Origin of the sequence: Tepidibacter sp. Z1-5 (assembly GCF_037844525.1) — a bacterium.
GTDB lineage: Bacteria > Bacillota > Clostridia > Peptostreptococcales > Peptostreptococcaceae > Tepidibacter_A.
Genome location: NZ_JBBMMD010000082.1, coordinates 1 through 56,210, shown reverse-complemented (window position 1 = coordinate 56,210; position 56,210 = coordinate 1). Strand labels below are relative to the sequence as shown.

40 protein-coding genes, 1 tRNA gene and 2 CRISPR repeat arrays are annotated in these 56,210 nt (G+C 27.7%); of the genes, 8 read left to right on the top strand and 33 right to left on the bottom strand.

The window, feature by feature from the left end:
• Window positions 1-368 precede the first annotated feature (368 nt).
• The 7 genes from hpdA to WJW32_RS14405 form a co-directional block, all read right to left on the bottom strand.
• The gene (gene hpdA / locus WJW32_RS14435) at window positions 369-1,298 is read right to left on the bottom strand and encodes a 4-hydroxyphenylacetate decarboxylase activase (protein ID WP_340259596.1); all 930 of its coding nucleotides are present in this window, start codon (window positions 1,296-1,298) and stop codon (window positions 369-371) included.
• Between the two features lie 88 nt (window positions 1,299-1,386).
• On the bottom strand, window positions 1,387-2,664 hold the full coding sequence (locus tag WJW32_RS14430) for an MFS transporter (RefSeq protein WP_340259594.1): 1,278 nt from the start codon (window positions 2,662-2,664) through the stop codon (window positions 1,387-1,389).
• Window positions 2,665-2,745: 81 nt separating this feature from the next.
• Window positions 2,746-3,003, bottom strand: a complete 258-nt coding sequence (hpdC, locus tag WJW32_RS14425) for a 4-hydroxyphenylacetate decarboxylase small subunit (RefSeq protein WP_340259592.1) — start codon at window positions 3,001-3,003, stop codon at window positions 2,746-2,748.
• 5 nt (window positions 3,004-3,008) lie between these two features.
• Window positions 3,009-5,732 (bottom strand): 4-hydroxyphenylacetate decarboxylase large subunit, encoded by a 2,724-nt coding sequence (hpdB, locus tag WJW32_RS14420; RefSeq protein ID WP_340259590.1) that lies wholly within the window; start codon window positions 5,730-5,732, stop codon window positions 3,009-3,011.
• Between the two features lie 122 nt (window positions 5,733-5,854).
• Window positions 5,855-6,190 carry a hypothetical protein gene (locus tag WJW32_RS14415; protein WP_340259588.1) on the bottom strand — a complete coding sequence of 112 codons (336 nt, stop codon included), beginning with the start codon at window positions 6,188-6,190 and terminating at the stop codon, window positions 5,855-5,857.
• A 331-nt stretch (window positions 6,191-6,521) separates the two neighbouring features.
• Entirely contained in the window at window positions 6,522-6,740 is a 219-nt protein-coding gene (locus tag WJW32_RS14410) for a hypothetical protein (protein WP_340259586.1), read from the bottom strand.
• Between the two features lie 269 nt (window positions 6,741-7,009).
• A tRNA-Arg gene (locus WJW32_RS14405) sits at window positions 7,010-7,086 on the bottom strand.
• Between the two features lie 1,012 nt (window positions 7,087-8,098).
• Between WJW32_RS14405 and WJW32_RS14400 the strand changes: the two genes are divergently transcribed.
• The 3 genes from WJW32_RS14400 (at window position 8,099) to WJW32_RS14965 (ending at window position 8,809) form a co-directional block, all read left to right on the top strand.
• On the top strand, window positions 8,099-8,296 hold the full coding sequence (locus WJW32_RS14400) for a hypothetical protein (RefSeq protein WP_340259584.1): 198 nt from the start codon (window positions 8,099-8,101) through the stop codon (window positions 8,294-8,296).
• Between the two features lie 129 nt (window positions 8,297-8,425).
• Complete coding sequence (locus WJW32_RS14395) at window positions 8,426-8,623, top strand: hypothetical protein (protein ID WP_340259582.1); 198 nt, start codon at window positions 8,426-8,428, stop codon at window positions 8,621-8,623.
• 66 nt (window positions 8,624-8,689) lie between these two features.
• Window positions 8,690-8,809, top strand: a complete 120-nt coding sequence (locus tag WJW32_RS14965) for an ATP-binding protein (RefSeq protein ID WP_445330249.1) — start codon at window positions 8,690-8,692, stop codon at window positions 8,807-8,809.
• A 6-nt stretch (window positions 8,810-8,815) separates the two neighbouring features.
• Window positions 8,816-10,425: direct repeats of the CRISPR family, unit length 30 nt; unit sequence ATTTAAATACATCTCATGTTACGGTTAAAT.
• A gap of 176 nt (window positions 10,426-10,601) precedes the next feature.
• Here WJW32_RS14965 and cas2 read toward each other — a convergent pair.
• The 17 genes from cas2 to WJW32_RS14310 form a co-directional block, all read right to left on the bottom strand.
• A complete protein-coding gene (cas2, locus tag WJW32_RS14390) occupies window positions 10,602-10,889 on the bottom strand; it encodes a CRISPR-associated endonuclease Cas2 (RefSeq protein WP_340259580.1) in 288 nt (95 codons plus the stop codon).
• Window position 10,890: 1 nt separating this feature from the next.
• A complete protein-coding gene (gene cas1b / locus WJW32_RS14385) occupies window positions 10,891-11,895 on the bottom strand; it encodes a type I-B CRISPR-associated endonuclease Cas1b (RefSeq protein WP_340259578.1) in 1,005 nt (334 codons plus the stop codon).
• Between the two features lie 24 nt (window positions 11,896-11,919).
• Window positions 11,920-12,414 (bottom strand): CRISPR-associated protein Cas4, encoded by a 495-nt coding sequence (gene cas4 / locus WJW32_RS14380; RefSeq protein WP_340259576.1) that lies wholly within the window; start codon window positions 12,412-12,414, stop codon window positions 11,920-11,922.
• Window positions 12,415-12,435: 21 nt separating this feature from the next.
• Window positions 12,436-14,718 (bottom strand): CRISPR-associated helicase Cas3', encoded by a 2,283-nt coding sequence (gene cas3 / locus WJW32_RS14375; protein ID WP_340259574.1) that lies wholly within the window; start codon window positions 14,716-14,718, stop codon window positions 12,436-12,438.
• Window positions 14,718-15,437, bottom strand: a complete 720-nt coding sequence (gene cas5, locus WJW32_RS14370; protein WP_340259572.1) for a CRISPR-associated protein Cas5 — start codon at window positions 15,435-15,437, stop codon at window positions 14,718-14,720. Before cas5 ends, cas3 begins: the two co-directional genes overlap by 1 nt.
• Window positions 15,437-16,369, bottom strand: a complete 933-nt coding sequence (gene cas7i / locus WJW32_RS14365) for a type I-B CRISPR-associated protein Cas7/Cst2/DevR (RefSeq protein ID WP_340259570.1) — start codon at window positions 16,367-16,369, stop codon at window positions 15,437-15,439. Before cas7i ends, cas5 begins: the two co-directional genes overlap by 1 nt.
• Window positions 16,370-16,381: 12 nt before the next feature.
• A complete protein-coding gene (locus tag WJW32_RS14360; protein WP_340259568.1) occupies window positions 16,382-18,076 on the bottom strand; it encodes a hypothetical protein in 1,695 nt (564 codons plus the stop codon).
• A 5-nt stretch (window positions 18,077-18,081) separates the two neighbouring features.
• Entirely contained in the window at window positions 18,082-18,774 is a 693-nt protein-coding gene (gene cas6, locus WJW32_RS14355) for a CRISPR-associated endoribonuclease Cas6 (RefSeq protein ID WP_340259566.1), read from the bottom strand.
• A gap of 86 nt (window positions 18,775-18,860) precedes the next feature.
• Window positions 18,861-19,802, bottom strand: a complete 942-nt coding sequence (locus tag WJW32_RS14350; protein ID WP_340259564.1) for a helix-turn-helix transcriptional regulator — start codon at window positions 19,800-19,802, stop codon at window positions 18,861-18,863.
• A gap of 160 nt (window positions 19,803-19,962) precedes the next feature.
• Window positions 19,963-24,203: direct repeats of the CRISPR family, unit length 30 nt; unit sequence ATTTAAATACATCTCATGTTACGGTTAAAG.
• Window positions 24,204-24,750: 547 nt separating this feature from the next.
• Window positions 24,751-25,347, bottom strand: a complete 597-nt coding sequence (locus WJW32_RS14345; protein WP_340259562.1) for an indolepyruvate oxidoreductase subunit beta — start codon at window positions 25,345-25,347, stop codon at window positions 24,751-24,753.
• Window position 25,348: 1 nt separating this feature from the next.
• Window positions 25,349-27,124, bottom strand: coding sequence for an indolepyruvate ferredoxin oxidoreductase subunit alpha (gene iorA / locus WJW32_RS14340; RefSeq protein ID WP_340259560.1), 1,776 nt, complete (start codon window positions 27,122-27,124; stop codon window positions 25,349-25,351).
• Between the two features lie 19 nt (window positions 27,125-27,143).
• On the bottom strand, window positions 27,144-28,256 hold the full coding sequence (gene hisC, locus WJW32_RS14335) for a histidinol-phosphate transaminase (RefSeq protein ID WP_340259558.1): 1,113 nt from the start codon (window positions 28,254-28,256) through the stop codon (window positions 27,144-27,146).
• 342 nt (window positions 28,257-28,598) lie between these two features.
• On the bottom strand, window positions 28,599-30,638 hold the full coding sequence (locus tag WJW32_RS14330) for a sigma-54 interaction domain-containing protein (RefSeq protein ID WP_340259556.1): 2,040 nt from the start codon (window positions 30,636-30,638) through the stop codon (window positions 28,599-28,601).
• Window positions 30,639-31,139: 501 nt separating this feature from the next.
• Window positions 31,140-31,655 carry a GNAT family N-acetyltransferase gene (locus WJW32_RS14325; RefSeq protein WP_340259554.1) on the bottom strand — a complete coding sequence of 172 codons (516 nt, stop codon included), beginning with the start codon at window positions 31,653-31,655 and terminating at the stop codon, window positions 31,140-31,142.
• A gap of 366 nt (window positions 31,656-32,021) precedes the next feature.
• A complete protein-coding gene (gene trmB / locus WJW32_RS14320; RefSeq protein WP_340259552.1) occupies window positions 32,022-32,660 on the bottom strand; it encodes a tRNA (guanosine(46)-N7)-methyltransferase TrmB in 639 nt (212 codons plus the stop codon).
• Window positions 32,657-34,078, bottom strand: coding sequence for a sensor domain-containing diguanylate cyclase (locus WJW32_RS14315; protein WP_340259550.1), 1,422 nt, complete (start codon window positions 34,076-34,078; stop codon window positions 32,657-32,659). The genes trmB and WJW32_RS14315 overlap by 4 nt, the downstream gene beginning before the upstream one ends.
• 238 nt (window positions 34,079-34,316) lie before the next feature.
• A complete protein-coding gene (locus WJW32_RS14310; RefSeq protein ID WP_340259548.1) occupies window positions 34,317-35,645 on the bottom strand; it encodes an FAD-dependent oxidoreductase in 1,329 nt (442 codons plus the stop codon).
• 943 nt (window positions 35,646-36,588) lie between these two features.
• On the opposite strand from WJW32_RS14310, the gene WJW32_RS14305 reads away from it, so the two are divergent.
• Together WJW32_RS14305 and WJW32_RS14300 are read left to right on the top strand one after the other, a co-directional pair.
• Complete coding sequence (locus tag WJW32_RS14305; protein ID WP_340259546.1) at window positions 36,589-37,287, top strand: DUF554 domain-containing protein; 699 nt, start codon at window positions 36,589-36,591, stop codon at window positions 37,285-37,287.
• A 473-nt stretch (window positions 37,288-37,760) separates the two neighbouring features.
• Window positions 37,761-39,758 carry a methyl-accepting chemotaxis protein gene (locus WJW32_RS14300; RefSeq protein ID WP_340259544.1) on the top strand — a complete coding sequence of 666 codons (1,998 nt, stop codon included), beginning with the start codon at window positions 37,761-37,763 and terminating at the stop codon, window positions 39,756-39,758.
• A gap of 179 nt (window positions 39,759-39,937) precedes the next feature.
• Here WJW32_RS14300 and WJW32_RS14295 read toward each other — a convergent pair whose 3' ends face one another.
• The 6 genes from WJW32_RS14295 to WJW32_RS14270 all read right to left on the bottom strand — a co-directional run bounded on the left by WJW32_RS14295 (window position 39,938) and on the right by WJW32_RS14270 (window position 45,742).
• Window positions 39,938-40,495 carry a 4Fe-4S dicluster domain-containing protein gene (locus WJW32_RS14295; protein ID WP_340259543.1) on the bottom strand — a complete coding sequence of 186 codons (558 nt, stop codon included), beginning with the start codon at window positions 40,493-40,495 and terminating at the stop codon, window positions 39,938-39,940.
• The gene (locus WJW32_RS14290) at window positions 40,495-41,868 is read right to left on the bottom strand and encodes a [FeFe] hydrogenase, group A (RefSeq protein ID WP_340259542.1); all 1,374 of its coding nucleotides are present in this window, start codon (window positions 41,866-41,868) and stop codon (window positions 40,495-40,497) included. The genes WJW32_RS14295 and WJW32_RS14290 overlap by 1 nt, the downstream gene beginning before the upstream one ends.
• Window positions 41,869-41,884: 16 nt before the next feature.
• Window positions 41,885-42,427 (bottom strand): 4Fe-4S dicluster domain-containing protein, encoded by a 543-nt coding sequence (locus WJW32_RS14285; protein ID WP_340259541.1) that lies wholly within the window; start codon window positions 42,425-42,427, stop codon window positions 41,885-41,887.
• Window positions 42,428-42,448: 21 nt separating this feature from the next.
• Window positions 42,449-44,587, bottom strand: a complete 2,139-nt coding sequence (gene fdhF, locus WJW32_RS14280) for a formate dehydrogenase subunit alpha (RefSeq protein WP_340259540.1) — start codon at window positions 44,585-44,587, stop codon at window positions 42,449-42,451.
• Between the two features lie 63 nt (window positions 44,588-44,650).
• Window positions 44,651-45,241 carry a molybdenum cofactor guanylyltransferase gene (mobA, locus tag WJW32_RS14275; protein WP_340259538.1) on the bottom strand — a complete coding sequence of 197 codons (591 nt, stop codon included), beginning with the start codon at window positions 45,239-45,241 and terminating at the stop codon, window positions 44,651-44,653.
• A gap of 9 nt (window positions 45,242-45,250) precedes the next feature.
• Complete coding sequence (locus tag WJW32_RS14270) at window positions 45,251-45,742, bottom strand: MogA/MoaB family molybdenum cofactor biosynthesis protein (protein ID WP_340259537.1); 492 nt, start codon at window positions 45,740-45,742, stop codon at window positions 45,251-45,253.
• Between the two features lie 217 nt (window positions 45,743-45,959).
• On the opposite strand from WJW32_RS14270, the gene WJW32_RS14265 reads away from it, so the two are divergent.
• Both WJW32_RS14265 and WJW32_RS14260 read left to right on the top strand, forming a co-directional pair.
• Window positions 45,960-47,930 carry a methyl-accepting chemotaxis protein gene (locus WJW32_RS14265; protein ID WP_340259536.1) on the top strand — a complete coding sequence of 657 codons (1,971 nt, stop codon included), beginning with the start codon at window positions 45,960-45,962 and terminating at the stop codon, window positions 47,928-47,930.
• 175 nt (window positions 47,931-48,105) lie between these two features.
• A complete protein-coding gene (locus tag WJW32_RS14260) occupies window positions 48,106-48,576 on the top strand; it encodes a MerR family transcriptional regulator (RefSeq protein WP_340259535.1) in 471 nt (156 codons plus the stop codon).
• A 170-nt stretch (window positions 48,577-48,746) separates the two neighbouring features.
• On the opposite strand, the gene WJW32_RS14255 is transcribed toward WJW32_RS14260, so the two are convergent.
• The 3 genes from WJW32_RS14255 to WJW32_RS14245 all read right to left on the bottom strand — a co-directional run bounded on the left by WJW32_RS14255 (window position 48,747) and on the right by WJW32_RS14245 (window position 54,410).
• Window positions 48,747-49,616: a hypothetical protein gene (locus WJW32_RS14255; RefSeq protein ID WP_340259534.1), complete on the bottom strand. Its 870-nt coding sequence runs from the start codon at window positions 49,614-49,616 to the stop codon at window positions 48,747-48,749.
• On the bottom strand, window positions 49,613-52,111 hold the full coding sequence (locus tag WJW32_RS14250; protein WP_340259533.1) for a DUF2339 domain-containing protein: 2,499 nt from the start codon (window positions 52,109-52,111) through the stop codon (window positions 49,613-49,615). The genes WJW32_RS14255 and WJW32_RS14250 overlap by 4 nt, the downstream gene beginning before the upstream one ends.
• Before the next feature lie 202 nt (window positions 52,112-52,313).
• Entirely contained in the window at window positions 52,314-54,410 is a 2,097-nt protein-coding gene (locus WJW32_RS14245) for a methyl-accepting chemotaxis protein (protein ID WP_340259531.1), read from the bottom strand.
• A gap of 232 nt (window positions 54,411-54,642) precedes the next feature.
• On the opposite strand from WJW32_RS14245, the gene WJW32_RS14240 reads away from it, so the two are divergent.
• A complete protein-coding gene (locus tag WJW32_RS14240) occupies window positions 54,643-56,070 on the top strand; it encodes a copper amine oxidase N-terminal domain-containing protein (RefSeq protein ID WP_340259530.1) in 1,428 nt (475 codons plus the stop codon).
• Window positions 56,071-56,210: the final 140 nt, after the last annotated feature.

Here is a 56,210-nt window from a genome sequence, read left to right as displayed (position 1 = left end):
GTTGTAAATATTTTTAATAAAACTAAGAATTACATCTTATTGAATCTCCTAAAAGTTCTGAACTCCCTCAAGGTCAAACAACGAACTTTCTTAACGGATATTCAAGCGCTGTAATTCAAGTTTTATACAAAAATATTTAAATCATTCGCTAACATTTTAATGCCACTTATTTTTTAATTTCAGATTTCAATCTATAAATAGGTTTTAACATAAAATGTGGTAAGTTTGAATTATATATATAGCACCTAATATTAAAACTATCTATGAAAATGTTAGTAAATGGTTTTAGATATTTTGACTAATAAATATCGTTGCATTCACGGTATTTTCATAGATAATTTTGATAACCCACCTAGCCAAATAGCTGTCTAAAATGCAGTATCATGCCCTATATAACATGCAATCTCATTTTCTAAGAACAAATCCTGTATTTCTTCAAGCTTTCTAGTATCTGTTCCCTCTTCATCCTTGTATTTATATTCTTTTCCAAGTTGTCTCCACTTAGATTCTCCAAGTCTATGAAATGGAAGTATATTTATTTCAAATAAGTCATTCTCTTTCATAAATTGGATAGTATCAGTTATATTTTGATATGTGTCATTAAAATCCCTTATAATAGGCATTCTAAGGATTAATCTCCCTTTCCAATCACTTTGCTTTAAAGTTCTAATGTTATTTAAAATAATGTCATTATATACTCCAGTCTTTTGTCTATGCATATCTCTGTTTATATGCTTTACATCTATAAATGCAAAATCTATATAATCCATTACATTTAAAAATGTTTCATTATCTTTGTATGCAGTAGTTTCAATTGCAGTGTGAATATAATTTTTCTTACATTCTTTCAACAATTCTATCAAAAATTCACTTTGTAAAAGTGGCTCTCCTCCACTAAAGGTAACTCCACCATCATAACTCCACGAATGAGAATCTCTACTAAGTATTTTCATTACTTCATTAACACTGTATTCTTTACCACATAGTTTAAATGCATCATAGTAACACTTCAAGCTACATTCAAATGTATCACAATCTTTGCATATATTCCAATTTAACGTAGGCATATCATTAAATGTAAGACTGCCATGAGGACATGCATTTTCACAAATAGTACATCCCTTTTTATATTTACAACTACTTTCACTAAACATTATATGTGGCTTTAAAATCCAGCTTTCAGGATTTGCGCACCATTCGCATCTTAAAGGACATCCATTCATAAAAACCGTAGTCCTACATCCAGGTCCATCATGTACTGAAAAACTCTGTATATCAAATACTATTCCCTTATCCATTTTAATTCCCTCACTTTCACTTTAGGCATCTTCAAAAAAAAATAACAAGTCAGTATACTACTATTTGACTTGTTATTTTTTTAATGTCTTAATCCTTGTCTATAGATAATGGAAGAAGCATTGCCACTATGGCAGATATTGCAAATGATGCCATGGCAAACTTTAATGAATTATAATAACTTCCAGATACGTCATATAAATAAGCGCCCATAAAGCTTCCAAGTGCAGGTCCTATACCCATAACTATAAGAGTTGATAGTCCCCATATTTTACCAAAAGTCTTATTTCCATAAACAGATGCTGCATATCCTGCAACTCCACCAGGTTCAATCGCCCAATATACAGCAAATATTATACACGATACTATACTAAGAGTTACTGCACCTTTTCCTGTCATCAAAGCAATACATGCTATAACTCCCATTAGAGGGGCGAATATTAACATATATTTTCTACCTTTTGTTTCATGGTTTAGCTTTGTTACCATCTTATCTGCTACAATTCCCATTAAAGGCATTGTAAGTATTCCAGCTATTCCTATTGCAACATAAAGGTTAGTAGCTGTAGATAAAGATAAATTACAATCTGCCATCCAATACTTTACAATCTGAGTCCAAACTAAAAACTCAGCAACCATACTAGTCAAAAATGCTATTATAGAACCCCATATAGGGAATGTAGAGAAAGCTTGTTTTATACTCCATTCTCTATCATTTACATTATTTTTCTTAACTTTTAATGTATCCATGCCAAAAGGCTGAAGTCCATAGTACTGAGGATTTTTCTTTGCAACACAAGTAGCTATTATTAAAGCTATTAATACTACAAGAGATAATATTCTCATAGCAAATCTCCAGTCCATAGTTGCAAGAACCTGTTTAGCTCCAAGACTTAGTACAACCTGTGCAACAGGAGCACCCATAAAAGCTATACCCCACATAGTTGCATATGCCTTACCTACATACCATTTTCTAACTGATACCGTTGACGATACCCAAAGCATACCTGTTCCTATTCCTGCGAATACAGCATATGGAATCAAATATGACATATATGTTTTAGCAAAGCTTGTTACCAAAAATCCTAAGGAACCACTTAGAGCACCTAAAAAATAAGCAGGTTTAGTTCCCCATTTATCTATTATCATTCCACTAAAGAATGCAGTTATCGCATAAACGCTCATCATAAGTGAATAACCTAAAGTTAATTCAGATGCACTCCAGCCAAGATCTTTTGCCATAGGCCCTTGAAGTACAGAAAAAGTAGCTCTATAACCAAACAAACAAAATACTGCAAGCCAAGATGCAAGAACTACCATGTACCCTAGGTGTTTTGCTTCCTTTTCACTTACTCTGCTCTCTAGCATTCAATATCAATCCTTCCAATTTAGGCATATGAAAATAATTATTTAACTTGTTATTTATTTTCATATGCCCTATTTGCTATATTATTTTTTTAACTCATGTGAATTACATGTTACAGCATTTAAATCTCCATATGTCCAATTGTCTTTATCAAGACCTGTGCACATTCCCAGTTCATCTTTATCAGAGTTTTTAAAGTGAGAACAATTTCTACATTTAGGACATAGTTCAAATGCTTCACATACATCAGAATCTATATTAATCATATTTCCTGTAATTCTGCAAATTCCCTTTGCAGCATCCATAGGTGAAAAATTCAAACAATCATTGTGTTTTAACATAATCTCTACACTCCTTCATATTCTGTTCTTGAAATAACTTCATCTTGAATAGGCTTACCTATTTCACACCAGTATTGTGTAAATCCTGCAACTCTTACCATAAGATCTCTGTAATTATCAGGATTTTCTTGTGCATCTCTTAATACTTTAGAGTCGACTATATTGTATTGTATATGAAATCCTCCTTTTCTCATATATGAACGTGTTAGATCTAATAAATGCTTAGTTCCCTGCTCTCCTCTTAATGCACTTGGATGTATCTTCATATTCATCTGAGAGTTTTGAGAATTTGAATGATCCCAAACTGTAGCTGATTCAAATAAAGCATAAGGTCCATTTTTATCAGTTCCAGGATAAGCAGACATTGAACCATCTGAATATGTTGTTCCTGCAAGTCTTCCATCTGCTGTAGCAAGAGTTGCAGCACCTTGTGCTCCATGAGTTGAAACTGATATTTGACAAGCATACATAGGTTTTGCATAAAGTGATATTGCAGTCTTTGACATTTCACAGAACCAATCTTCATATCCCTTGAGTATACTATCTGCATAAGGGTTGTCATTACCATACTTAGGAGCCATTAAGCATTCTCCGTATATATCATCATATTTTCCACTAGTATCTACTTTTTCTTGATCCATCATTGAGAAATTTCTTGTTTCAAGAGCATTTCTAAATCCAAAGTTATTCGTCATAGCATCTGTTAACTGTTCAAGCGTAAACTTCTTATCATCATATACTATCTTTTTGATTCCAGCTAATGAGTTTACCATAGTTACAGTTCCACAACTCTCAACATTAAATGTAGCATTGTATCTATATCCCATATTACCTATATGCTGTCCTTTAGCTAGACAATCTGGTTTTAAGAAAGAGTTCACAACAGACATATTTTGCTTACGCCATATATCATGTTGAACATTGTTAGTTTTAGCTAAAACATCAACTGCTTTTTCATAATACATCTTAAATGTATCAACTAATTCTTCATAAGTTTCAAGTTTTCTATTATGAGGCTCAAATACTTTGATTCCTGTTCTTTTATCTATTCCATTAGTAAGTACTAATTCCAACACCTTAGGATTTGCTATAAAGTGAACTCCAACACTTGTAGGTTGACCTGCTCCTCCAGGTATTTTATATTTCTTACCGTTTAAATCTAGTTCTTTCCAACATCCTGGCGATGTTTCAAGACATCCTCCTATTGCAAAAGATCTAGCTTCTTCAATAGTCATTCCCTCAGATGAATATTGATTCATCATGAATTCTATTCCACCTCTATTGTTCATCCATGCTGGATATCCTGCACCAGTTTTATCACATTCTACACATTTTAATAAGAACTTCTCTGGAAGTTTCTCATCATAAAGAACTGATAAAGTAGGCTGAGGTGTTGAGCATGTTATACCAGCTTCAACTATTAACATTTCTAAATCGTTAGTAGCAGACTGTCCATCAGGAGTAAGTCCACCTAAACTTAAGTTGTTAAATGTGTTTCCTGATAAAACTCCTCCAACAACTCCTGTTGATGCAAAGCAGTCTATACATGTAATTTTTATTCTATATAATTCTAAAAGTTCTAATACTTCTTCCTTAGTTATTTTTCCTGATTCAATATCTTGTTCATACCAAGGATATAGTACTTGACCTAATCTTCCTATTGATAATCCAGATATAGCATCTTCATTTAAAACTGAAATATGTAGAGTATATGATAATTGAAGTGCTTCTCTGAATGTAGCTGGCTTTTTATGAGCTATGTTTTCTAAGCAATCAGCTATCTCTTTATATTCTTTTTTATCTACTTCATTCTTAGCTATTTTTTCAAGTCTTCTTGCATGTTTTGAATAATTTAATATCCAATTTTGAATACCCTCTATAGCATGGATTACAGCATCATAGAAATAAAGTCTGTCCATTCCTACTACTCCATCTCCATCAGCATTTCCAGCAACCTCATCCTTACATTCCTTAGCCATTTCTATAAGTTTGTCAAATCCATATTGAAGAGGATAATAGTAGTTTATTACTTCTCTTCCTTGAGGTAGAGTAAATCCTGAATCAAACATACAAACCAAACTTCTCATTATATTTTCTTTAACTGTATAGTCTGGAACCATCTTTTCGTATTTATGTCCTAAATCTTCAACTGATCTTCCTACCCACTCATTCGCAACTTTTAAGAGAACAGGAATTTCTTCTTTTCTCATTCCAAACTTACCAGCAATAGAAACTACATTTCCAAAGCTCTTTGTAACATTTCCTCCACCATGTCCGAATTCACTTAACTCGCCAGCACTTGCACTACCTGTTTCAAGAGCTGCTTTGTATAGTTCACTTTCTTTTGCTACGAAGAAGCTTTCGGAAAGCCATGGCATAGGAAAAGATCCCCTATAGTTATAAGTCTTTTGCATAACAAGCTTTTCACCAGGAATAATATTTGGTGTAAGTCTTGAAAAAGCCTCTTTTAAAGCAAGAGCTCTTCTAACTACTGTAATCTCACCTTCAAGTTCATTAAACTTACGGTTGTACCAATAAGGAAACTCCATATTAGCAGTTGATAATGTATTATAAAATATATCTCTTAACCTCTTAGCTCTTGGAGTTGGTTCTTTTTGCACTTCTCTATCGACCATCTCATCTGGAGCACTTCCTCCATACTGATAATTAATTGACAACCCCTTAGATGCCAAAATATCAGCAAGTTTCATTTTTTTACTATCATCCATCTAACTTACCCCCTTGTAAACTGACTTGCTCTATATATGTATATGATTCTACTTTTTGATTAATTCATTAACTGTTTTAAGTAAAAAAAAATCTTCCTTGGATTATCCAAGAAAGATTCAAACTACATGTCTTTATATTTTTTATAAATTAATTGATTTATATATATAAGAATTACAAAAGATAAAAATACCCATATACCTTTACTATATAAATCAAAAGTATTAACTGCAAATCCATATATTAATGCAAATATTCCAGAGTTTAAATAACTGTAGAACTGATAAGTAAAATACCCTTCCTCACTCTTAAATTTCTTACTTCCAAATATAATTTCACCATTATCATTTTTCTTCAAAACTTCTAAAAGCTTCTTTTGTCTTCTTTCAGACTTTTTAACAGAAAAAGCATAAGCAATACTTATGACTCCAACCAACGCAAATATAAATCCACTCATCATAATATCAACTCCCGTAGCTTTAATATATCTTATTCTACTATTAATATATCTAAAAGTATATATTATTAAGTTAAGTAATAAAACTCACACTCACAAAATTCTACGCTACAACTTGACTGTTCATAATATAACTTTAACTCTTTAACAATGTCTAAAGCAATTTCTGTCCATTTATTAGAATCAAAAATACAGAATTACATATTCCACTTACCTCATAGGTAACTTCTCCACCTAATGGACAACCCCAATTTTCATGGTATATAGTCTTTAATATATTTTATTTTGCCAATAGTGAATATAAATTAAACATTAATTTAGTATTAACTATCTCTCAATCCTTTTTTACAATTAAATATATACCTATAGCTAAACATATCCAAAAAAACACATAAGAATTAATAGGCATATATTTATATGCATAAGCATCACTCCAATATTTACCCGTGGTTTGATCTACATATCTTGCTAGATTTCCTAAAGATCTTTGTAAACTTATAGTCAAAATACTCATTGCAATAATAAATAATCCAATTATTTTTTGAATTTTCATTATACAATCCCCCTATTTAATTTATTTGAGCACTCAATAATAACTATATTTTAGAATATTTTGGAATATTATTTAAATTTTAAAACCATATCTATTTTCTCTTAATTTAACTAACTACCCTGTAAGTATATCGATATCATTAGTATATTTTAAATATGACAAATTCCCAATCAATTACATATAAATTCCAAATGTGTTACTATATATCTTATAAATAAATATAATAAAGCCTTGCAAATTATCTTTGCAAGACTTCATCATTCCTTAAATGGTGTTCCCGGCGGGAATCGAACCCACGACCTACTGCTTAGGAGGCAGTTGCTCTATCCTACTGAGCTACAGAAACATATTATTCTATACCTTCCATTATTTTTACTTAATGTCACTTCTTATCTTACCATAAAATGAATCGCATCTAAACAACAAAAAAAAAGAATTATCTAATTGGTATACCTACACTCTTGATCCCATTCTTGTTTTAGCTTATAAAATATATTTCTTTTTAACTCTAGTATAGCCATAGTCTACAGATTTGTTGCTTTAGGCTATAGTCTAAATAAATGTAGAGGTATTTCATATATTTCTATTTTAAACATGTAAAATTTTTCTAATCGCAGTTGAAATATATATTTATCTGACTTGAAAATAATTAAGTTAAAATAATAAATTTTCAAAAAGAGCTAAAGTACATAAATTCTTTTTAAAAAATAATCATCTTACTATTTACACCGTAACCATTTTAGTAGTTCTCCAAAAAAACAATTTTTTCATAAAAACTATTGACATGTCGGAATTTGAATGTTATTATACATTAAGGTAATTTTCTGAAGAATATGAATTTTCTAAAAACAAATTCAAAATTCAAAATCATTCACAATTTAAATTAGATATTAAGATAATTTATGTTAACCAGAGGGCTTTCATAGTATAAATCTTTTTTGTATACTTAAAGCTTATATAAGTGAAGGTTAGTAAACAAATTATAAAAGGAGGAAATTTGATCATGACTATACTCATACTAAAAAGATTCTTAGAGCAATCATTTATTATTAGAATTATACTTAATAACGTCATTATTAACGGCATTATTGATGTCATTATTAATATCATTGTTAAAGCTATCTTATTCTTCAATAAAAATTTAATATATCTTTTTAATATGAGCTCAGTTCTTGTGAAGAAGGATAAATTGTTGTACGGCGTATATCTATGATATTATATGTCTGCAATTATTTCTTCATATATATTTATGCGATGTTAGTTTCTATTTTTTAAGCATAATAAAGAAAGCTCGTAAAGAGCTTTCTTTTTTTATATAAGAAAAATAATATTTTTATAAAAATAAAGGAGGTAAAAACATGTATAACAAACAAGTAAAATTTAATGATGAAAAAAAAGCAGGGGTTACAAAATTTGAAAAGGTTAATAATAACATTAAGACTTGCAACAGTAATTTTCAGAAACAATCAAACAAAAAATATGCAGATTCAAATTTATTCTATCCAGTTAATTTCATGGGTGTAGGACGTATGTGTGAAGATTGGAGTACTACCTAAGTATAATAAAAATAGCAACTTAGTCCTCATTAGAGGTATAAATTATAATATAGAGATACCCGAAAAAGAGCACGAAAGTTTCCCCACTTAGAAGCTCTTTTTTTATATACTTATTTTGAGGTGAAGATAATGCAAATAAGTATAAATTATAATTTTATAAACACATTAGAAGATTTAAGGCTGCTATCAAAATCATATAAGAAAGGATTAATAATGAAACCAAACATTACAAAGTTAGCAAAGGCATTAAATGGATTCACACCATCTAAGACAAGAAATAAAAGTAGGAAGAATAATCAAAAACAACAATCTTCAAATTTATTATAACAGCAAAATCATAACAGTGCATCAAATAATCGATAAAAAGTTAAATATTAAAGATAATCATAATCTATTTTAGATAGACTTTTACACCACTCATATTTATTTAATATAGCTGGCCCATCCTACCGAATCAAGGATAAATTAAAATATAAGTCTAAAAAAAGTGAGGAATATAAATGTCAAGTTTAGAGCGTAATTTAAATACATCTCATGTTATGGTTAAATACATCTATTCTTTTCATTTTTTAACTATCTCCTTCATTTAAATACATCTCATGTTACGGTTAAATGATAGTACTTGATGGATTAGATTTCCTCTGGAAAGAATTTAAATACATCTCATGTTACGGTTAAATCTCCATCTAAATACTTAGATTTAACATCTTTTATATGATTTAAATACATCTCATGTTACGGTTAAATATACAGTATAAGGATGTATGAATTATTAAAGCAATAATTTAAATACATCTCATGTTACGGTTAAATTAAATGTTGAGGAAAACTAAGGGGGTTAAGGGGAAATTTAAATACATCTCATGTTACGGTTAAATTTATCTTGTCTATCATTCCTTTGAGTACTTACCCAAATTTAAATACATCTCATGTTACGGTTAAATTCAAGAATTAAGCCTAAACCCCAAGATAAAAGAGCATTTAAATACATCTCATGTTACGGTTAAATAAGATATGAGGGAAAAAACTATTCTATTAAATCTTAATTTAAATACATCTCATGTTACGGTTAAATTCCCGAATTAGATTGAATACCTACATCAACATTAGAATTTAAATACATCTCATGTTACGGTTAAATCAATCCATTTAATTTTTCTACACCCCAAGTATACATATTTAAATACATCTCATGTTACGGTTAAATTCTTTATGCATAATTTTTCTTAGAATCCATTTTAGATTTAAATACATCTCATGTTACGGTTAAATAATAATATGGAAATTGTTGAAATTGCTATTGCTAAATTTAAATACATCTCATGTTACGGTTAAATGTATAGTCGAATTTGCTCCTGCATTTAAAGAAATGTATTTAAATACATCTCATGTTACGGTTAAATTTACCTTACCATATAAAGTAAATATAATAACAAAGGAATTTAAATACATCTCATGTTACGGTTAAATGTACATAGAAAAAATGATTGTAGATATAGATACGAAATTTAAATACATCTCATGTTACGGTTAAATTTTATAACTTTAGGAACAGGATCACAAGTCAAAAGAATTTAAATACATCTCATGTTACGGTTAAATGAAAGTTCTCTAGTCTTAATAAATTTTTTGAAACAAATTTAAATACATCTCATGTTACGGTTAAATAATGTTTTTTGAAATAGTATCTATTTTGTCACTTTCATTTAAATACATCTCATGTTACGGTTAAATAGTGCTAACTCTGGTGATTTTCTAAGATGCTTAATAATTTAAATACATCTCATGTTACGGTTAAATTGCATAAGAAGTCACATGACTTGCAATCGCAGGAAAATTTAAATACATCTCATGTTACGGTTAAATATACGACCTCTTTTTAAAACTAAGTTTATACAAGAATTTAAATACATCTCATGTTACGGTTAAATTGCCATTTGCGACTCCTAGAATCTTTATTCATCTTTATTTAAATACATCTCATGTTACGGTTAAATAGAGGTTATATTCTGCCTTAGATGTTAGAGAAAAAAATTTAAATACATCTCATGTTACGGTTAAATTAATCAAGAGCAAATAATAGAAGTTAATGCTAAAATATTTAAATACATCTCATGTTACGGTTAAATCACAGTAAAATAGCCATTCTTAAAATCGTCATTTCATATAAAACACTTGATATTTCAACATTTATCTGTTTTTTTACCAGCCTCTTCTCATACAATTATAACTCTACAATATACACCTTGTAAACCTGTAGTTTTCAATACTTTCAAACATTCCACTCGAAATCGAGGTTGGTAAACTAAAATATTAGTGATTCTGTATCTTTTTTCTTTACTCCTATTGTTTCCTCATCAAAACTTTCTTTGTTCATAAGCTTTATTATAGATATAAAATCATTGGATTTATCTATAACTTTATTCAAATCTTCTCTAAATTTTATTAAGTTAGAAGGTGTTATCGGCCCTCTAAATACAGAGTTTTGATGATGGTGAAAATATTTCTTACAAACCTTAAAAACCTTATTCACTCTTTTTTCTCCAACATCATAAAATACAAAAGCATAATTGTAATTATAGTTTTTGCCCATACTAAACCATCTCCTTAATGCTGAATGGTCTAAACTCTTTGTCCTCCATTATAAACTTGATCAATTTATATCCATCTAATTTAATAGCTGTTTTATAACTTACTTTTCTTTTTAATCTTGAATGATAAAAAACACTTTCAAATCTTTTTTCAATAGCTTCTATAAATATCTTTTTACCAGCACTATTTAACAAGCAATAATTTAATTCTTTGTCAAAATGCTTACCAACTTGTATTTTTCTATTGTTTACAAGTTCAAATATAGTCTTATACACTATAACGGGCTTAAATACTTCACACAAATCTAGGCTCAAAGAAAATCTTCCTTCTGAAGGTTCGTGTAAAAAACTTATGCTCTGATTTAAATGTGTGTTATATATTTGAGATACTGTTTTTGAATAAAGAATAGAATTCCCAAAGGATATGAGTGCATTCATAGGATTATCTGGAGGTCTTTTGACTCTTTTATTAAATACAAATGTTTCAGGTAAGAAATATTTAAAACAGCTATAAAACCTCTGCCACAATTCACCTTCAACACTCAGTATTTGTTTTATATTAATATTCTCATTTTCAAGATATCTAGGAATATCTTGTTTTATCCAATCTAAAGTAAGTTTTACATCTTTTTTATCATGTTTATAATAATGATATAATACTTCATATATATTATCTGCAATACCTTGAACTATTGATTTTGCTATAATCTCTCTTTTTTCAGTGTATGTCTTTGCCTGATTGATAGTTAATTTACCACTTATAAGCTGTTCTTTTGGATAAAAACTGCCACTATAATGACCATAATAATTGAAGAAATGAATAGTTATACCTGCTCTTGATATGAAGTCTAGTAGTTTCGTATTTATAGATACTTCATTTAAACAATATATCTCTTTAGTAGACTCTATAGGTATATAAAAATTTCCTTTCTCATTTCTAAAACTAATTGAATTATCCTTTCTTTTTAATTCTCCAACACTCATTATATATCTTGTACTATTTCTCATAATACACCTTCTTTATCATAAGTATTATATATAGCAGTACTCATAGTAAGCACATTTCTTGCATTTTTTATCATTCTCTGAATTTGGTATTTTATCATTTTTTATCAAATTTTCTATATTATTTATTAAATCTTCGAGTTGATTTTCAATTTCATCTGTTAATTCTAAATAAATTATTTTCTTATCTTGTTTGTTTTTTTCATCAAACTCAAGCTTTCCTTTTTTGTATATTCCTTTATCTTTTAATTTTTTCAGATAAAATAGAGTTTGCCATTTAGCTGCTTCTATATCTGAATCTGATTTTTTTATTTCTACCAAATAATCATCAGTTATTTTATCTATCTTGACATTATCTATAGATATCTCTGACTTTTTATTTTTCTCACTTTTGATTTCATGAATCACTCTTCCAATATGTACATCTTCACTATTATCTTCTAGATTTATTCTATTTGAAAAAAGCCAGCATTGACGTTTGCAGTGGAAGTAATAGTTTATGATAGTTCCTCCTATTTTCATAAATAAGCCCCCTGTATTTGTTTATATATCTATTATTGGGCTACACATGCTGTCTTTAGATAAATCTATGCCTTCCTCATAAGAATAAGGTATTTCTAATACATCATAATATCTTTTTTCTTCAATATTTTTTTCAAATACTCGATACTCACTTTTGCTTAAGTAAGCACCTAGTGAAATAGTATAATTATAATCTGTTCTTTTTTCGCCTGTTATCCCATTATTATAATCTTCATGTAATATATAATCTTTTTTAGAGAATTTAATATCTCTTAAATTATAAATATCTTCACTTTTACTTATCCCTAGATTTTCCTTTAGCATTATATCAAATGCTTTTTCTCCTTTACTAAAATTATCCTGAATTTGGTTTTGTATCTCTTTATCTTTGATAATTGCATCGTATACAATATTAAGCCATTTGTTATATTCACATATCTTATAAAGACCCTCATTTATAGTTTCATATGTTATTTCAAGTAAACCTTCTACATAAGGTTTTCTTTCAACATCCTTATATATGTATATGATTCCTTTATTATCTGATTTTTTTCTATTTACTCTACCAAATCTTTGTATTAAAGAATCTATTGGAGCTAAATCTGTATACATTATGTCAAAGTCTATATCTAAAGATACCTCTACAACCTGTGTAGCTACAAGTATAAAGTTTTCTTCGCTTTTTAATCTATCCATTATTTCTTTTTCTTTTCTCACTCTATCACATTTTTTAAATGCAGAATTATATAAAACTATATTTTCTTTTCCAACTATATTCTTCAACAAGTCATACACTTCTTTTGATTTTTTAACAGTATTTCGTATAACCAATACATTCTTTCCATTTTTATAATCTTTTTCTATTTTGTCTATATCCTCTTCTATTTTTTTATCTATTTTATAAATATAATTAGGATCATCATTAAATAAATTTTCTTGTGTTATAATCGGATATCTATTCTCATCATCTATATCAATCATTTTTTTTATAGCATTTGGTATAGATGCACTCATCAAGCATACAGGAACTTGATATTTATTACAGAGTTTTAAAAACTGTTTCATAAATCCCATCATTTTAAAATCATAAGAATGAACTTCATCTATTATTACTACAGATTTCAAAAAATTAAAAGTAACTATATTATATCTTCCTATATTTAAAAAATTTTTTAAAAGTCCATCAATAGTTCCAACAGTAAATGGATTATTAAAGGTTTTACTAAATAAAAGTTCTGAAGCAAAAGACTTATCTATATCTTTACCTGTTTCTAATGCATATTCTTCTAAATATATAGTAGCCGATGAATGTACTAATCCTGTATTGTTAAATACAGAATCTACTCTATCAAATAGTTTATTTGAAGTTGTTTGTGTAGGAAGAGTATATATAACCTTATCTTTTTTGTTACTAATATTATTCATTGACCAAAAATAAGATCCTTCAGTTTTTCCTGATCCTGTAGGCACTTCAACAAGAACATTTCCCTTGCATGATGCTAATTCTTTTTGAAATCCTCTTGGAGTAAATTTTTTAATTTTCAATGACTCTTGTAATTTATTGCATAATTGTTTTTCATCAAATACATTTTCAAATTCGAGATTCAAATTAGTTCCATCAAATTGTGCTGATGCCCTCCAATCAGCAATATTAATTATTCCTAATACATACGAGTATAATATTCTTATTTTCTCTAAATCACTATTATCCATATAACTCAGCTTATTAATAGTGGCTTTTATTTTACTTCCTAATGTTTTTCTTTGAACAGATTTGTACTCAAATTTATACTTACATTCTTTATCCAAAAACTTTTCATACCAATTTTTATATTCATAGAAGAATTTTTCTGCCTCTGGTAAAAAATTATGCTCATATTGGATTTCATTTTCCACTCCTAAAAAACCTGTATTTTTCTTAAATACCGAATGATGAGTAAGAGTAATTAAAAATAATAGATTTATACTCTCTTCTTCATCTTCATCATCTATGAAATCGAATGAAAAATCTTCAATCTTACTTGCTATATTACTAGAATAAAGAGAGTGATAAGATTTTTTTATATCTCCATTTATGTATTTTTGAAATTCATCTGTTGCTTTTCCTATGTCATGGAAGAAAGCAGAAAAGAAAAGTAAATCTCTTATTTTTTCTTGATTAATCCCTGTTAATTTTTCTATTTTTTTTAAGTCCTTATCTTCTATTAAATCTAAGGTAAAAGAAAGGACACTATTAGTGTGTCCCTCTAAACTTTGATATTCAAAGTTTTCATTATCAAGCTGTTTTTTCTTGGCGATTACCATTAATAAAACACCACCTTATTGAATCCATCTTCATATATATCCATATCACTTTTAATTTCCACTTTACAATTTATATACTCAACTTGATTTCCTTCTTTTATTATTTCTCTTTTCGTTCTTGTTCCATTCTTTACATCAACAGAATATTTTAATGGAGAAATATTTGAAGTTGGAAGTTGTATATCTTCATCACCATCTATTTTTACGCTATAATCAATTCCATCACCTATAAACACAGAGTTTATTATATTATGTTTACTTTTTTTCAAATCTAATTTCTCAATATTGTATATTCTTACTATCTCATCATCTAATCCCAATGCTGGTACTGATTTAGGATTTTTAAGAGCATCTAAAATTTCATTATTTATATTTTTATTTTCTGTATTATTCTTATTTATTTTTAAATATATTGTATATACTGATTTATAAAGCTTGTCTCTTCTTACAACACTTCTTCCTCTGTTTCCTGTCTTAAGATTTTTATATCCCCATAAATCTTTAGTTTTTCCTTCTATTTTATCTATAACAACAGAGACCTCAAATATATCATTCTTCAATGTATCATAATACCACTGTTCAGATTTTTTCATTATATTAGCGATCATTCCTATTATCGTGGTCTTAGGTGGTGCTAAAAAAGTTTTATGATATGTTCTGAAGAAAGGTACTCTAAATGAATTCAGAATACCTTCCACCTTAAATTTTATAACTTGCATTACTTATCACCCTTTTTCAAGCTATCAAGAGCTTTATTTACACCTAACACTTCATATCCTTCCTCAACAAATTTTCTAACTACCTCTTCATAGTTCTTAAATATATTCTTATCTATTCCTATCTTCACATTATTAATTACATTTTCATTATTTTTAAGTTCTTCTATTATCACATCTACATTTAAATTTCTATTTTTATCTACACTTAAAGTATTTAATAAAAATGGATTACCAACTTTTTGATTTAAAACTACTACAAATTTAGGTGATATATCTTCTAAATTTCTACTTTGCTTAGCTCCTCCATTTAGATATTTTACAGAGTCTATAAATACATTTATTCTCTCATTTATTTTTTCATCTTCTATCATTGAAATTTCATCATATGTATATTCATTTATATCTTTACCTACTTTGTCTAAATCAACAACTATATTTCCTCTCATATAATTTAACGTATCTATTTCAACTTGAACTATATTTCCACTTTTTTTACTTTCATCTTCTACTTTTTGTTTTCTAGTTAAATAATCATATTCTCCTTTGTATGGTAAAAGTGATAACATTGGAGCTACTTTTACAACAGACCATCTTCTACCCGCATTAGGAAACATATATCCAAATAAATCCATATCAATAAAATTTTCAAACATTACTTTTTTATCATTAAATTTTCCTTTTTTAAATACTTGCTCATGATAATCTCCAAAGTGAGGACTTCCATCTTCATCTACAAGCGAGATTTTTTGACCAAGTTCTCTTAAAGTTTCCTTTAAATATCTTCTTATAGCTTGTCCTGATATGTATACAAATTCATTACCCTCGTAATCACTTACTTTTTTTATAGGAGTTATATTTCCTCCCATCCCTTCTGATCCATTTAATGATGCCAAATTAACCTTTGATATATAATTTATATTTAAAAATTCCATATAATAAACCTCCTATTTATCCCCTTTATTTTTAGCATAATTTACAGATTGATATTTATTAATAGCATATATAGCCATATAGTCTCTTATTACTTCCCAATCATCATTATTATCACTTAAATAATTTAATACTTCATCAAGTGTGTTTTTAAAATCTCCACTGCAATAAACTATGCTGCTTTTTTTAAGTATTTCAAAACTCATACTTGATAAATACCCTACAAATTGATTATGATTTTTTATATTTCTAAGTCTATACAGAAAGTCTTTACTATCTAGATTTGCACATATTTTTCCTATTTCGTCTCCCATTAGCTTTCCTTTTTCATGTAAATTCATTGTTTTATCACCCCTTCTTAAGAATTTCAAATACTCACATTCGAACGAATATATTTCTTTTCCTAATGATCCAATTTTATATTTTAATAGATTAAAGCTTAAATTATAATATGCTTTTCTTAAATCTTTAAATGACATTAAGTTATCACAAAATTGCTTCGTACTTGTCTTTCCTTTATCTTTTTCTTTACTGTCATTTTGAGAAAACGATGATATAAGTCTAAATACATACTTATATAAACATCCCTCTTCATCATATTTTTTTAACTTATCGAAAAAATCAAATAACATATAAGCTTTAGTATACTCAGTCAAAGATGATTTCAACTTAGCATCTACATATGTAATAAAATTAATGTTTTTTATATCTTCAAATAATTTTTTTCTCGTTTTATCAACATCTTCTTCATAGTCCTTGATTTCTAGAGAGTTTATATAAGAAAATATATAAAGTAAGCTCTTTAGTCTAAATTCTTCTTCTGTTGTACTCAAATGAATATAATGATTTTTCACACCATCTTGCTTAAACATTTCAAACATATTCATGTTAGTTTGAAATTCTATAATTTCCCCATCTTTTTCTGTTTTTGAATTTTGCTCAGATATGTTTAAATTCTTTTTTAAACTTAAAAGTGTTTTTAAATTATTTGAATTAGGATATATTACAAATGTATTATCCTTATCTTTTCTATTATAGAATTTTTTAGATTTGACCCCATAAAAGTAAACAAGCATATCCCATTTATCAATATATTCTTTATCATCTAACATATCATTGAAATACTTGTCTCCACCTTTAAATGTGTGTACTTTTGAATCAAATTTTAATTTTTCTTTTTGAAAATAATAATTAGAATAATTATTCACAGCTTCTTCTAATGTTATATATTTAGGAATTTTGCATTTATTTTCTTCTTTAAAGTTGTTACCTTTTTTCAATAAGTTATTGCATTCTTTAATGTCAACGTTATTTTTTTCACAAAATTCGTTGCAATCTATATATATTTGTTCCACTGATTTTCCTAATTCTTTAGGAGTTATATAGGAATATGTATACTTTATATCATTTGCACTAGCAGCATCTTTAACATTAAATTTATAATCATATACAAATTTTTTATTTTCCTCATAGTAATAAATCCTTTTATTATCTGTTCTATGTACTATATTTAATTCTTTTATTATATACGAAAATATTTTCTTAAAAATCTCATCTTCTTGATTTTTGTCCAATATCAACTCTAATCTATCTTTATATATCTTTATCTCTAAACCTTCTATTTTACCTTTTAGAATTTGTCTAATATTAACTAGTCCATTATTATAAAAGAAATCCTTTGTTTTAAAAACCTTAGTTATCTCTCCCAATAATATCACCCCTTAATGCAGCAAAATCCTGCGCCTAACGATGAGTTTTTTTCTCCTAATCCAGCTGCCAGTGCTATATATGCCAGTTTTTTAGAAACTTCATCATCATTTATTTTAAATTTTATTTTATACCCAAGCATACTTTTTCCTTTGTATTTACAAGCTAATGGTTTTTTGCCCATAGTAAACTTTTCTATAAAATACTCTTCTAATTCTAATTCTTCATTAAAGAACTTCTTATATTTTTTAATTAAATTATTTTGCAATCTGCTTATAAACACTTCTAAATCGCCATTTTCTTTAATCCAAGGCTTATTATCTACAGTAACTATTACAGGTGTGATAGTATGAAACTCTTTAAAGTCATTCATATTAACTTTTCTTTTTTCTATAGCCAATATATCAATATCATTATCTTTTAACTTTTTAAGACATATCTTGATTTTATCTATAAATAACTTGTCCAAACTTCTAAGTTTAAACATATATACCTTTCCAGAAGAATATGTCTTATCTTTTTCAATAGGAAAAAAAGAATTAAAGCAATACATCTTATATTCATTTTTCTTATGTTCTTTCTTTAAATCATCATCTAAAAGCATAGATTTGTTTATTTTATTTCCTATAAATTCATTTGTTTCTGTGTAATATAGATTTTTCTTTAGTAAACATGCTATCTTTAACTCATAATAAATCAAGCTTACACCTCATTTCTGATCCATAATTTGTATTATAAATATAATTATAATGTCTATTCCGGCACTATATCTGTAACATGATAAACTTAATACAAATTTTTCATTTTTTTTATCTCATCTTTAATATATTCTCTTAAATGTTCCGGTTCTAAAACCTCAGCACAACTCCCCATACTCATTATCCAGCTTCTGAGCTCAGGATCAATACCCATACTAGCTGTAAATATAATCGACTTATCTTCATTTTGTACAATACTTTGATTACTTGCCCATATTCTTTCTTCAACTATAATAGACATAGGAGGATATATCCTAAGCTTTATATCATATTGTTTGCTATTAAATATTCCACTCTTTCCTGTATATTCTGTAAGACTAAAATCACAAGGTATCTTATATTCCTCATCTATTATTTCATAATCCTTTATTCTAGATAATTTAAAGTCCCTAATACTATTTCTAAGCTCACAATATCCTATTAAATACCAAAACCCTTTGTATAAAAATAAAGAATAAGGTCTTACTATCCTTATGCTTTTCTCTGCCTTTAAAGAAAAATATGTTATTCTTATTTTTTTTCTAGACAATAAACTCTCGCTTATTTTTAAATACTTATCTTTTTCTTTTTCTATATTAATATTAGGTCTTGAATTATTTAATATATTATAACTTAAATCAGTTACTTCTTTATCCTTCATAGCAGCACCAACTTTATCTACTGCCATTGAATATTCATCTAATAGCATAAAATTATTATCTTGTTTTAATAACTCTTTACCTAATAATAAAGATGTATACTCTTCATTTTTTAAATTAGGATAAGGTATAAATGTATCTTTTGGAATGAAATATCCTCCGTATTTTCCTCTGTTACTTTCTATAAATATACCAGCCTTCTCAAGTTCATACTTATATTCTCTAATCTGTCTTTCTTTAACTTCTAATCTCTTTGATAATTCTTGAATACTCATTTTTCCATTGTTTTTTAAAAGAATTAACATTTTAATACAATTGCTAAGTTTGCTCATGTAATCAGCTCCAAATGAATTATATGTATATAATACCTTTAATTGTAAAAATAAACAACAGAAAAACAGGTATTTCTACCTGTTTTCCATTAGGATATTTAATGTATCTCATGTTGCGATTAAGTTATGCTAATGTAGCAGCTAAAGCATTAGTACAAGAATTTAAATACATCTCATGTTACGGTTAAAGTATAACTCCTCCATCGAAATTAGAGAATGTACATAGATTTAAATACATCTCATGTTACGGTTAAAGAGATAATAAAAAAATGTTTATTGATTGTATAACTTCATTTAAATACATCTCATGTTACGGTTAAAGTAAAGTTTTATTAGATGAAATTGAATCAACTAGAAAATTTAAATACATCTCATGTTACGGTTAAAGTTGCTTTGTATGAAAGTGACACAACTATAAATACATTATTTAAATACATCTCATGTTACGGTTAAAGAGCATTACATACATATAATATAAATTTGATTTTACCATTTAAATACATCTCATGTTACGGTTAAAGAGTCTTAACCTCATCCTTTAATTGATAATTTAGATTTAAATACATCTCATGTTACGGTTAAAGCTCTGCTAATTTTTTTTCATTTTCTGCATCCTCAGCTTTCATTTAAATACATCTCATGTTACGGTTAAAGAAAATATAAGATTTTTAACGTAGGAGGTATAAATAATTTAAATACATCTCATGTTACGGTTAAAGGAAGGGTGTGATTTTGTGGAATTTAAAACTGTTGTCAATTTAAATACATCTCATGTTACGGTTAAAGACAATCAAAAGTATTTAAAAACTAACATAGATATAAATTTAAATACATCTCATGTTACGGTTAAAGACTATTCGATATTCTAATTCGATAACTTCCTAATAAATTTAAATACATCTCATGTTACGGTTAAAGAAGCTCCCTATACCTTACGGTTGTATATCAAGATTTAAATACATCTCATGTTACGGTTAAAGATAAGAGTTCAGATTTCTTTTAAGGAAAGTATAGAATTTAAATACATCTCATGTTACGGTTAAAGCCTAATTAAAGCTAGTAACTATATATTAATACTAGAATTTAAATACATCTCATGTTACGGTTAAAGTGGTAGATATACTTGATGGTTATCATAGATATCGTGATTTAAATACATCTCATGTTACGGTTAAAGTTTAGGGCTAGTTATAACTAATGCTGAGTATTATACATTTAAATACATCTCATGTTACGGTTAAAGTTAGATGTTTGTTTTTGTATCTGTATTTGAGTATCAAATTTAAATACATCTCATGTTACGGTTAAAGTCTATGTTGCGTAAAAAATTCTAACCATTTTTGAATTTAAATACATCTCATGTTACGGTTAAAGTCTTAGAGTTGCCCAACGTAGACTTAAAGTTCTATTATTTAAATACATCTCATGTTACGGTTAAAGATTAGAAAAACATTTATTAGAGAGACAAAAAAGAAATTTAAATACATCTCATGTTACGGTTAAAGTTGTCATAGTTCTAAAAAGTGGAGCTTCTGGATTACATTTAAATACATCTCATGTTACGGTTAAAGTTTTTATCTTTATCGTAAAATCCTGTTGTATCAGATTTAAATACATCTCATGTTACGGTTAAAGCACTTTCTCCACCCACTTTTGGTTTCAATAAATCTCATTTAAATACATCTCATGTTACGGTTAAAGTCCTCATCTATAAGAACATCAGCTAACTTCATGCTATTTAAATACATCTCATGTTACGGTTAAAGTAAGAAAACAATCTTTAATATTTTGGTGTAATTCAAATTTAAATACATCTCATGTTACGGTTAAAGCTATATAAAAGAAATAAGTCAAGATAAAGAAATAAGATTTAAATACATCTCATGTTACGGTTAAAGACATTTATAGTTCAAAAAGCTTGGAGCTCAATACTTAATTTAAATACATCTCATGTTACGGTTAAAGCAACAGGAGCTATACTTTTTTCAGGAAGTCCATTAAATTTAAATACATCTCATGTTACGGTTAAAGAGATGTTGGGAAAGTAATTCAAAAATATTATTTAGATTTAAATACATCTCATGTTACGGTTAAAGTGTCCTATAGATTCAAATTCAGCTCCTATTTTTTCATTTAAATACATCTCATGTTACGGTTAAAGGTAACAACCCAACACCAAACAAGCAAACTGAAAAGATTTAAATACATCTCATGTTACGGTTAAAGAAATTTTAGTTCAGGAGGGGTAAATATGGATAAACAATTTAAATACATCTCATGTTACGGTTAAAGTATTTCAGATTTATAATCTTTCACTACAAATAATTCATTTAAATACATCTCATGTTACGGTTAAAGGATGTATTGGTTGTCCTATGGGTGGTAAAAGAGGTAATTTAAATACATCTCATGTTACGGTTAAAGGAATCCTTCTTGTCCTTCTCTACTAATCCAAGGTATATTTAAATACATCTCATGTTACGGTTAAAGTCTTAGGTGTACTAAATGGACTATTCGGTATAGAATTTAAATACATCTCATGTTACGGTTAAAGATCTTAGTAATGCAGAAATAACTCTTAGTAGTGCAAATTTAAATACATCTCATGTTACGGTTAAAGGATTTAAAGCTTCATCTCTAAAAAATATTATAAAATATTTAAATACATCTCATGTTACGGTTAAAGCTCATATTCAATAAGGTGTAAGTTAGTATTTACAAATTTAAATACATCTCATGTTACGGTTAAAGATGGCTAAGCAAAGAAGGTAAATTGATTTTAGACTAATTTAAATACATCTCATGTTACGGTTAAAGGAAAGAGAAACAGGTATTAACAAAGTTAAATTAACAAATTTAAATACATCTCATGTTACGGTTAAAGAGTTTTTTCGCAAGTATTTGGAGAATGTGAATGTAATTTAAATACATCTCATGTTACGGTTAAAGGGTGGCCCTCGTGGTCTTGCAGCTGATTCGGGCAATTTAAATACATCTCATGTTACGGTTAAAGATTGAATACATTCATACTTATCAATATGTTACCCTTATTTAAATACATCTCATGTTACGGTTAAAGTTTTATTAAGCTAATCACTTTTTTACTATCAATAAAAATTTAAATACATCTCATGTTACGGTTAAAGGAACGGGTTAAATCCATTATTCATTTCAACCCTAATTATTTAAATACATCTCATGTTACGGTTAAAGATATAAAGAAAAAGAAATGAAAAGGGGGGATAAAAAATTTAAATACATCTCATGTTACGGTTAAAGGAAAGCATTCTTTCTAATTCCTCCGGATCACGCAAATTTAAATACATCTCATGTTACGGTTAAAGCAGAAAAATTATTTATGCTAGTAGGTTCTATTGTGAATTTAAATACATCTCATGTTACGGTTAAAGCTAAAATCATTATTTCCTAAAGTTTGTGTATTCAATATTTAAATACATCTCATGTTACGGTTAAAGCTATGTGTTATGCATGGGGACTAAATAAATCAAAGACATTTAAATACATCTCATGTTACGGTTAAAGGAACAGATTGTAAAATTTTCTGTTCTTTTATTATTAATTTAAATACATCTCATGTTACGGTTAAAGAAGAATGGTTTTATACTAAAAAGAAAAAAGGAACAAAATTTAAATACATCTCATGTTACGGTTAAAGTTATTGCAATTTTGAGGGTGATAATATGGAAATTATATTTAAATACATCTCATGTTACGGTTAAAGCGATTTTTATTTTATTGTAAAAACCTATGAAAATAAATTTAAATACATCTCATGTTACGGTTAAAGTTCGAGTTTAAAAGACACTATAGTTGATATGAAAAAATTTAAATACATCTCATGTTACGGTTAAAGTCTTGAATTTATAAAAGAAGCTAATAAGCAATTTACATTTAAATACATCTCATGTTACGGTTAAAGTCTTTGGGCTTTTTTTATTTGAAGGAGTGGAATAGAATTTAAATACATCTCATGTTACGGTTAAAGCTTATAGAAGATATAAAAGAAAGAGGAGTATCCGTATTTAAATACATCTCATGTTACGGTTAAAGTATATTTACCATCTTCATTCTTTCCTAAAGATTCCAATTTAAATACATCTCATGTTACGGTTAAAGTAGTTTCGGTATTTATGTAATTAAAAAGTTTGACGTATTTAAATACATCTCATGTTACGGTTAAAGTTTAGGAGCTACACCATTAACTTTCAAAGATTTAATATTTAAATACATCTCATGTTACGGTTAAAGTCCATTATTGCTAGATTTTATTAAATGGGTTATTCTATTTAAATACATCTCATGTTACGGTTAAAGGAGATATTATAGATACGTTACAATTATTAAGAACAAATTTAAATACATCTCATGTTACGGTTAAAGCACAGTAAAATAGCCATTCTTAAAATCACTAATTTCTATAAACCCATTGATTTTTCAACATTTCTCTATTTTTTTACCAGCCTCTTTACATATAATTATAACTCTAAACAATATTCCTTGTAAACTTCTATTTTTCAATACTTCCAAAGATTTTTCTAAAATTTGTGGTTGGTAAATTCCGAGGTAAGATTGAATGTTTTTAATATAGAAGAATTACCATTAAAACTACCTATAAAAATGTTAGTGAATATTTTTAGATATTTTTGACTAATATAACTTAGTTTTTAGCGTTTAATAATCTGTTAAGAAATTTGCGTGTTTGACCATAGGGAGTTCGTAAATTTTAAGATTATTAATAAGATAAAAGCTTAGTTATATTCAAAATATCGTTGTATTCACGGTATTTTTGTAGGTAGTTTTTGATAACCCACAGACACTAAAAAAAAACTAATTGTAGAAATATATATTCCTACAATTAGTTTCCTTAATCAAAAACACAAATACATACCCTACAAGAGCACTCAAAAAGCAAAACATAAATGCCTTACTATAATGCTTTTTCTTTTAATCCACTTTCAAGACCTTTTTTAACAGCCTTCATGTTTAAATCTACGAATTTTTCTTTAACATTATCTTTTAATGCCTTATCCCAATCTATATCTTCAATCCCTAGTGACTTAATAAGTCCACCAAGCATTATTATATTTTGAGCCTTTATATTTCCAAGTTCTATAGCTTCATTAGCTGCATTTATAACTGTTACATCGTCATATTTTGCTTCTATCTTTTCAATTATATCTTCTGGATATGCTTCTTTTCCTGATAAAACAGTTGCTGATGGAATAGCATAATCATTTATTACAATCTTTCCATCTGGCTTTAAATACTCTAACCATCTTAAAGCCTCTACTCTTTCAAATGCAACAATTATATCAGCTTGACCTTTTCCTATTATAGGTGAATATACTTTTTCTCCGTATCTTACCTGAGTTGTAACACTTCCACCTCTTTGTGCCATACCATGAACCTCAGACATTTTAACATCATAGCCTGAATCTATTAATCCACTTGATAATACCTTTGAAGCTAGTATTATTCCTTGTCCTCCAACTCCTACTAATAAAACATTTTTCACATTACACATATTATTCACCAACCTTTTCTATAGCATCAAATGGACATACTTGAGCACATACACTACATCCAACACACATAGTTTTATCTATCTTAGCAACCTCATCAAATGATATTGCTGGACATCCTGATTTTAAGCACACCTTACACTGCTTACACTTATCTTCTTTAACCTCATAAGACTTAGGTGTACAATCAAATCTTTCTTTATCTTCTTTAGAGAATTTCTTAAGTGCACAAGGCCATTGAGTTATTATTACTGATGGCTCATCAGATTCAAGAGCTTTGTTTAAAGCTTCCTCATTAGCATTTAAATCAAGAGGATTTACAACAGTTATATTCTTAACCCCTATAGCCTTACATACGCTTGGGATATCTATTTGATTAGTTTCTTCTCCCATTAAAGTGTATCCTGTTCCTGGATTTTGTTGGTGTCCTGTCATACCAGTTATTCTATTATCTAATATTACAGTTATTGAGTTCCCTTTATTGTACATAACATCTACTAAGCTTAATATTCCCGTATGGAAGAAAGTTGAATCTCCTATAACACTTACTACTCTCTTATCTACATTATGGAAATTAAATGCTTTTTGAGCTCCATGACCTGAACTTATAGATGCTCCCATACAAATACATGTATCCATAGCATTAAGTGGTTCTGCTGAACCTAGAGTATAACATCCTATATCTCCTGTAATCATTACATTCTTTTTCTTAGATAAAGTATAGAAGAATCCTCTATGTGGACATCCTGCACATAATGTTGGAGGTCTACCTATTACATCTTCCTTAAGCTCTGCAACAGCTGCTGCAACTTCACCTTCTGTACCTAAAAGAGAACTTGCTATTATATCAGGATTTAATTCTCCTAGGTTAGATATTTTCTCTTTTCCTATACAGTCAATTCCTCTAGCCTTTAATTGTTCTTCTATATAAGGTTCTAATTCTTCTATTACATATAAAGTTTCTACTTGTTTAGCAAAATCTTCTATTTTTCCAAATGGAAGTGGATGAGTAAATCCTAATTTAAGATAAGAAACATTATCTCCAAATACCTCTTTAGCATATTGATAAGATATACCAGAAGTTATAACTCCCACTTTTTTATCGTTCCACTCTACTTTATTCAAATGAGTTTCATTACTGAACTCTTCCATTTTCTTTAATTTATCTTCAACTACAACATGTAACTTTCTACCGTTACCTGGAGTTGCAACGAATTTAGCTATATTTTTATTATAAGGCTTTATTCCCACTTCTTCTCTTTCTCCAAATTCAACTAAAGTTTTAGAATGACATACTCTAGTTGTAACTCTATATAAAACAGGTACATCAAATTTTTCTGATATTTCCATAGCATCCTTCATAAAATCCTTTGCCTCTTGTGAATCACTAGGCTCTATCATTGCGATTTTAGCAAATTTAGCATAATATCTATTGTCCTGCTCATTTTGAGATGAATGCATTCCTGGATCATCTGCAGATACTAATACCATTCCTCCATTAACACCAGTGTAAGCAAAAGTCATTAGAGGATCTGCTGCAACGTTAACTCCAACATGCTTCATAGCAGCTAAAGATCTAGCTCCTGCTATAGATGATCCTATAGCAACTTCAAGTGCTACTTTTTCATTTGGAGCCCATTCAGAATATATATCTTTATATAAAGCTATATTTTCAAGAACCTCAGTAGATGGAGTTCCCGGATAAGCACAAGCTATACTTCCACCTGCTTCATAAAATCCTCTAGCAATAGCTTCATTACCTGTCATAAGTTTTTTCATTATAAATTTCCCCCTTAATTTAAGCATGTATTTTATTATCTTCTAATACTTCTTGTAATGCATCTATGAATTTTTGAGTTTGCTCTTTAGTTCCTGTACTTACTCTTAACCAGTCTTTCCAATTCCAAAGATATCCTGGTCTTATTATTATTCCTTTTTTAAGTAATTCTTCAAATACTAATTTTGAATCAAGTCCAACATTTACGAATATAAAGTTTGCATTAGACTTTATATACTCCATGTCATTCTCTTCAAAATATTTTTCCATCATATCCATACACTCATAATTAAGCTTTACAGTTTTATCTATATGATTAGCATCATCTAAAGCTCCAATTCCTGCAGCTTGAGCTAATCTATTAACATGAAATACCATCTTCATCTTATTCATAGCACTTGCTATTTCACTTGATGTAAGTAAATATCCAACTCTCACAGATGCAATCCCTGAAACCTTTGAGAATGTTCTAAGTATAATAGTATTTGGTCTTGTTCTTAATATCTCTAAAGAGTCTGGATACTTATCATTCTTTATAGCATACTCATAATAAGCTTCATCAAATACTAAAACTACATCTTCTGGAGTATTCTTTACTAAATAGTCAATATCCTCTTTTGTCATTATATTTCCAGTTGGATTGTTTGGATTACATACATAAATTAATTTTGTTTTATCATTTATCTTTTGAACGAATTTCTCAAAATCATGCTTATAATCTTTAAGTTCTATTTGATGAGCAACACCACCCATAAAAAGAACTTCACTCGCATATTTTCCAAATGTAGGATTAGCCATTATAGCCTCATCGCCTTCATTTATAAAAGTTTGAGCTATTATCTTTAAAAGTTCTTCTCCTCCATTACCTACAACTATGTTTTCATGTTCTAAATTATACTTTTCACATAATCCATCTTTTAACTTAGTACAGTTAGGATCTGGATATATATGTATACTATCTAATTCTTTTTTTATTTCCTCAATGGCCTTAGGAGATGGGCCTAATGGATTTTCATTAGATGCAAGTTTTTCAATATCTTCAATACCTAATTCCTTCTTTAATTCATCTACAGACTTTCCAGGTATATACGGTTTTATAGAAGCGACTTCTTTTCTAAATATATTTTTACTCATAATCTCAACCCCTCTATATTTATAAAGTAAAACTTAACTAACTTTAATTAACATTTGCCTACCAAGATGTCTTAAATATTATTTTGTAAAATTTTAGGAATTATCTTTATATTAAGCAAGTTCTATGCCACCTTATTATCTACGCAAGATTGTGCTTTTTTGTAAATAAAATCTGTTTCATGTTAAAGTATTACTAGCATCTTTAATGACTTGTAATAGACTTATTTGCTCACAACGCAGGAAAACGTTATTTAATTGTAAATATAGTACTCAAATGCAAATTGATGTATTTTAAAATTTACAAAATAAAAATGGGTTAAATGGTATTATAATCAATACCATTTAACCCATTCTTAAATATTCAACAACTTTAATTCCATATTTAGTTATATTAGTTCCACGTCTACCTTTATTTATATCTACCATCATAAATTTTTCAAGATTTATGAGTATAAGCCTGATTTCTTGTTCGCTTATAAATATTCCTTCATTTTTTGCTTTATCATATAAGGTTCTTCTTCCAAGTCTTTTTTCATTTTTATAACCCTCTTCAAGTTCTTTTAATATAAATACATACTTGTATTCATCTTTTCCCACATCGTCTCTAAATTTATCTAACAGTTTTTTTTCATGAGAATTAAATACTATTGAATTAAAATTTTCCTCTTTAAAAGGCAAATCATCTATATCTATACAATCAATACCTATATTAGAAAAATATTCTATGTAATTTTTAAGTTCTCTTATATTACCTCTCCAAGTGTGATCTATAAGCTTTTCTTTAGCTCTCCCAGTTAAATTGAAATTATATCCTGATTTTTTTTTCATTTCGTTTATTATAATCAATATATCTTCTTTTCTAGCTCTAAGCGCTGGAATTTTGAGAGGTAATACATTAAGTCTATAATATAAATCCTCTCTGAAATCTCCTTTTTTAACCATTTCCTTTAAATTTCTATTAGTTGCAGCTATAAGTCTTATATTTACTTTTATAAGCCTATCACCGCCAATCCTCATAACTTCTCTTTCCTGTAATACCCTAAGTAATCTTTTCTGTAGATTGATAGGCATTTCACCTATTTCATCTAGAAATAAGGTTCCATTATGTGCAAGTTCAAAAAGCCCTGGTTTCCCACCTTTTCTAGCTCCTGTAAAAGCACCTTCTTCATATCCGAATAGTTCACTCTCGAGTAAACTCTCAGGAAAAGCTCCACAGTTAATAGCTACGAACTGATAATTTTTTTTTGAAGAATTATTATGTATAGCTTGTGCAAATAATTCTTTACCAGTTCCACTCTCTCCACTTATAAGTATTGATGAATCTGATTTAGACATTCTAATTGCTATATCCTTTGTTTTAGTTATAATATCGCTGTTTCCAATGATATCATCAAACCTATACTTAGCCTTATGACCCTTACCTATTAATTGTGCTCTTAATTTATGCTGCTTTATTTCTGTATCACTAAATTTTTTTAATATAGCTATTGCTCCATATTGCTTATTAGAATGTATTATAGGATGAATAGATACTACTACATCATATCCATTTACTTTTATAAGTTTTTCTTTTATACTTTTTAACTTTTTTATAGCATACTCAAATGGTATCGTCGTCAATATTTTACTTATATATTTTCCTACTATTTCTTCTTTTTTATAACCGATAATACTTTGTGCATTTTTATTGCAAGAATATATTTGCCCATTTGAATCAACACCTATTATTCCATCATCTGCAACTTGAAGTAATATATCAAGCTGACTTTCAAATTGGTTTGTTCTTCCCATAACATTAGAAAGACCAACATCTTTAGTAACTATTTCTTTATAACTTTTTTTGATATCCTGTCTTTGTAGTATATCTACTAAGTCTAGCTTTACACCAATATCTATAATGGTACTAATATCTAATAGTGCATTTCCTATATTTATAGTATTGGAATTTTGACTTTCACAATCCTTAAATACTATAATTTCATTATCTCCTATATCTTTTTTTACACTTTTACATATAGGTATAAGGTCTATATGTCTAATACCTAGTTGATACATTACACAGGTCATTTGAAGAGCCATCTGATAATTATGATCTAATAAATATACCTTGCTTCCTGCTTTAATATTCATAATTCTTTCAAACGCATCCTTTGATATAGTTCTATTTAATATAACTAATTCAGCTTTATTCTTTATATATTTTTTTATAGTTTCAAATACATTGTAAGAAGGTACTAGAACTACATCTGAATCTATCTCATTATTTATTTCATCAACACAAAACTTTTCAATATTTACATTTTGTGAGAACAAGCTTTTTATCTGCTCATAGTAGGTATTGATTTCTGATAAAGTATAGCTTATTATGCTGATCTTTTTCATTCAACTCACCTTTTCTTCAGTATTTTAAATTAGCTTAATTTTAATTGAACGTTCCCTTTATTACATTATAAGTTAGTTATATTAAAAAGTCTTTATTTTAGAGATTTTGAATATATGCTTTATTTGATTTTATGTGAGATATCAAAAAATTTTAATTAGAATAATTAAAAATATAATTGTACTTCATGTATAGTTTGGGTATAATATAAGTGTAATAAAAATTACATTTATAAATTGCATAAAAAAAGAATTACAGTCTATTTAGCAGTAGAGTGTGATTCCAATTAACTGAAATTAGTTTTTATTTTTAAACTTGATTTTAACATCAAGCTCAAAACCACCCTTACTCGCATTCGGGTGGTTTTTTACTTTATCGTATATATAATTAGTAAATGGAACCACCCTCTATAGACTATAATTCCTATTAATTATTATAACATAATATAAACATACATTACCGCTATTTTAATTCAATTTATTTGGATATATTAATCTTTTTCATTAAAATTTAAGAAGGTAAGTATTTTCACCATTCACAGAATCAATTAAATCAAAATTACAATTATTTAAAACTCTATTTGACCCTATATTTGACTTTAAGACACGCTTTGCTATGATACCCTTGCAATCACTAAAAGTAGAAGCCCAATTTATCATAAGTGACAATGCTTCAGTCATAAGTCCTTTCTTCCTGTAATTTCTAGATATACTGTATCCCACTTCTGAATACCCCATTTTATCTGGTACTCCTTTAAAACCAATAAATCCTATACCTTTTTTATTGTTTTTATCGATAATTAACCAATATGTATACCATTTATGGATATCTTTATTAATATTTTTCATTTTTTCTATCTTTTTTGCGGTTGCACATTTTACAATATCCGATATTGCTTCAAATTCAATTGAATTTCCAATACTTTCAATCATATTACTTGTAATATATATTAGTTCCTCAAAAGATAAAGGTTTCAAAATCAACCTCTCTGATTCTAATTTCAGTATTTTTTTACTCATTACAATACCTCTCTTTTATATCCTTACTAATTTTTTGATATTCCATTTTTACATTATTCTTAGTTCTGTTTTTTCGCAAAAAACCTTTAAGCATCTCTATATAAGTTAATTTAAAATGAGGATAATTTAAATATTAGCTACTTTTGATTAATCTTTTACTATAAAACTCAGATTGTATCGTTTAAATATCCGTTAAGAAACTTCGTTGTTTGACCTTAAGGGAGTTTAAGAAGTTTTAGGATATTTAATAAGATACAATCTCTAGTTTTATTAAAAGATTAATTAAGTAGTGGTATTTTAATTATCTTCATTTTCGCTTAAGTGCCTATTTATGATTATTGACAAAAAAGAGGTAGATAATATTATCTACCTCTTTTTCCCTTCACATCTATATATCTTCATTCCTTGATTCATAAACTTATCTTCATACTCAGTTGTAACATTTCCCTCAAACCCACTATTTGCTAAATCAAGAGAAATATTCTGTAACTTAAGACCATATTCAGATATTTCATTAAGTGAGAATTCAAATAACTTCTCATTATCAGTTTTAAAGTGAATCTCACCATCATCAGTAAGTATTTTATTATACATATCTAAAAAATTACTATGTGTAAGTCTTCTTTTAGCCCATCTCTTTTTAGGCCACGGATCACAGAAGTTGATAAATAGTCTGCTTATCTCTTTCTCTTCAAAGTATTCTAGTATGTTCTGTACATTTCCCCATATAAAAAGTATATTATCTAATTCACCTTCATCAGCTTTTTGAACAGCCTTTAATAATACTTCTTCTTTTATTTCCATTGCTATAAAGTTTATATTTGGGTTTTGTTTTGCTAAAGTAGTCAAAAACTTTCCTCTTCCAGTTCCAACTTCTATATATATAGGATTGTCATTATTAAATTTTTGAGACCATTCTCCTTTGAAATCAGCTGGATTTATTATCACTTGCTTATCATATGATAATAACTTTTCATCTGCACCTTTTATTTTTCTTCTTCTCATATTATGTCTCCTCTTTCAATTCTATCTCTTCCACTTTCTTTTGCTTTATATAATAGTTGATCTGTTATATTTACTATATCCTTGCATGATTCATGTTTAAATTGAACCACGCCTCCACTTATTGTAACTATAAGATTTTCATTTTCAAATTCAATAGTTTTTATTCCATTTCTTATATTTTCTGCATTTTTATATGCTTTTTCTATATCTGCATTCGGTAATACTATCAGAAATTCTTCTCCTCCATATCTTCCAACAAATCCATTTTTACCAATATATCGCTTAATATAATTAGATATTTTAATTAAAACATCATCTCCAAATTGATGACCATATAGATCATTTACTTTTTTAAAATGATCTATATCAAACATTATTATAGATAAATCACTTTTTAAAATATAGGCTTTTTCTATTTCTTTTTTTAATATTATATATATGTATTTATGATTATAAAGCCCTGTTAGTCCATCTGTTATACTCATTTCTTTAAGTTGTATATTCATCTGTTGTATTCTATTTTCTATATCATATCTGTCTCTTATCATACTATTAACAGATATAGCCATTCTTTTTAATTCTGTATATTTTAATTCTTCTGTATCTATGTATGTCCTTTCTTTTGAAGCTCTTTCAAAAAAATCTACTACAAATTCTATTTTTTTATCTATCTTATCATTTATTCTTTTGATATATATACTTACTATTAGCATCATTACAACCATAAGTATTGCAAAATTTTCAAGTTCTTCTTTGAATGCTTCCTTTAGTATCAATTCATTATTTTTTATATGTTTCTCAATATCATCTATGTATATACCAGAACCTATAACCCAGCCCCATTCAGGAACAGGCTTTGCATAATATAATTTATCATGGTCTAATTTATTGGTATCCTTTATCCATTTTTGAATTATATATACTCCATCTTCACTTTCTTTAGCCATTTCTATAAGTCTTTGATTTACTTTAACTCCATCTATATCCTTCATATTCCATATATTCTTGCCTGTTATATCTGGATATTTACCATTTCCAAGTTCAAGCCCGTTATAAGTTAATATAAACATATATTGTTCATTATTATCGCCAAAGTGAATGCTTGATACAAACTTTATAACTCTTCGCTTTATTATTTCTTCTATTTCCCCATCTGTATATTTAGAATTTTCTTTTAACAATTCATATGTATTGTTTTTTTCAAATTCTATATATTCAAATACTCTATTCATTTCATTTTTTAGCAATTCTTTTTGATCTTGTATATACTCTAGTTTCAAAGTTTCACATTCTCTTAAAAATTGTCTGTACTGTCTCATCAGGTTATTACCTTCTCTTATAACTGTCATCATAACAATAAAAATCACCATACTTTTAATCAAAAAACTTTTTATGCTAGTGTTATCTGAATTTAACATTTTAGCACCTCTTATTTTATCATTAATCCTTACATTATATTATATCATATAATACATTTCTTAAATATCTCTTAAATCTAGGCTACATATTTATATACATTATTTCTCATGATAAATTGCATAGTCATTATTTTCCATAATCCTATATTTAAGTTTCGCTTTATTAATAAATTTAGTAACAAAAAAGAGATATGTTTTCATTCTATCGTGAACACATATCTCTTTTTTATTTTAATTATTATTCAGCACTCAATCCTGCTAAATTCAATAAATTCCATGGCTTATTAAAATGCGGCTGAAAGAAAAAATCAATAAATGCCAATTCATCTATTGTCATTTTATTTTGAATGCAAACAGATATTGTATTTATACATTGAGTTAAATCTGTCTTTGAAATAATTTGCGCTCCTAGAATTATTCTAGATTTTTTTTCGTAAACTACTTTTAGTTTTGCTAAGTTATACGTAGGCATAAATTCTGGACGATAATTATCTTCAACTGTTACTGTACTAATATCAATTCCTAATTCTTTAGCATAATTTTCATTTAATCCAGTAGATGCAATATTATATTCATATATCTTAATTCCAGAAGTTCCTTGAGTTCCCATATATTTAGTTGTAGGTTTTACTAAGTTTCTAGCAACTAATGTACCCATACGAACTGCATTTGTAGCTAATGGAATATATCCATGCTTTCCTGTTGGGTTGTATATAATTGCACAACAATCTCCAGCTGCATATATATCTTCTTTGCTTGTTCTCATATATTCATCAACTATAATAGCTCCATTATCTAACAGTTCAATCTGATTCTCAAATAACTTAGTATTTGGTTTAAATCCAATGCATAATATTACTAAATCAGCTTCATATTCACCTTTTGAAGTAATTACCTTTGAAACTTTACCATCTTTTCCTTCAAATCTATTTACAGTTTCTCCTAGAGCTAATTTTACAGAATGATCTAAAAATGCATTTTCTGCTGTATCTGTATACTCTTTATCTAAGTATTTACTTAAAATACGATCTTGACTATCAATTAATGTTACATTTTTTTTATTCATTTCAAATGCCTCTACTAATTCAACCCCTATATATCCAGCACCTACTACTACTATGTTCTTAGCAGTTTTTGCTTTTTCAATAATTGTATTTGAATGATAAAAATTCTTTGATAATAATATATTGTCTAAATCTATTCCTTCTATATTTGGAACTATCGGCCATGATCCTGTTGTTATTATTAACTTATCAAATTTATCCTCAAATTCTTCATTTGTTTTTAAGTTACGAACTTTAAGTTTCTTTTCATCTGTATTTACATCTAATACGTCATGAGACATTTTAGTAGTTACCCCTAATTTTTTTAGTTCTTCAGGTGAAGAGTAAAATAGTCCATTTGGATCTTTAATTACCCCTCCTACATATAGTGCAATACCACAAGATAAGAATGAGATTGTGTCATTTCTTTCATACACAGTTATTTTTGCATCTGGATATAACTTTGCAACATTTAATATTGATGCTGTCCCTGCATGTGTACAACCAATAACAGCTACTTTCATTTTTTTCCCTCCTATATATTAACTTTAGTTTTAATATCACTTTTAAATAATTAATGTTTTAATAATTTTTTCATTTTATTATTTACCCTTATTTTTTTTAAATAATCATTTATATTCTATCCATTTATTTCAATTAAATTAAAATCCAATTTATTATATACATATTTTGCCAAAACACAGTTGCTATGATATATTTAAATTTAGGATATTTATTCAAAAATTAGGATGTGAGTTTTATTGAAAATAAATAAATTTATTTTATGGTTTATATGTGGAACTTTATATTTCATGCATCATCGATAAGTTTAGTATGTTTTTATATTATTTGGATTGTAGGTTCTCTAAAGAGAAATTTTGAAAACGATATAAACCTATAAATCATTATTAGATTAAAAAAAGGAAGGTATATATGGAAAAGAATAAATTCATTTCAATTATAGAATTTACGTTTTACATTGGTTTTTGTATATTTTCAATGCTTGGTCTATTTCACATTATAGTTTTAGATACCGAAATCATATTTGGTGTAGTAAGTATTTCTATGTTAATATCAGGTTTACATAACTGGAACAGAAGAAAATTTCTAAGCATAGTTAGTATATTATTATCTATACTTATGTTTTTTACTTTTTTACATTATCTTATATTGAAATTTTTGTAACATTTGAGTCACATAATGAATTTTAGTAAGGCAGTAAGAAATTAATACTAAAACTATCTATGAAAAGTATTCACGGTATTTTTATGGATAGTTTTGATTAACCCACCCCTTCATAGTTTTATAATATCACGAGCTATATTATCCTCACTACGTTTCACAAGTATCTTATAAGTTGTATCTCTTATCCCAAATTTATTGTGTACAATTATAATATTTACTTGAATAATTTTCCACATAATTATACAATTTAAATATCTGTTTTATCTTTAGGAGGTTTTTTACATGTTAGGTAGTTTAGCAAATGGATTGGCAATATTTATAGGAAGTTTAATAGGACTTTTATTCAAAAAAGGTATAGGTGAAAATTATAAGAAAATACTCATGGATGCTATGGGATTATGCATATTCTTAATAGGAATTATGGGTGCTACAAAAGCTCAAAATATACTACTTCTTATAGTTAGTTTAGCAATAGGTAGTGTTATTGGAGAATATCTTAAAATTGAAGAGAACTTGGACAAGTTAGGCGATTTTATCGAAAGTAAATTAGTAAAGAAAAAGGGAAGTATTGCAAAAGGATTTGTAACCGCTACATTAATATTTTGTATAGGTTCTATGGCAATCATAGGAGCCCTAGAAAGCGGTTTAAACGGAAACCATCAAACTCTTTTTGCCAAATCAATAGTCGATGGGATATTATCTATAATATTTGCATCAACATTTGGAATAGGTGTTTTATTCTCATCTATCTCCGTTTTCTTATACGAAGGATTTATAACACTTGCAGCATCTTCTGTAAAGATGTTTTTAGTAGACAGCGTAATAAGCGATATATCATCAGTTGGAGGAGTTCTTATTATAGCAATAGGTCTTAATATACTAGATATAAAAAAAATAAAAGTAGGAAATATGCTACCAGCTATATTCATACCTTTGATTTTTTTCATATTAAAGGTTGTGTATTTCAAGATAATTCACTAATTAATACCATTATATGACTTGAAAATTTTATATTTTGTTTATTGCTCGGGAAATATAATAAATCTATGTCAATATTTTTGATATAAAGTTGAAGATACAAACATGATTATTTTAACTCATTATGTTAATTTCAAAAAAATAAATGCTGATGATATTGTTCTTATCATCAGCATTTATTTTTTTGAACCAAATTTTCTTTCTTTTTATACATTAACGTAGTTATAAGAATTCCTAAAAGATATGGAAGAAACCATGCAAGTCCTACACCAGATACTAATGTATTTCTGTGTGTTCTTTATAATTCTTTATATAATTTAAAAATTATATAAGGTAAATATTTTCATAAAAAAGAGGTTAATTTCTATAATAAAAGTGCCGATAAAAGTAATAGATTAATTTGTCGAAACATGCCGGAAATTTTTTAATTGAATTTAATTTATACCAAAATTTTATTTTAAATAGGGAGGGAGTTTATGAAACTCACAATAAAAACAAAGCTAATTGCCATAATTTTAGTAATAATAATTGTACCTATTTCAATCTTAGGTACAACATCGTATTTAAAAGCAAAAAAAGAATTAAAAAGCCAATTTAAGCATTCTGTAGAGCAGTTAAATGGTGATATTATGCAGTCAGTTGAAAATTATCTTCATGGACATGAGTATGGGGTTGATATGATTAGTAAAAATGTTGATCTTAGAGAAATCCTAAATCATCCTGAATATAAGCCTCTTTTAATGGAATTATTTAAGGAATATGTAGAAAGCTATAAAGGTGTAAGCCAAATATATATGGGAACTATAGATGGTGGATTTATGATTTATCCCGAAGCAGATTTAGGAAGTGATTATGATCCAAGAGTACGCCCATGGTATAAAAAAGCAATTGAAACACAAAGTATTACTTGGACCAATCCATATATGGATATTGCTAGTGGTAATCTTGCCATTTCTAGTGCAGCGCCAGTATATGATAATGGAGGTAAATTAGTTGGTGTAGTATCTGTAACTATACCATTAGGTGAATTATCTGAAAAAATAAATTCTATAAAAGTAGGAGAAAAGGGTTATCCGTACATTTTAAATTCTGATGGAACATTAATTACACATAAAACTCCTGAAAAAATAGGTCAAAAATCGAGTATTCCAGAAATTTTAGAAGGTGTAAGTAGCAATAAAGATTTTGGAATTGCAGAATACAAATATAAAGAATCTAATGGTAATGTATCTGAAAAAATCGCTGTATATACAAAAATGAAAGATTTAGGTTGGTATATAGTCTCAACAATATATATAGATGAGCTAGAAAAATCTACTAAAGGTATACTTACTAATGCTATAATAATAGGATTACTTATAATTATAGCAGCATCAGTAGTAGGTATAATATTTGCAAATAAAATTTCAAAACCTATAAAATCAATAGTAGCTAATATGAATAAAGTAAAAGATGGAGACTTTACAGTAAAATCAGATGTTAAATCAAATGATGAAATAGGGTTACTTTCATCCAATTTCAATACTATGGTAGAAAATGTTAAGGATTTATTGTTAGATGCAAAACACATAAGTGAAGAAGTAGCAGATGCCGCAACAAATTTAGCAGCTACATCAGAAGAAACTAGTGCATCGGCTGAAGAAATAGCAAAAACCGTAGAAGAAATAGCAAGAGGAGCAAGCGAACAAGCAGTAGATGCAGAAAATGGAGCAAAGCTTGCATCTAATTTAGATGATAAATTTAATAAGTTAGCAAATAATAGTGATACTATGTATAAAAATGCAAATGAAGCAATTAATGTAAATGAAGAAGGTATTAATGTAGTTAATGAGCTTAAAGAAAAAACCGATTTAAATAATAAATCTATTGAAAAAATCGAATCTGCAGTACGACAATTAAGTGAAAACTCTAGTAACATTGAAGATATACTAGATACAATAAGATCTATAGCAGAGCAAACAAATTTATTAGCACTGAATGCAAGTATAGAAGCAGCTAGAGCAGGAGAAGCAGGAAAGGGATTTGCTGTAGTAGCAGACGAAATAAGAAAACTTGCCGAAGGATCAAGTACTGCAACTGACGAAATAAAAAAAATAGTAGATACTATTAAAGAAGAAAGTCAAAATACAGTTGATATTATGGAGGAAGTAAAAATTGTTTCTATAGATCAAACAAAATCTGTAAAAGATGTAAATGATTCTTTTGATAAAATATCTAAATCAATAAATAATATTACAAATGAGATAGAAGAAGTTAATAGATTTGTAATAGATATAATAAAAGATAAAGATTTAATAGTAGAGTCTATAGGAAATATATCAGCAGTATCAGAAGAAACAGCAGCAGGATCAGAGGAGGTTACAGCATCTGTTCATCAGCAAGCCATGGCAGTTGAAGAAGTAGCAAAAAGTGCAGAAAAGTTAAATGAATTTTCTTTAAATCTTAATACTCAAATAGATAAATTTAAAATATAATATAAACAAAGCTGTCTCAAAATAGAAATTAATTTCTATTTTGAGGCAGCTCTTTTTTATTATATAAGGAAATCATATGATTTTCGACTTATGAATAAAATTGATAAATGAGATAAATTTACATAATATAGAATTTATAAGACCCACCTTTCCTTTTGCATCAGATAGTTTATAGTAGCTTACAACAAAGATGCACTTTTATTTCTCTTATCCTTTACAGACCCTTTTATATCCTCATCCTTAACTATCTTGAATGCGTCCGTAGGACATACTTCAACACATGCTGGACCTTTATCTCTATTTATACAAAGGTCGCACTTATTAGCTATTATTCTCTCCTTAAAACATAACGTTTTAGAATCCATATCAATTAAATTAGGTTGAACTACCTTTTCTCCATCTTTGTAATAATCAACTAATTCAATAGCTCCTAATGGACATGCAATAAGACATGTTTTACAACCTATACAAGTTTCTTCATTTATTTGTATACTTCCATTTATATTTGATATAGAACCATTTGGACATGCATTTGCACATGGAGCATCTTCACAATGCCTACATTGAATAGGTGCACTAACAGCTGCTGTTTTTACAACACTAAGTCTTGGATTAAACGATATATTTTTACACTCTGGATTGAAGATATCTTCATCAGAATGTGCTATAACACAAGCTATTTGACAGGTTCTACACCCTATACACTTATTAGGATCTGCTATAACAAAGGTATTCATTAACATTTCTCCTTTCTCGATGCATATTCTGTATGTAGAAGATGATGTGATTTTTCTCCAAGTGGTTCACCTAAAAACTCCTCATACAATTTTTTTATACTAATATTTTCATGAGATTTTCTTACACTACACTCACCATCATGAGTATAAAGTGATTTTTTTCTATTATCATATGCCATTTTCTTATATCCATCTAAAATAACCTTTGGTTGCCCACCTCCACTTATACAACCTTCTGGACATGTCATAACTTCAATAAAATGTAGATCCGATCTATTATTTTTAATATCTTCAAGTATAGGTCTAATATTTTCAAGCCCTGACACTACAGCAACATTTAATTTAATATCACCTACATCAATACTAGATCTAGTTACTCCATTTTGTCCTCTTACACTGTGTATATCTATATTTGGTATACTCTCTTTAGTTATAAGCTCATATCCAGTTCTAATAGCAGCCTCCATAACTCCACCAGTAGTTCCAAATAATGTTCCAGCTCCTGTATAATCCCCTAGAGGATTATCAAATTTTTGTTCTTCTATATTTTTAAAGTCAATCTCCATATCCTTTATTAAATAAGCTAACTCCCTTGTAGTTATTACTACATCAACATCTTTGTATCCACTGCCATTCATCTCGTCTCTATCACATTCGAATTTCTTACAAGTGCAAGGCATTACAGATACACTAAATACATTTTTAGAGTCTACATTATCTATATCAGCACCATAAGTTTTAAATATAGCCCCAGCCATTTGCTGAGGAGACTTACAGCTTGAGAGGTGATCTAAAAGCTCTGGATATTCTTGTTCCATAAATTTAACCCATGCAGGACAACACGAAGTGAACATAGGTAGATTACTATTTTCAGTAACTCTTTTGATAAGTTCACTACCTTCTTCCATTATAGTTAAATCTGCTGAAAAGTTAGTGTCATAGACTCTGTCAAATCCCATTTTTCTAAGAACACCTGCAAGCTTTTTATCTGTTAATGATCCTAATTCTAGCCCAAAATCTTCTGCTAAAGCAACTCTTACAGCTGGTGCACACTGAACAACCGTATGTAATTTTTTATTTCTCAAACTGTTCTTTACTTTTTCTACATCGCACATATTATAAGCTGCAAATAAAGGCTCTTTAACAGTTTCAAGCATACCTCTTTCTTTTAATTTTATATCTATAGGAGTAGTATCTTCTTCAAACTCACTTGAATAAGCACTACATATTTGTACACATTGACCACATATAACACATTTGTCTTCGTTTATACTTTGAGCTTCTCCTTGTTTTCCTTCTATAGCATCAACAGGACATACACTTGCACATCTTCTACATCCTGTACATATTTCTTTATCTATATTGACTATCATCTCCTATCCCCCCCAATTAAAGATTCATAAGTCCTAGTGCTGCTTTTATATTTTTATTCTTTTTATCTTCTTTTATATTTACAAGCTTTAATGCATTCTCAGGACATGCTTCTATACACGCCTTAGTCTCTCTTCCCTTACATAAATCACATTTATATGCTATCATTTTCTCTTCTTCAAGCCCTAATTGAATTACTTTCTCTTCATTTTTATAATGTGGTAGTAATTCTATGGCACCTATTGGGCATGCCATAAGACACGTCTTGCATCCTATGCAATTTTCATCTACATAAATAGTATTATCCTCTTTTTTTATAGCTTTGTTTGGACATGCATTTGCACAAGGCGCATCTTCACAGTGTCTACACTGTATAGGCGCACAAAATTTTTCATTTTTTACAAGATATAGTCTAGGAATAACTGGAGTAGTCATTGTTCCCACTGTGTATCCTATATTGTTTTCTTCATTGTGTACACTAGAGCAAGCCACTTCACAAGATTTGCATCCTATGCATTTATTTGGATCTGCTATAACAAAAGTATTACAACTCTCCTTCATTTCCCCCACAACCTTTCATACTTAAATTTTCACAACCCTCATATTCTTTCTTATTCTAGCGTATTCATCTTTTATATACTGTTCAGCTTTTTCTTGGTCATGTATTTTTTCAACCTTTACAGCACAGTACTTAAATTCAGGAGTTTTCGAAATAGGATCTAAGCTATCTATTGTAAGTTCGTTACAAGATCCAATCCACCACTGATAAGTCATGAAAGTAGAACCTTTTTTCACTCTATCAGTAACACTAGCTCTAGTTATAACACTCCCCCTTCTTGAGCTTACTCTTACTAATTCTTCATCCTCTATATTTAATTTTTCACTATCATCAATACTAATTTGAATGTATCCTGGCTCATCTGCAAGTTCTTTTAATGCTCTACAGTTACCAGACATAGTTCTAGCAGAATAATGTCCAACCTCTCTAACAGTTGAAAGACTAAGTGGATATTCTTCATCTGGAAGTTCCTTAGGTGCTCTCCACTCGCTTGCAAATAAATTACCTTTTCCGCTAGGAGTTGAGAATTTATCTCCTTTATATAAATACTTAGTTCCTTTATGTTTCTCAGTTGGACAAGGCCACTGAACTTCACCTTGCTTTTCCATCTTTTCATAACTTGCACCAGCAAAACTTGGACATAAGCTTCTCATCTCATCCCATATTTCCTTTGTATTATTGTACTCCATAGGATAGCCCATGCTAGTTGCTATATCAGAAATTATCTGCCAGTCAGGCTTAACATCTCCTTTAGGTTCTATTGCTTTATTAAACTTTTGGAATCCTCTATCAGCACAAGTATATACCCCTTCATGTTCTCCCCAAGAAGTCGCAGGAAGTATAACATCTGCGTGAAGAGCAGTCTTATTCATGAATATATCTTGAACTATAACAAAATCTATTTTATCAAGTGCTTCTCTAACCTCAGAAGAATTAGGATCACTTTGAACTGGGTCTTCTCCAAATATATAATATGCTTTAATTTTATCTTCTTTTAAAGCTAGATGAGGTACTTCTGTTAAAGAATATCCATTTTTATTAGAAAGCTTAACACCCCAAGCATTTTCAAATTTTTCTCTAACATTATCATCAGTTACCTTTTGATATCCAGGATATACGTTTGGAAGAACTCCCATATCACAAGCTCCTTGAACATTGTTTTGACCACGAACAGGTCCTATACCAACATTTTCACGTCCAAAATTTCCTGTTAAAAGAGCTAGTGATGCAAGTCCTTTAACAACATCAACAGCTTGTGAGAATTGACACACTCCCATACCATAAAGTATCATACTATCCTTTGCCTTAGCATATTCCCTCATAGCTTTTCTTATATCATTTGCCTTGACCCCTGTTATTTTTTCAGCGTATTCTGGAGTGTATTTCTCAACTAAAGCCTTGTAATCTTCAAATCCATCTACATGATTTTTTACATAATCTTTATCATAAAGATTTTCATTTATTAAAACATTTCCAAACGCATTAACTAAAGCCATGTTAGTTCCACCCTTTATAGGAAGCCACATATCTGCAATTCTCGCCGATTCAGTAATTCTAGGATCTGTAACTATTATCTTTGCTCCATTTTCCTTAGCTTTTACTATTCTTCTTGCAACAATAGGATGTGAATCTGCTCCATTGTATCCAAATATAAATAATAAACTTGCATTTTCTATCTCATTTATTGAGTTAGTCATTGCACCACTACCTAAACTGTAAGCCAGACCGGCTACTGATGGAGCATGTCAGATTCGAGCGCAGTGATCTATATTATTAGTACCTATAACTGCCCTCATAAACTTTTGCATTATATAATTTGCTTCATTTCCAGGTCCTCTTGCACAACCTGTACCCATTATAGAATCTGGACCATAATCTTTTTTTATTTGAGTAAGTCTTGTTGCTACATAATCAATTGCCTCATTCCACTCAACTTCCTCTAATTCCCCATTTCTTCTAATCATAGGTTTTTTAATCCTAGCTGTAAGATACTGAGGATCCCTTAAGAAGTCCCAACCATAATGACCTTTAAGACATAAATTACCTTCATTAGTTCTTCCATTTGCAGGTTCAGCCCTTACTATTTCCCCATCTTTAACTATAAGATACAGTTTGCATCCTGCCCCACAATAAGGACATACAGTTAATATTTTCTCCTCCATACAATATCCCCCTTATAAATTTTATTATATTAGTTTAAAAAGAGCCTATAAGATATTTTTAACTTATAGGCTCAAATTGTTGTCGGTTATTAAATCTTCTTGTGTATTCAAATTTTTAAACATGTCCCAATTTAAACTAAATTCTCTTGCTTTATCTTCATTAATATACATAGTATTTATATTATTTATAAATGAAAATAAAGACCTTCTATCATTATAAAGATATTCCTCGACCTTATTCATTATTCTCTTATTATAAAAAGAGTTTAGTGGTTCTATGTGATCTTGAGATTTTGTTACACATGCATCAACATCTTTTATCATTCTTTTCATATAAGCTATATAATCTAAATTAACAATAGGCATATCACAAGCTATAAAATATACATATTCACTAGAAGCTTCTTTTAGACCTATATGTATTCCCCCTAAGGGCCCTTTGTCTTTAATTTCATCGCTAACTATCTTAACTTTATAATCTTTATAAAACTCTTTTTTATTAGTTACTATTATTATTTCTTCAAATTCTGTCTTTAATTTATCTATTAATGTATCTATTAATCTTACTCCATCTATTTTCAAAAATTGCTTATCAAATTTCATCCTAGAGCTTTTGCCCCCTGCTAGTATTACTGCACTCTTAAATTTATTCATATTGTTCACCTATTTTCTAGCACATTCTCCTGTTTTTCCTTTAAGAATTTCAAGTCCATGATGAATACTATCTATAATATACTCAAGAGATTCCTTAACAGCCTTAGGACTTCCAGGTAAATTTATTATAAGAGTCTCATTTCTTATTCCACTAACCCCTCTTGATAACATAGCTCTTTTAGTTATTGAAAGACTATAATATCTCATAGCTTCAGATATTCCAGGAGCTAATCTATCTACAGCCTTACGTGTAGCCTCTGGAGTAACATCTCTTTCACTAAATCCAGTTCCACCAGTTGTAAGAATCAAGTCAATATTAAGATCATCACTCATATGTACCATTTCATTAAAAAGAGCATCTTCTTTATCTGGAAGAATAACATACTTCTTAACTGCATATCCATTTTTAGTAACTATCTCTTCTATTAACTTTCCACTCTCGTCTTCCCTTTCTCCTATATATCCCTTATCACTTGCCGTAATTATACCTACATTGAACACTTAAAATCACTCCTTAATACATTTGTTTCCATAACATTACCACAACTATACTTAATTGGATATATATAACTTCGATAAAAATATATCAAATTCCTTTTTAATTATTGTTTTTTTTAATTGTAAATCTATGAAATTAAAGTTTTTATCGTATTTTGTCGAAATATAGTATATATATAATATATATAGTATTTATATCCTATACTAAGGAGGTATTATTTTGAAACAATCTATAAAACTTAAACTTTTTGCTATTATTGGGATTCTAATTTTATTAGCCTGTTCAGGATTATCTTTACTAGCAATAAACAAAGTTAACCATGTAAGAAACGCAAATATTAAAAAAAATCAAGATTTATTAATTAATAGTATTGATGGTTTCATATCGAAAGAGCTTGAAAACACCAAAATATCTGTTCTAAATATTGCTAATGATAGAGAAATACAATATTTATTTCAGCAAAGAGATAGAGAAAATTTATTAAAAGAATTAGAAAATATCTATTCTCCAATAAAAAATGAAGTTGCACAATTTCAATTTCATCTACCTAATTCAGATTCATTTTTAAGACTTCATAAGCCTGAAAAATATGGAGATAGCTTAAAAAGCTTTCGTGAAACTGTAAATAAAGCAAATTCTGAAAAATCTATTATAATGGGGCTTGAAAAAGGAAAAGCAGGTTATGGTCTTAGAGTTGTTGCACCTGTTTTTTATAATGAACAACATATTGGTTCTGTAGAATTTGGTAAAAATTTCGGACTAAAATTTTTAAATTCTTTAAAGGAGAGCTTTAATGGAGATTATCTTTTATACGATATATCAGATACCCCAAATTTATTAGCAAGTACTATCACAAATTTCAAACAGGATGAAATACAAAAGAATATACAAACTTTAAAAAAAGGAGAAACTGTTCATTATTTCGTAGATAATAAAAATAAAAGTGTTTTATTAATCCCTATAGCTGATTTCAAAGGAGATTACAATGCATGTATACAAGTTGTTGAAGATTTTTCTTTAGCTAAAAAAGAACAGCAAGATTTCTTAAGAAATATGATTTTATTAACTATAATTATTACTTTAATATTAGAATTAATAACTTATGTATTTTTAAATAAAAGTTTATCGCCTATAATAGATTTAGTTGATTTAACAAAAGTAATATCAACAGGTGATTTCACTAAAGAGATACAGATCAAAACAAATGATGAGATAGGATCACTTTCTGAAAGTTTTAATTCTATGATAAAAAATATACGTATTTTGATAACTCAAGTTCAAGATAGTATGAATGGATTGTCTAAAACTGCTCAAGGAATAGATGATACATCTAGTCAAATAGGTTTATCTTCTAATGAAGTTGCTAAAGCAATTGAATCTGTAGCACAAGGAGCCACTAATCAGACCTTCCAAGCAGAAAATATAGTAGATAAAACTAATTTACTATCTGAAGCTGTAGATAAAATTAACAATCAATCTAATATAATTTTAAATGCATCTAAAAATATGGATAACGTCTCCATACAAGGACTAAATAACATATTAAATTTAAAGGAAGAATTTATAAAAAATAAAGGAACAAACAGTCTCGTAACAAAAAATATTAATGATTTAACAGAGAAATCAAAATCTATTTCTTATATACTTGAAGCTATTTCTAATATTTCTAATGAAACGAATTTACTAGCTTTAAATGCAGCTATTGAAGCAGCAAGAGCTGGTGAAGCTGGCAAAGGGTTCGCTATAGTAGCTGATGAGATAAGAAAACTTGCTTATCAAAGCAATAATTCAGCAGAAAAAATAAAAGAAATAATAGAAGAAATTAGCCATTTAATAGAAACAACAGCTTTAACAATGCAAGACAATCAAAAGATTATGTTAAGTCTAGAAAACTCTATGTTTGAATCTGAGAACTCATTCAAACAATTAAAAGACCATGTAAACTGCGTAAATAATGAAATTATTCATATACAAGATGATATAAATGTTGTTAATACTTCTAAAGAAAATGTAAAGGATTCTATTTCTGAAATATCTTCTTTAATTCAAAATTCAGCAGCAGTAGCAGAGGAAGTTAGTGCTTCAACAGAAGAACAAACTGCTTCAATAGATGAATTAGTATCATCTATTTCTAATTTAAATACAATAGTAACTGATTTACAAAAGCTAATTGAACAATTCAAAATCTAGATTAAATATAGCCCAAATTATAACGAAATATGTATATTTCGATATAGTTTGGGCTATTATAATACTCCTATTACTCCACTACTTAACCCAATAGAAAATTGAAATTTTAATAAACTTATCCTTGACCTTAACCCAAGGCTAAGGTTTATACTCTTAATTGTAAGGGGGAATAGTAATGGATAAACATTATACAATAAAAGAAATATCTAATCTTTTAAACATATCAAGTAATAAAATAAGATTTTATGAAGAGAAAGGATTAATACATCCAATTAGAAACGACAATAACTATAGGCTTTATACTAAAGAAGATTTAGCTAAACTACAGTTAATTTTGACATATAGAAATTTAAACATATCTATAGAAAACATCCAAAGTTTAATGAAAAACTGTTCTAAAGATAACATGATAAATCATTTTTATAATCAAATAAAAATAATTGATGATGAAATGCAAAAAATGAGAATAATAAAAACATCGCTAGAAGATATAATGGACTCTATATACGAATCAGATAAAAACAATTATACAGATTATATAATAGCATCTGTTAAAAAACTCAATCGTATTAATAACATAAAACACAATTGGAGTGATAAATGGAATTTCGACGATTGGTCTAAATCATATGATAATTTTGTATAAAACTTGAATTGCAGCGTTTGAATATCCGTTAAGAAAGTTCGTTGTTTGACCCTAGGGAGTTTAGAACTTTTAGGATATTCAATACGATGGAATTCTTAGTTTTATTAAAATATTTACCACATTAGCGGTATTTTAATGCCATTTGTTTTGGATTAAGCACATGATTTTGCTTATTTTATGTCCCTTGTTTTTTTCATTATTATTGTTACAAGAATTAATGAAGTTAATATAACAACTATATTTAATATTAATTTATAGTTTATTTGTTTATTTTCTTTCTTATTTTTTATATTTGTTTCAATCAAATTTGATAAAGTACATACTTCTTGATCTTCTTTTTCTATATAATTTTTATAGCTCTGTATATCATAAGAAGGCATTTTAGCATATTCTCTTTTAAATAAAACTTTATATCTTTTGCTATCATCTTTTTTAAATACTACTTTGTCTACATAATAATTAATTTCTATATTATCTATATTAATAGGTCTATCATCTTCATTATGTATAACTATTTTAATACTATCTGGTTTTATATGATAATTTGAAAAATAATCTAATATTATATTATTCTTTTGTTCTTTATAATTTTCAAGATTTATTCTATAAATATGTCCAGAATCAACTTTATGAAATTCTTCATATTTACCATTTTTATAATAAACATCGTAATTTCTTTTAAAATCATCCTGACTAATAACTTTAATATCATATATATTTAGATTATCTTTATTATTTATTGATATAACTGTATCATCATTCTCTAGATTAATATTAAAATCTGCCTGCTTTGTTTTTTTAGAGTATTTATTAAAAATATAATATGGAACAAATTCATTTTTCTCATTAACAATTCTAATATCTGACAAGTCAGATTTTACATATCTATAAATTTCTTCATCTAAAAAAAATGATTTGTATTCATTATCATAGTTGTAGTTAATTTCTTTTGAAAATCTATAATCATCAGTATTTTCATTTGCAAAAATATTTATACAAAAAAACAATATGATTATTGGTATTACTAAGATTTTCTTCACTCATTTTCATCTCCCGCCTCTATGCTTCTTTTAAGATTTTGATACACATATGATATTCCTATTAATACTATACCAAAACAGAAATATGCAACTATTTTTCCTCCTGTATTTAAAAAAGCTAAATCAAATATGAATAGTTTTCCAGTTGAAAATATAGATAATCCAAGTCCAAATCTTCTTATAATAGCAAATTTGTTTTTAAATCCATAAGTTATGTAGACAAAAGACATAACAATAAAAAATATACTGATTATGAGATTTATATTATTTAAATTAAATTGATTTATAAGTAATCCTGTAGTTGATCCTAATATATATACAGCTAAAGTCATAGGATATACTTCCAAGCTTAATCCTTTTTTCTTTATTAGTTTTAAAATTAAATCCTTTATGCTAAAGAATACAAATATATTGTAAGTTACTAAAATCAAAATAGGTAATGCTTTATAACTACCATCTAAAGATGGACTAATATTAAAAAAGTTCATTCCAAACCCTAATATATTTACAATAATATATAGACCAGTAGATATGTTATCAACTATATTATCTTTAATTACTTTTATTTTAGTTATTCCATAAGCGAAAATAGCAGTAATTAAAGCTTCAGAAATTAAGAAATAAAAAATATCATAATAATATGATTTGATGTATTTATCATAAATAATTGAATCCATTCTTAATAAATATACCCAGCTACTTATAATTACAAAATACTTATAATAAGTTAGTAGTTTACCTTTATTGGTATATTTGAATAACTCTTCTTTATTTAATTTTACTGCATAAAGGCTGAATATATATATTGTACTTAAAGTAATTAAAGTATATTTTAAAGTGAAATACTCAACAAACCAAGGGGTAAAAAAGTCTTCTACAATAAATAATCCTACACTCAGACCTAATACAACCCATCCTCCAATCTCCATTTTTTCTATATCATTTTTAACTGAATAGAAAATTATTAAAATCGATTCTATAAGCCATCCAAGTGTAGCCCATTCGATACCAAACTGTAAAGGTATCATTAGAATACTAAATGTCATGGCAGTAATATAAAACATCATTTGCGTCTCTTTTTCTTGTGAAGCACTTCTCTTAATAAACTCACCTAATCCCAGATATATTAGTGCATATACAAATGCAAGTATTCCCTCATACGAATGGTATCCTCCAATCTCAAATAACTGATAAACAGTTAAACAGTTGATTACTGTATTTAATCCTAGTAAAATAAAATCTACTTTTTTAAGATTGATTTTTTCCCTAATCGGATATATAAGCGTTATAGATAAATACATTATAAATGTCAACATCGAATAAATCACACTAATGACTTTACTTGGTGATTCAAAAGCCAAGTATGTAAAACAAGGAATATTAAGTAAAAAACTTAGATAATTTATATAAATCCATCGTCTTTCTAAAGATAATTTTAAAACTAATAAATTCAAAACAAATAAATATCCCATAGCTATATATATTTGACTACCTGCTATTCCTTCTATAAATACATAAGTAAAAAATGGTAAATATCCACCTACAAGTGATATTCCGCATATTGTCATAGATTTATATCTTTTTGACAGTAATAATGATGCCATTGTTACTAAAATAGATAGACCTATACTTACTGGCATACTAAGTATGTTTAAAATAAAATAACTACTAAAAACTGAAAAATATAATGTCCCTATTCCTCCACCACTTAACCCAAGAGCAAATAAGTTTTTTTCTTTTCTATTTAGCCATTCTCCTGCACCTAAAAGTACTCCCCCCAACAAAAAGCTAGAAATACCCTTCATATATTCATTAAACCATGTTGCATAAGTATATCTGGTAGCAGTAGCAATTCCAAATAAAAGTAAAATTATACCCGCTTTATTTATCCAGTTAAGTCCTATCTTAACTTCTATATCATTATACTTTTTCTTTTTCTCAATAACTTCATCACTAATTCCTTCACTTTTTAATTCATTATACTCTCTTTTTATTTCACCAATAATATCTTCTTTTTCTGCTTTAAGTTTTTCTTTTTTTATTTTAATTTTTTGATTTAAATCTCCTTCTAATTTTTGTATATTAGAAAAGATATCTTCTTTTTCTATTCCTAATTCTATTTTAGCAATAGTTTTTATTTTACTAAGTTTATCTTTTGCAGAACTTTCTAATGCTTCTAATTTATTAATTCTTTTATTTATTTCATTATTAAAATACATATCTATCTTTTTCTTAGATGCATTTAAGATAGATATTTTTTCATTGATAATTTGCTCTTTAAATGAAATTTTCAAATTCATATTTTCATTTAATAAGTTTCTCTTCTCTTCCTTTAATTTTTTGATATCTTTTATATAACTCTCCATTTCTTTTTTAAGTTCAATATTTTCACTTAATGCATTATCCATATTTAAATCTTTTATAATATCTTCATATTGAGTTATAATATCCTTTTGATTTTGTAAAAGATCATTAACCCTATTTTTAATTTCCATAACGCCCTCCACTTTATATTCAAATACTAAATTTACTTATATTTTATCATATATTCCATTTTTTTACTTTAGTCATATTGATCTAGTTGAGAGTTCTTAAAACAGATGGAAAAATAATTATTAGAGATTTGATGTTTGAAAATAAATGTCTAAAAATAACCTAGATTTCATTATATGAAATCTAGGTTACCATATCTATTTTCTATAAATTAAATTTCGAAACAATACCTTTAAGTTCTTTTGAACTTTTTAAATTATCTTCTGTAGCTTCATTAATATCCACTAGATCTGTAACTATTCCCGATGTTTTATCAGAAATATCTTCTACTCCATCAGCCCCATCATTCATTATTACTGTAACATCATTAATAGATAAAGCTATATTTTCAATAGAACCTTTTAATTTATCTGATGTACTAGCAAAATCTATCATAATACGATTAAAGTAGTTTGCATCTTTTGTATACTTTTCTGATAATTCTATTAATTTTCTATAATCATTTCTAACATCTTCTTCTACAAATTCAAGTATCTTTTGTGAACTTTGTACTAGATTTGATACTGAAGAATTTACTATTTTTATTGTATTTTGAATGTCTGAAATAGTATTAGAGGATTGATCTGCAAGTTTTCTTATTTCATCAGCAACTACAGCAAATCCTTTACCATTTTCTCCTGCTCTGGCTGCTTCTATAGAAGCATTAAGTGCCAATAAATTTGTTTGCTCGGCTATTTGTAAAATATTATCTGCAAGAAAATTTATTTTTTCTACATCTTTTGCATTTTCTATAGAAATATCTAATTCTTTTTTTACATAATGATATATATCATCAGCTTTTTTAGCTGAAGAATTTGCACCTTCTTTTAATTTATTTGCTCTTTCTCTTACTTCATTTGATATTTTTTCACCATCTTGTGATTTAGATGATATTAAATATACTTCCTTTTCAATTTCTATAGTATATTCATTTATCTGATTAGATGAGGCTGCTGTTTGCTGCATACCTGACAATAATTCTTCAGTTGTAGCTGAAGTTTTACTAGCATTATTATTTAACTTATTAGTAAGCATTTCTACATTAAGTGCATTTTCTTCTATACTTTGTGATGCTTTTGTAAGTTCATTTACAACTTCTCTTAATTTTTCTCTAAGTTTAAATACTGATCTAACCATTATTCCCGTTTCATCTTTATATTTAAGTAAGTAATCATAATTTTCGTCATTACCTAATTCAAAATCAGAAATTTCATTTATAAAATCTGTTAATTTTTCTATTGGTTTTCCTATTAACTTTCCTAAAAATAGCCCTATGATCACAGTTATAATACTTACTATAATAATTATTATACTTAGTATATTTTTTAAATTTTTAATTGGGTTTAATACTTCGTCTTTAGGAACTGTTAAAGCTAGTATCCATCCATTTTGTAAACGAGAATATCCCATTAATTTATCTTTTTCCTGTGACTTATATTCTTTAATACCTGAATTTTTTTTATCCATATCTTCTGCTATATAATTTAGATTCCCATTTTCTATAGTCTTTAAGTTGATTTTTGATTTTTCTTCATCTTTTTTTATTAAATTTTTGTCCACCAATATATCATATTCACTATTTAATAAGCTAGCATATCCACTATTATATACCTTAATATCATTTACTGCTTTTTTTAATCCATTAATGGTTATATCAATTCCTAAACCACCAACTAATATCCCATCTTTATATATAGGTACTGTATAAGAGAGCATATATTCATTTATATCCGGATCAATATATGGATTTGACCATACTCCTTTTTTACTTTCGATAGCTTGTCTATAATCATACATTTCGTCATCATATTCAGTTTCATCACTATCCCATGATTCTTGAAGTGTACACTGACCATTTTCTTGTGTTTTTGTATACCAAACCCCATATCCACTTCCTACCAATTTAGGATTTAATGCAAAATATACCCCATGTATTAAATCTGAAGTTTCTCCAAATTTCTCAATTATAGAATCTGTAATTTTTTTATGATAATCTATATAATTATCGGGATCATTTTTTAATTTTTCTAAATCAATAGTTGAAGTTATATTTATTGATAAAGCATCTACTGAAGATTGAATTGATTGAAATGAATTACTAAATTCATTTGCATAACTTTGTGACATGTATAATAATTTATCTTCAGCTTCTTGTTTTATATATTTAGAAGATTGAAATATACTTACACTTCCTAATAATAATGATGCAATAAGAGAACAAAATATTATAGTAATAGTTATTTTAAATCCAATTTTTCTCATTTAAATTCCTCCAAATTATTATTTTTTATATTGTATATAATATGCTTTCAATGTTATATTGATATTTTTTATAAAATATAGCCTCATATTTATTGGAAGTAACAGTTCATTATTCATATATTTTACATTTACTTATAAATTTAATTATAGCATATAAATGAAGCCGTCATATTATTTACTTTTAATGTATTATCTGATAAAATGTTACCAATTACATTAAAGGAGGTTTATTATGAAAAAAAGAATTAGTATACTTTTATCTTTTCTTATGATATTCAGTTTAACTTTAACAGGTTTTGCTGAAACTAACGAAATAAAAGTTCAATTAAACGGAGAAATTGTATCTTTTGATGTGGCTCCTCAAGTTATAAATGGAACTACTTTTCTTCCTGCAAGAAGTATAGTAGAAAAGCTTGGTGGAACTATTGAGTATGTAGCAGATACTAAAACTGTTACAGTTAAAAAAGATGGAACTACTGTCACTCTTCAAGTTGATAACAAATCAGCTAAAGTTGAAAAAAACGGAGAAGTAAAAGAAATAACATTAAATGAATCACCAAAAATTATAAACGGGGTAACTTTAGTCCCTGTTAGATTCTTATCAGAGGCACTTGATACAAAAGTTGGTTGGGATGAATTCAAAAGAACTGTAGTTGTAATAGATTATAATAAAATAGTTAAATCTTTAGATGAAACTTTAAAATCTGAAACACCAGCTTTTTACGAATTTTTAAACACTGGATATAAGCAACCTAATGCATTAAATTCAAAATGTAACTTCAGCATAGATTTCAAATCAACTCCAAACACACAATCTATTGATAAATATTCATTATTAACAATGATGGGTGCATTTGAAGGAGGCTTTGATGTTGTAGCTACATCTTCAATGAATAATGAAAGCATGTTAGTAGACATGAATATAAAGGCTAAAGGAAATGTAAAAGAATTCTTAAACAACGAAGCCTTCGGACTTAAGGGACTTGACGATATAAATGCAAAATTATTATTCAACGAAAAATCTATGTACATACAATCAGATGTATTTAACAAAGTTGAAGATTTAAAAAGTTTAAATGTAGGTAACAAGTGGGTGAAATTTGATTTATCTGAAGAAGATATGGTATCTTTTAAGCAGATGATGGAAATGATGAAATCTGATGATACTAAACCTATCGATGCTATTTATGAATCAATAAAAAACCCTACTACTGATTTAACTGTTGATACTTATGAAAGCACTACTATGATTGCTGAAATACTTCCAATGCTTTTAAATGATGATAATTTCAAACTATCTAAATCAGGAAACACTAAAACATATACTATAAAAATAGATTCAGATGATTTTATGAAGTTAATAACAGATATGTCTTCAAAGTACTCAGATAAAGATTTAACTAAAGACCCTGATTTTTTAAAGTTAAAGGATTCTCTTAAATTCAATTATGACGTGAAAATAGATGTAAAAGATGATTATGTTACAGGTGAAACAGCTGATATGAAGGTTGATTTTGACTCTAAAGATGAAGGAAAGTTCAACTTAGGATTTAAATTAAACTCAAGTGCAAGTGATATAAATAGTGATTCTATTAAAATAGATGTCCCTGCTGACTCTGAAACAATAGATTCTAAAGTCCTTGAAAATATGGGTTTATAAAAAAAATAACCTAGATTTCGTACAAACGAAATCTAGGTTATTTTTTTAGGGTCTGTGGGTTATTAAAAACTATCTATACAAATACCGCGAATACAACGATATTTTGAATATAACTAAGATTTTATCTTATTAATATTCCT

Coding starts and splice junctions, on each gene's coding strand:
- hpdA (WP_340259596.1), bottom strand. CDS start 1,298: ATGGATAAGGGAATAGTATTTGATATACAGAGTTTTTCAGTACATGAT.
- WJW32_RS14430 (WP_340259594.1), bottom strand. CDS start 2,664: ATGCTAGAGAGCAGAGTAAGTGAAAAGGAAGCAAAACACCTAGGGTAC.
- hpdC (WP_340259592.1), bottom strand. CDS start 3,003: ATGTTAAAACACAATGATTGTTTGAATTTTTCACCTATGGATGCTGCA.
- hpdB (WP_340259590.1), bottom strand. CDS start 5,732: ATGGATGATAGTAAAAAAATGAAACTTGCTGATATTTTGGCATCTAAG.
- WJW32_RS14415 (WP_340259588.1), bottom strand. CDS start 6,190: ATGATGAGTGGATTTATATTTGCGTTGGTTGGAGTCATAAGTATTGCT.
- WJW32_RS14410 (WP_340259586.1), bottom strand. CDS start 6,740: ATGAAAATTCAAAAAATAATTGGATTATTTATTATTGCAATGAGTATT.
- WJW32_RS14400 (WP_340259584.1), top strand. CDS start 8,099: ATGTATAACAAACAAGTAAAATTTAATGATGAAAAAAAAGCAGGGGTT.
- WJW32_RS14395 (WP_340259582.1), top strand. CDS start 8,426: ATGCAAATAAGTATAAATTATAATTTTATAAACACATTAGAAGATTTA.
- cas2 (WP_340259580.1), bottom strand. CDS start 10,889: ATGGGCAAAAACTATAATTACAATTATGCTTTTGTATTTTATGATGTT.
- cas1b (WP_340259578.1), bottom strand. CDS start 11,895: ATGAGAAATAGTACAAGATATATAATGAGTGTTGGAGAATTAAAAAGA.
- cas4 (WP_340259576.1), bottom strand. CDS start 12,414: ATGAAAATAGGAGGAACTATCATAAACTATTACTTCCACTGCAAACGT.
- cas3 (WP_340259574.1), bottom strand. CDS start 14,718: ATGGTAATCGCCAAGAAAAAACAGCTTGATAATGAAAACTTTGAATAT.
- cas5 (WP_340259572.1), bottom strand. CDS start 15,437: ATGCAAGTTATAAAATTTAAGGTGGAAGGTATTCTGAATTCATTTAGA.
- cas7i (WP_340259570.1), bottom strand. CDS start 16,369: ATGGAATTTTTAAATATAAATTATATATCAAAGGTTAATTTGGCATCA.
- WJW32_RS14350 (WP_340259564.1), bottom strand. CDS start 19,802: ATGAGCAAACTTAGCAATTGTATTAAAATGTTAATTCTTTTAAAAAAC.
- WJW32_RS14345 (WP_340259562.1), bottom strand. CDS start 25,347: ATGTGTAATGTGAAAAATGTTTTATTAGTAGGAGTTGGAGGACAAGGA.
- iorA (WP_340259560.1), bottom strand. CDS start 27,124: ATGAAAAAACTTATGACAGGTAATGAAGCTATTGCTAGAGGATTTTAT.
- hisC (WP_340259558.1), bottom strand. CDS start 28,256: ATGAGTAAAAATATATTTAGAAAAGAAGTCGCTTCTATAAAACCGTAT.
- WJW32_RS14330 (WP_340259556.1), bottom strand. CDS start 30,638: ATGAAAAAGATCAGCATAATAAGCTATACTTTATCAGAAATCAATACC.
- WJW32_RS14325 (WP_340259554.1), bottom strand. CDS start 31,655: ATGAGTAAAAAAATACTGAAATTAGAATCAGAGAGGTTGATTTTGAAA.
- trmB (WP_340259552.1), bottom strand. CDS start 32,660: ATGAGAAGAAGAAAAATAAAAGGTGCAGATGAAAAGTTATTATCATAT.
- WJW32_RS14315 (WP_340259550.1), bottom strand. CDS start 34,078: ATGTTAAATTCAGATAACACTAGCATAAAAAGTTTTTTGATTAAAAGT.
- WJW32_RS14310 (WP_340259548.1), bottom strand. CDS start 35,645: ATGAAAGTAGCTGTTATTGGTTGTACACATGCAGGGACAGCATCAATA.
- WJW32_RS14305 (WP_340259546.1), top strand. CDS start 36,589: ATGTTAGGTAGTTTAGCAAATGGATTGGCAATATTTATAGGAAGTTTA.
- WJW32_RS14300 (WP_340259544.1), top strand. CDS start 37,761: ATGAAACTCACAATAAAAACAAAGCTAATTGCCATAATTTTAGTAATA.
- WJW32_RS14295 (WP_340259543.1), bottom strand. CDS start 40,495: ATGAATACCTTTGTTATAGCAGATCCTAATAAGTGTATAGGGTGTAGA.
- WJW32_RS14290 (WP_340259542.1), bottom strand. CDS start 41,868: ATGATAGTCAATATAGATAAAGAAATATGTACAGGATGTAGAAGATGT.
- WJW32_RS14285 (WP_340259541.1), bottom strand. CDS start 42,427: ATGAAGGAGAGTTGTAATACTTTTGTTATAGCAGATCCAAATAAATGC.
- mobA (WP_340259538.1), bottom strand. CDS start 45,241: ATGAATAAATTTAAGAGTGCAGTAATACTAGCAGGGGGCAAAAGCTCT.
- WJW32_RS14260 (WP_340259535.1), top strand. CDS start 48,106: ATGGATAAACATTATACAATAAAAGAAATATCTAATCTTTTAAACATA.
- WJW32_RS14250 (WP_340259533.1), bottom strand. CDS start 52,111: ATGGAAATTAAAAATAGGGTTAATGATCTTTTACAAAATCAAAAGGAT.
- WJW32_RS14245 (WP_340259531.1), bottom strand. CDS start 54,410: ATGAGAAAAATTGGATTTAAAATAACTATTACTATAATATTTTGTTCT.
- WJW32_RS14240 (WP_340259530.1), top strand. CDS start 54,643: ATGAAAAAAAGAATTAGTATACTTTTATCTTTTCTTATGATATTCAGT.